At 41.6% G+C, this 57,671-nt stretch carries 45 protein-coding genes and 1 tRNA gene (1 of these 46 only partly in view); 32 read left to right on the top strand and 14 right to left on the bottom strand.

Translation table 11 applies throughout. The annotated features are described in order from the left end of the window. The first annotated feature begins 152 nt into the window (after nucleotides 1-152). From LVD17_RS07605 to LVD17_RS07565, 9 genes are all read left to right on the top strand, one after another. The gene (locus LVD17_RS07605; RefSeq protein ID WP_233765871.1) at nucleotides 153-500 is read left to right on the top strand and encodes a hypothetical protein; all 348 of its coding nucleotides are present in this window, start codon (nucleotides 153-155) and stop codon (nucleotides 498-500) included. A 531-nt stretch (nucleotides 501-1,031) separates the two neighbouring features. Further along, entirely contained in the window at nucleotides 1,032-1,268 is a 237-nt protein-coding gene (locus tag LVD17_RS07600; RefSeq protein WP_233765869.1) for a hypothetical protein, read from the top strand. Continuing rightward, nucleotides 1,258-2,061, top strand: coding sequence for a sensor histidine kinase (locus LVD17_RS07595; protein ID WP_233765867.1), 804 nt, complete (start codon nucleotides 1,258-1,260; stop codon nucleotides 2,059-2,061). The genes LVD17_RS07600 and LVD17_RS07595 overlap by 11 nt, the downstream gene beginning before the upstream one ends. After that, the gene (locus LVD17_RS07590) at nucleotides 2,048-2,704 is read left to right on the top strand and encodes a response regulator transcription factor (RefSeq protein ID WP_233765865.1); all 657 of its coding nucleotides are present in this window, start codon (nucleotides 2,048-2,050) and stop codon (nucleotides 2,702-2,704) included. Before LVD17_RS07595 ends, LVD17_RS07590 begins: the two co-directional genes overlap by 14 nt. A 229-nt stretch (nucleotides 2,705-2,933) precedes the next feature. After that, nucleotides 2,934-3,386 carry a response regulator gene (locus tag LVD17_RS07585; RefSeq protein WP_233765864.1) on the top strand — a complete coding sequence of 151 codons (453 nt, stop codon included), beginning with the start codon at nucleotides 2,934-2,936 and terminating at the stop codon, nucleotides 3,384-3,386. Between the two features lie 218 nt (nucleotides 3,387-3,604). After that, nucleotides 3,605-4,765: a hypothetical protein gene (locus LVD17_RS07580; RefSeq protein ID WP_233765862.1), complete on the top strand. Its 1,161-nt coding sequence runs from the start codon at nucleotides 3,605-3,607 to the stop codon at nucleotides 4,763-4,765. 11 nt (nucleotides 4,766-4,776) lie between these two features. Further along, nucleotides 4,777-5,154 carry a hypothetical protein gene (locus LVD17_RS07575; RefSeq protein WP_233765860.1) on the top strand — a complete coding sequence of 126 codons (378 nt, stop codon included), beginning with the start codon at nucleotides 4,777-4,779 and terminating at the stop codon, nucleotides 5,152-5,154. Continuing rightward, nucleotides 5,151-6,266, top strand: coding sequence for a hypothetical protein (locus LVD17_RS07570; protein ID WP_233765858.1), 1,116 nt, complete (start codon nucleotides 5,151-5,153; stop codon nucleotides 6,264-6,266). Before LVD17_RS07575 ends, LVD17_RS07570 begins: the two co-directional genes overlap by 4 nt. A 278-nt stretch (nucleotides 6,267-6,544) precedes the next feature. Continuing rightward, nucleotides 6,545-6,754 (top strand): hypothetical protein, encoded by a 210-nt coding sequence (locus LVD17_RS07565; protein ID WP_233765856.1) that lies wholly within the window; start codon nucleotides 6,545-6,547, stop codon nucleotides 6,752-6,754. Here the strand turns inward: LVD17_RS07565 and LVD17_RS07560 are convergent. Beyond that, a complete protein-coding gene (locus LVD17_RS07560) occupies nucleotides 6,751-7,776 on the bottom strand; it encodes an RluA family pseudouridine synthase (RefSeq protein WP_233765855.1) in 1,026 nt (341 codons plus the stop codon). The genes LVD17_RS07565 and LVD17_RS07560 overlap by 4 nt on opposite strands. Before the next feature lie 104 nt (nucleotides 7,777-7,880). On the opposite strand from LVD17_RS07560, the gene LVD17_RS07555 reads away from it, so the two are divergent. After that, a complete protein-coding gene (locus LVD17_RS07555; RefSeq protein ID WP_233765854.1) occupies nucleotides 7,881-10,244 on the top strand; it encodes an ABC transporter permease in 2,364 nt (787 codons plus the stop codon). Nucleotides 10,245-10,362: 118 nt separating this feature from the next. Here the strand turns inward: LVD17_RS07555 and LVD17_RS07550 are convergent, their stop codons facing one another. The 3 genes from LVD17_RS07550 to LVD17_RS07540 form a co-directional block, all read right to left on the bottom strand. Continuing rightward, nucleotides 10,363-10,734 carry a VOC family protein gene (locus LVD17_RS07550; protein ID WP_233765853.1) on the bottom strand — a complete coding sequence of 124 codons (372 nt, stop codon included), beginning with the start codon at nucleotides 10,732-10,734 and terminating at the stop codon, nucleotides 10,363-10,365. A gap of 81 nt (nucleotides 10,735-10,815) precedes the next feature. Beyond that, nucleotides 10,816-11,391, bottom strand: coding sequence for a DJ-1/PfpI family protein (locus LVD17_RS07545; RefSeq protein WP_233765842.1), 576 nt, complete (start codon nucleotides 11,389-11,391; stop codon nucleotides 10,816-10,818). A gap of 117 nt (nucleotides 11,392-11,508) precedes the next feature. After that, the gene (locus LVD17_RS07540) at nucleotides 11,509-13,998 is read right to left on the bottom strand and encodes an AsmA family protein (RefSeq protein ID WP_233765841.1); all 2,490 of its coding nucleotides are present in this window, start codon (nucleotides 13,996-13,998) and stop codon (nucleotides 11,509-11,511) included. A 178-nt stretch (nucleotides 13,999-14,176) separates the two neighbouring features. Here LVD17_RS07540 and LVD17_RS07535 point away from each other — a divergent pair. From LVD17_RS07535 to LVD17_RS07525, 3 genes are all read left to right on the top strand, one after another. Beyond that, nucleotides 14,177-14,254 (top strand) — tRNA-Val (locus tag LVD17_RS07535). A gap of 610 nt (nucleotides 14,255-14,864) precedes the next feature. Then, entirely contained in the window at nucleotides 14,865-17,684 is a 2,820-nt protein-coding gene (locus LVD17_RS07530; RefSeq protein ID WP_233765840.1) for an ATP-binding protein, read from the top strand. A 348-nt stretch (nucleotides 17,685-18,032) separates the two neighbouring features. Continuing rightward, entirely contained in the window at nucleotides 18,033-19,664 is a 1,632-nt protein-coding gene (locus LVD17_RS07525; protein ID WP_233765839.1) for a hypothetical protein, read from the top strand. Nucleotides 19,665-20,186: 522 nt separating this feature from the next. Here the strand turns inward: LVD17_RS07525 and LVD17_RS07520 are convergent. From LVD17_RS07520 to LVD17_RS07510, 3 genes are all read right to left on the bottom strand, one after another. Continuing rightward, on the bottom strand, nucleotides 20,187-21,752 hold the full coding sequence (locus LVD17_RS07520) for a serine hydrolase domain-containing protein (RefSeq protein ID WP_233765838.1): 1,566 nt from the start codon (nucleotides 21,750-21,752) through the stop codon (nucleotides 20,187-20,189). Nucleotides 21,753-22,397: 645 nt separating this feature from the next. Continuing rightward, nucleotides 22,398-22,754 carry a nuclear transport factor 2 family protein gene (locus tag LVD17_RS07515; protein ID WP_233765837.1) on the bottom strand — a complete coding sequence of 119 codons (357 nt, stop codon included), beginning with the start codon at nucleotides 22,752-22,754 and terminating at the stop codon, nucleotides 22,398-22,400. A gap of 108 nt (nucleotides 22,755-22,862) precedes the next feature. Further along, nucleotides 22,863-23,264, bottom strand: coding sequence for a hypothetical protein (locus tag LVD17_RS07510; RefSeq protein WP_233765835.1), 402 nt, complete (start codon nucleotides 23,262-23,264; stop codon nucleotides 22,863-22,865). Nucleotides 23,265-23,475: 211 nt separating this feature from the next. Between LVD17_RS07510 and LVD17_RS07505 the strand changes: the two genes are divergently transcribed. The 3 genes from LVD17_RS07505 to LVD17_RS07495 all read left to right on the top strand — a co-directional run bounded on the left by LVD17_RS07505 (nucleotide 23,476) and on the right by LVD17_RS07495 (nucleotide 26,786). Beyond that, nucleotides 23,476-24,324: a helix-turn-helix domain-containing protein gene (locus tag LVD17_RS07505; RefSeq protein WP_233765833.1), complete on the top strand. Its 849-nt coding sequence runs from the start codon at nucleotides 23,476-23,478 to the stop codon at nucleotides 24,322-24,324. A 72-nt stretch (nucleotides 24,325-24,396) separates the two neighbouring features. Next, nucleotides 24,397-25,599 carry a multidrug effflux MFS transporter gene (locus LVD17_RS07500; RefSeq protein ID WP_233765831.1) on the top strand — a complete coding sequence of 401 codons (1,203 nt, stop codon included), beginning with the start codon at nucleotides 24,397-24,399 and terminating at the stop codon, nucleotides 25,597-25,599. A gap of 44 nt (nucleotides 25,600-25,643) precedes the next feature. Then, nucleotides 25,644-26,786, top strand: coding sequence for a metallophosphoesterase family protein (locus tag LVD17_RS07495; protein ID WP_233765830.1), 1,143 nt, complete (start codon nucleotides 25,644-25,646; stop codon nucleotides 26,784-26,786). 25 nt (nucleotides 26,787-26,811) lie between these two features. Here LVD17_RS07495 and LVD17_RS07490 read toward each other — a convergent pair whose 3' ends face one another. Continuing rightward, complete coding sequence (locus tag LVD17_RS07490; protein ID WP_233765829.1) at nucleotides 26,812-28,323, bottom strand: T9SS type A sorting domain-containing protein; 1,512 nt, start codon at nucleotides 28,321-28,323, stop codon at nucleotides 26,812-26,814. Between the two features lie 268 nt (nucleotides 28,324-28,591). Here LVD17_RS07490 and LVD17_RS07485 point away from each other — a divergent pair, with 268 nt between their 5' ends. Together LVD17_RS07485 and LVD17_RS07480 are read left to right on the top strand one after the other, a co-directional pair. Further along, on the top strand, nucleotides 28,592-30,055 hold the full coding sequence (locus LVD17_RS07485) for a type III PLP-dependent enzyme domain-containing protein (protein ID WP_233765828.1): 1,464 nt from the start codon (nucleotides 28,592-28,594) through the stop codon (nucleotides 30,053-30,055). 39 nt (nucleotides 30,056-30,094) lie between these two features. After that, nucleotides 30,095-30,697 carry a hypothetical protein gene (locus LVD17_RS07480; RefSeq protein ID WP_233765827.1) on the top strand — a complete coding sequence of 201 codons (603 nt, stop codon included), beginning with the start codon at nucleotides 30,095-30,097 and terminating at the stop codon, nucleotides 30,695-30,697. Between the two features lie 426 nt (nucleotides 30,698-31,123). On the opposite strand, the gene LVD17_RS07475 is transcribed toward LVD17_RS07480, so the two are convergent. Beyond that, complete coding sequence (locus LVD17_RS07475; RefSeq protein WP_233765825.1) at nucleotides 31,124-33,733, bottom strand: glycosyl hydrolase family 18 protein; 2,610 nt, start codon at nucleotides 33,731-33,733, stop codon at nucleotides 31,124-31,126. Nucleotides 33,734-34,611: 878 nt separating this feature from the next. On the opposite strand from LVD17_RS07475, the gene LVD17_RS07465 reads away from it, so the two are divergent. From LVD17_RS07465 to LVD17_RS07430, 8 genes are all read left to right on the top strand, one after another. Then, nucleotides 34,612-35,004: a hypothetical protein gene (locus LVD17_RS07465; protein WP_233768004.1), complete on the top strand. Its 393-nt coding sequence runs from the start codon at nucleotides 34,612-34,614 to the stop codon at nucleotides 35,002-35,004. 68 nt (nucleotides 35,005-35,072) lie between these two features. After that, the gene (locus LVD17_RS07460) at nucleotides 35,073-35,786 is read left to right on the top strand and encodes an energy transducer TonB (RefSeq protein WP_233765823.1); all 714 of its coding nucleotides are present in this window, start codon (nucleotides 35,073-35,075) and stop codon (nucleotides 35,784-35,786) included. 496 nt (nucleotides 35,787-36,282) lie between these two features. Further along, nucleotides 36,283-36,831, top strand: coding sequence for an REP-associated tyrosine transposase (locus tag LVD17_RS07455; protein WP_233765821.1), 549 nt, complete (start codon nucleotides 36,283-36,285; stop codon nucleotides 36,829-36,831). Nucleotides 36,832-37,291: 460 nt separating this feature from the next. After that, nucleotides 37,292-37,762, top strand: a complete 471-nt coding sequence (locus tag LVD17_RS07450) for a hypothetical protein (protein WP_233765819.1) — start codon at nucleotides 37,292-37,294, stop codon at nucleotides 37,760-37,762. Nucleotides 37,763-37,848: 86 nt separating this feature from the next. Next, nucleotides 37,849-38,241: a DUF6678 family protein gene (locus tag LVD17_RS07445; protein WP_233765818.1), complete on the top strand. Its 393-nt coding sequence runs from the start codon at nucleotides 37,849-37,851 to the stop codon at nucleotides 38,239-38,241. Further along, nucleotides 38,228-38,824 carry a hypothetical protein gene (locus LVD17_RS07440; protein ID WP_233765817.1) on the top strand — a complete coding sequence of 199 codons (597 nt, stop codon included), beginning with the start codon at nucleotides 38,228-38,230 and terminating at the stop codon, nucleotides 38,822-38,824. The genes LVD17_RS07445 and LVD17_RS07440 overlap by 14 nt, the downstream gene beginning before the upstream one ends. A 63-nt stretch (nucleotides 38,825-38,887) precedes the next feature. Beyond that, nucleotides 38,888-39,514, top strand: a complete 627-nt coding sequence (locus LVD17_RS07435; RefSeq protein WP_233765815.1) for a class I SAM-dependent methyltransferase — start codon at nucleotides 38,888-38,890, stop codon at nucleotides 39,512-39,514. Nucleotides 39,515-39,757: 243 nt separating this feature from the next. Continuing rightward, a complete protein-coding gene (locus LVD17_RS07430) occupies nucleotides 39,758-40,972 on the top strand; it encodes an energy transducer TonB (protein WP_233765814.1) in 1,215 nt (404 codons plus the stop codon). Nucleotides 40,973-41,309: 337 nt separating this feature from the next. On the opposite strand, the gene LVD17_RS07425 is transcribed toward LVD17_RS07430, so the two are convergent. Beyond that, nucleotides 41,310-42,563: an aminotransferase class V-fold PLP-dependent enzyme gene (locus LVD17_RS07425; protein WP_233765812.1), complete on the bottom strand. Its 1,254-nt coding sequence runs from the start codon at nucleotides 42,561-42,563 to the stop codon at nucleotides 41,310-41,312. Between the two features lie 11 nt (nucleotides 42,564-42,574). After that, nucleotides 42,575-42,952 (bottom strand): Rid family detoxifying hydrolase, encoded by a 378-nt coding sequence (locus tag LVD17_RS07420; protein WP_233765811.1) that lies wholly within the window; start codon nucleotides 42,950-42,952, stop codon nucleotides 42,575-42,577. A 120-nt stretch (nucleotides 42,953-43,072) separates the two neighbouring features. On the opposite strand from LVD17_RS07420, the gene LVD17_RS07415 reads away from it, so the two are divergent. Continuing rightward, nucleotides 43,073-43,528, top strand: a complete 456-nt coding sequence (locus LVD17_RS07415; RefSeq protein ID WP_233765810.1) for an Lrp/AsnC family transcriptional regulator — start codon at nucleotides 43,073-43,075, stop codon at nucleotides 43,526-43,528. A gap of 93 nt (nucleotides 43,529-43,621) precedes the next feature. On the opposite strand, the gene LVD17_RS07410 is transcribed toward LVD17_RS07415, so the two are convergent. Beyond that, complete coding sequence (locus LVD17_RS07410; RefSeq protein WP_233765809.1) at nucleotides 43,622-44,998, bottom strand: eCIS core domain-containing protein; 1,377 nt, start codon at nucleotides 44,996-44,998, stop codon at nucleotides 43,622-43,624. 579 nt (nucleotides 44,999-45,577) lie between these two features. Between LVD17_RS07410 and LVD17_RS07405 the strand changes: the two genes are divergently transcribed. Further along, nucleotides 45,578-47,890, top strand: a complete 2,313-nt coding sequence (locus LVD17_RS07405) for a type IA DNA topoisomerase (RefSeq protein WP_233765808.1) — start codon at nucleotides 45,578-45,580, stop codon at nucleotides 47,888-47,890. An 18-nt stretch (nucleotides 47,891-47,908) separates the two neighbouring features. On the opposite strand, the gene LVD17_RS07400 is transcribed toward LVD17_RS07405, so the two are convergent. Together LVD17_RS07400 and LVD17_RS07395 are read right to left on the bottom strand one after the other, a co-directional pair. Beyond that, complete coding sequence (locus LVD17_RS07400) at nucleotides 47,909-48,814, bottom strand: SPL family radical SAM protein (protein WP_233765807.1); 906 nt, start codon at nucleotides 48,812-48,814, stop codon at nucleotides 47,909-47,911. A 20-nt stretch (nucleotides 48,815-48,834) separates the two neighbouring features. Further along, nucleotides 48,835-50,691 (bottom strand): 7TM diverse intracellular signaling domain-containing protein, encoded by a 1,857-nt coding sequence (locus LVD17_RS07395; RefSeq protein ID WP_233765805.1) that lies wholly within the window; start codon nucleotides 50,689-50,691, stop codon nucleotides 48,835-48,837. A 524-nt stretch (nucleotides 50,692-51,215) separates the two neighbouring features. Here LVD17_RS07395 and LVD17_RS07390 point away from each other — a divergent pair. From LVD17_RS07390 to LVD17_RS07375, 4 genes are all read left to right on the top strand, one after another. Continuing rightward, a complete protein-coding gene (locus tag LVD17_RS07390; RefSeq protein ID WP_233765804.1) occupies nucleotides 51,216-52,490 on the top strand; it encodes a tyrosine-type recombinase/integrase in 1,275 nt (424 codons plus the stop codon). A gap of 414 nt (nucleotides 52,491-52,904) precedes the next feature. Further along, on the top strand, nucleotides 52,905-53,141 hold the full coding sequence (locus LVD17_RS07385) for a hypothetical protein (protein WP_233765803.1): 237 nt from the start codon (nucleotides 52,905-52,907) through the stop codon (nucleotides 53,139-53,141). Nucleotides 53,142-53,237: 96 nt separating this feature from the next. Further along, nucleotides 53,238-54,617 carry a hypothetical protein gene (locus LVD17_RS07380; protein ID WP_233765802.1) on the top strand — a complete coding sequence of 460 codons (1,380 nt, stop codon included), beginning with the start codon at nucleotides 53,238-53,240 and terminating at the stop codon, nucleotides 54,615-54,617. A 323-nt stretch (nucleotides 54,618-54,940) separates the two neighbouring features. Next, nucleotides 54,941-57,671: the 5' portion of a hypothetical protein gene (locus LVD17_RS07375; RefSeq protein WP_233765801.1), read on the top strand. It continues 20 nt past the right edge of the window; the window shows 2,731 of its 2,751 coding nt (coding positions 1-2,731); its start codon is at nucleotides 54,941-54,943; the stop codon falls past the right edge of the window.

Genomic DNA, 57,671 nt, shown 5'->3' with positions numbered 1-57,671 from the left:
AATGCCCCTAAAAACTATAGCCGGGCCAATAATTAAAGTTGGTGATATGAAAAAAAATTAATAAATTTTATAACCCCGTCATGTTTATATCACATAAATATCTATATATTAGAAGTTTATTACTACTTATGTTTTACTAAAAATTATAGTTTATGGCATTTAATGGAAAAGAAGGTAAACCAATTACTTTAGGCATGGCCAAAAGGTGGACTAAACGTTACAGGGATGAGAATCCGGGTGAGGTCAAAGCATTTTTCTTTGGCAAAGACTACATTAAGCAAATTTTGCTTGAAGGAGATGGTAGTTGTCAGGGTATTAGAGTATATTTTGCTACAGATGACGATGGAAATAAGCGATTAATCCTTACGGGAGCAGATGCAAAGCAAAACAATATACTTCCAAAAAGTGAAGGGAAGGATGGCGGTCCTACACTATTGGATGACGGGAAACCTTGTCCTCCATACTGTCCGGAGGATCCAAATGATCCATTGTCTAATTAAGTGGCAAATGAGGTGTCAAAAAGCTGACACCTCATTTGTTTTAAACGATTATATATTATACGAAGGTTGATGTCATGCTGTCATAGTTTCTTATTTTAGAAGCATTCAGCGACATACATGGATTACATTCTGTTATTTCATATAATTTTTTTAACATCTTTAGTAAGTACAGCGATAACTTTCTGTATTTCTTTTAGTGCTAGGATGACCAAGACCCTACGTTTCATCCAGCTAATTGTGTTTTTCTCTCTCTCAGCCGATTTAATAAATTCTTATGGAGATTACGTTATACACAAATATATACCTCACGTCGGAGCGACATATCGCCTATTTGAATTAATTGTTATTCTTGAGTTTTATCTGCATTTGTTTTCAAATAGGTTTAATAAAAGTTCTGTTAGAATTCTCCAGGTTTTGCTACCACTTTTATTTCTTCTGGCTTTAAAATTTGAGGCTACTCCAATCCGAATAACCAATAGCGTGTTATTTAGTATTTATTCTATAAGCTATTTTCGTAAAATGATGGTGGAGATGAATGTACCTAACCCAATTATAGATCCACTTTTCTGGGTAAATTCAGCTATACTGTTGTATTTTTCAGGAGTCCTATTCTTATTCCTTTTCTTTGAACCACTTGCAAAAGTAAATGAAGCTTCTGCAGTTATATCTTACATGTTTCATAATGTATTATTAGTTTTAAAAAATGTGCTTTTTGCGGTTGGTTTTTGGAAAAGCCGATCCTTTACAGCTATTAATTATGGAAAGTGAAGCTTCAAATATTTTAGTACTTCTGATTGTTGGAACATCAGTAATGCTCCTTCTTGCCGGCTCCATCGTATTCTTCGTCATCTACTACCAAAAGCGGATGCTCCAGAATAAAATCGCTACACAGGAACTGGAGTCGGGGTACCAGAAGCAATTACTTTTAACGACAATAGATTCTCAGGAAAAAGAGCGAAAACGGATAGCTTCGGATTTGCATGATGGTGTAGGGGCTATGCTGTCGGCTGCCAAGCTCAACCTCAACATGTTGAAGAGTGGCGCTATACCCAAAGAAGAGCTTACTGAGGCACTGGGTGAAACCAAAGACATGATCGATGAAACCATCGAAACCGTTCGTAGAATTTCCAAAGATTTGTTGCCGTCTTCACTGGATGTTTTTGGATTATCAAAAGCGGTTGAGGAACTTTGCGAAAAACTCGATAATCCGAAAACCAGGGTACGGTATGAAGCAAGTGGGGAAGAGGTCGCTCTTGCAAAACAACAGGAGTTACTGATCTACCGTATGATACAGGAGTTGATCAATAATGCTCTCAAGCATGCGGAGGCTTCACTAATACGAGTAAATATCAACTGGCAGGAGTCACTAACGGTTACGGTGTATGATGACGGAGTAGGTTTTAATGTGGATGAAATACGTGCAGACATTAAGAGGGGAGTAGGGCTATATAGTATTGAAAACAGGGCGGGTCTTATCGGCGGATCGGTAGTATTCAAAAGCCAGCCTGGAGAGGGAACAACAGTCAACATTTATATAAAAAGGGATCATGAGCCAAATTAAGGTATATATTGCAGATGACCAGACCCTTTTCAGGAAGGGAATGGGACGATTGGTTCGGTCGTTTCCCAACGTAAGTGAAGTCAGGGAGGCCTGTAATGGCAAAGAACTTCTGGATCTGATTAAAGAAGAAGAACCGGACGTGATACTGATGGATCTTGAAATGCCGGTAATGGATGGCATTGAGGCTACCGAGAAAGTAATTAACCGCTATCCTGATATCAAGATCGTGGTGCTGTCCATGCATGATACTCAGCAGCATATTTTTTACCTGATGGAGCTGGGTGCCCATGCTTTCCTGCTAAAAAATGCTGAACCGGAAGAGGTTCAGGAGGCCATTCTTTCAGTGATGAAAAATGACTTTTATCAGAATGAAATAGTAGTGAATGCCCTGCGCAAAGGAGCCATGGATAAGAAAAAGGCCGAAGGCCGACCTGTATTCCAAAGCAACGTAACACTGACCGACCGTGAAGCGGAGATCCTGCTATTGATCTGCAGAGAACTCACTATGAAAGAGATAGGAGAAAAGCTCTCACTTTCAGAGAAAACTATTCACAACCACCGGGCAAGAATGATGGATAAGCTTGGAGTAAGGAACACAGTAGGTTTGGTGAAGTTTGCTTACGATGCCGGGCTTATAGAATAAGAGTCATACCCCTTGATATCCGGGAGCTTTTCGTTAGGTAAATTTACCTAATTTCATAGGTAAATTTACCCTATTCACAAACTAATAATAGAAGCTAATAAGTTTGTAATAACCTGTTTTTCAGATAATTACGTGTTTTTTGTTTTGTCCTGCCTTCCCCATGTAACCTTTTGCTATAAAATAAAATGCGTGCTGGTTTATAACTTGAGGGTAATTAAACAGTGCTGTCATGAAGAAGAATATTCTAATAATTCATAAGGACGATCAGGCCAGAAGAGAAATGCATGATATTCTTTCTCATTTCGATTTTAACCTAATCTATGCAGACGATGGTTTGCATGGTTTGTATGCAGCAAAATCCGGTCAGCCGGATTTGATCATTAGTGAGGTGAACATAGCTATCCTGAACGGTCTGGAGATGTGCAAAATGATCCGGCGTGAAAGAGAAATCAGGCAGATGCCGATAATATTTCTGCATGAAGAACTAAAGCTGGAATATATCAGCTCGGCTAAACATATCAGTGCCAGCGCTTTTTTGATTAAGCCCTACCTGAATAACTCATTGATCTACGCAATAAAGAAAGCCTTGAAGGAGGAAGATTTACATATAGCCAAAAACAGGGAGCCTATGAAATATGAGGATTGTAAAATTCCTATTCTGGCTAAAACGCAATATGCCTGATATAGACATACCATAATATATTGGGTACACTAAGATACAGATTGGTTTTGATTGTACTTCGATTGGCATCTTTGACAAAGTTCAGGGGTGCCATTGGTTTTTAATGGAGGTTGCATGGGAGTGGAGATATCTTGTAGATGTAAGTTTGGCCTATTACTTTAAACTTTTTTTCCACTAAAAAATCGTTAGACTTACGAATAATCTATCCGTGGTGCTTTATGAAAAACATTCTTGTAGCAATTTTCCTTCTGTCTCCGTGGCTAAGTGTTCTGGCTCAGCCTGTTGAAGATGAAAAAGACAGTACAGCGCTTACTTTGCAGGAGGAAGTAGCCCTTACTGATATATATGTAATTGATGTTTATAAGAGTAGGCATGGTAAAACGTTAAAGTCCTCCAAACCACTGCCACGACATAATATTAATACACCCGATACGCTGGACTTCGGGGATACCCTTGTGGTACAGCTCAAGCATATTGATGTTTTGCTAAATAAAGGCAAAGTAAATCTGAGTGAGATTACCTTATATATTAATGAGTTTGCCTTAACCACCCTGATCCCGATCCGGTGCGTGAATGACAAAGATGAGATATGTTTTATTCTCAACGAACGCCTGCTCAATACACAGGAAAAAAACTATATCAAAAAACTTCCCGGACTATTCCTTAAAGAGGTAGGTGTTGGTATCCAGGTCAAGGACACGGATATCTTTTATAAATGTAGCAAGAAGCTGTTTATAGGGCTTACTAAGTTTAAGGACGAGTTTATCATATCGTGTGTTTTCGGAGTAATCCTTTTCTTTTCACTGCTGGTCCTTTGCAGGAAAACGTCATTGGTACGCGACAAAAGCACTCAGCCACTTAAAACAAGAGCGTTTAGTTTATCACGCTCCCAATTGGCCTGGTGGACTTTTATAATACTTACTTCTTACTTGTTCATTTACCTCGTAACAGGCGAAACAGACCTGCTCAATTTTACAGCCGTAACGTTATTAGGAATTAGCGCCGGTACCACTGCGGTTGGCACTACCATAGATAGTACTGAGCCTACGGAGGAAAGGCACCAAAATAATGCCTCTCAGGGATGGCTGATAGATGTGCTTTCTGATTGCGGAGGCGTCAGTATTCACAGGCTGCAAAATTTAATTTTCAACCTGATCTTCGGCCTGATATTTATCAGAACGGTAACAAGCGATTTTGTTATGCCGGAGTTTAGCGAAAATCAATTGATACTGTTGGGGTTAAGTGCGGGTACTTACACATTTGTAAAAACCCGGGAAAATAAAAATACAATTCCCGATACCACAAGCACCAGCACCGATACAGAAGCTAACGCCGACACCGGCACTACAGTAAAAGATCAAGATCCTGACAAATCATAATTAACCGAACCATGATAAAAACAATTAAGTTTGACCCGAACGGAGGAGATCTTAAGGTCGTGTTTACCTTTGAGGGACTCATCGTAGCCTCATATGCATACACCCTTTGGGAGGCCAACAGTAATAATCAACTGATTTACGAAAAGGGGAACAACCAGAACCCTGATGATGACAGCTATACCATTCCACCCCCGGTAATTGACAGCGATGGCAGACTGGTTCAGCTCAGAACTGAGTTCAAAGCATTGGATCCTGAAAACATAAAACAATATACCATTACCGCAGAAATATTTCAGGCTGGCCAATCCCTGGGAAAAGATCAGGATACCGGCGAAAATACAGGCAAATCACAAGGGTCTCTTATTTTTATATTACTTAGCAAACAATGAAATATTTACGGTCTGCTTTTATCGCACTGTTATGTGCTTTTGGTGCCAGCGTTTCTGCACAGGTAAGCCCTCAGGATACGGCTTTGGTTAAAAACTTCAGGTTAAACTTTGCAATTCCGGATTTGCCAGCCTTTAAAATAATGGGGACAAACCCTAGCAATATACTACGGCCTTCGTCTCCCAAAGCTCTTGCTGCTATGGTTTCGGATTTTGGCAAAGGCGGACAGGTAATTTTACCGGCTTCTTTTGCTGCTGAAATAGCTCCATATATCCTGCTCAAATCCAATAGTCTTACGCTCAGCGAATATGATAAGCATTCCGAATTATATAGCCTTCGTTTCTCTATAGGTACTCAGCGTGATCCTGAGAACGATATAACCACCAATCTGGCTATAGGTGCCCGAATGACCCTGATTGATGAGGGTGATCTCAAAAATGACAAACAATACCGGCAACAACTTTTTGATATCCTGGCCGAAAAAGTGGCAGCTAAAGATGCTTTTCAACTACAGTACCTTAAGCAAAACAATCTGACCATTCAGGATGTAGCTGGTAATCCTGCAATGCTACAACAACAGGAAGATTATGTAAACCAACAGATCAAACGCGATTTTGATGCTTCTATCGATTCCCTGAATACGGCTTATAAAGAGCAGAACTGGAACAAGAAAAAGCTGGATCTGGCTGTTGCAGTCCTGGGGACCTCACCCGATAGCCTGGCCAAAGACACTAAATTCAGCAAATTTTCTATTTGGGCAACCTATGGCACACCGCTTGGTCAGCATGGTCAGCTATTGCTGGGTTGGAATTTTAACTATATATCCGGCGATATTGAAGGCAGTGATGACTATACTTCCAACTCTATTACAACGAGAATTTATGGAGGAGAAAATAAGTATAAAGGCTTCATCGAGCTTCAGTATGAAAGAGACGAGAACCTGAGTGCCAATATGTATTTCGCCAATTTGGGAGGAGAGTTTCTGATTATGGATGGTGTATGGGGAAATGTCTCCGCCGGTTTGGAGAGAAACTGGACAGATAATGAATCCCATTTCGCTTCTAATTTTGATATCAAGTTTACGATTCCTGAGAAGTTGAAGCTGTTTAAGTAATTGGATAATCCGGAGGTTTGTTAATACTTCATAAGCTAAATAAAAGCCTCTTGGTTAGTTATAGAGATGACTTTAGCCTGGCGTGTTTTTTTCTTTCAGTGCTGCCGGGTGGGCAAGCCCTTATAAGTTTCAGCTAATTCGGATTCTGAGGTTAAGTTCAGCTCTTTATGGTGAAGTGTTAATCCCGGACAGGCTATATTTTTAAATTGTTAAGTTTCATTCAGGGGCTAACCTCGTAGTTGGGAAAGCGTTATTTTTACTAACAACCACTACAAGAAATGAAAGCGATCACAAAAAAACAAGCTATCTTACAGTCTCTGGAAGCCATGGATGCTTCAGAGATGGAGAAGGTTCTGGATTACATTAAAGACTTGCTGTATAACCCGGCGAACGACCTGAATTATCAAAAGGTCAAGCAGCAGGCTATGAAGGAGATCCGGAGCGCATTAAAGAACGAAAAGAAAGAGACTGAACCAATACTGTCTTAGGTGTATTGTACATAATGTCTCCATTTTTCTAACACTGCTTCAAAGTCGGCCGGAAGCTCACTGTCAAACTGCATAAATTCCTTTTTGACAGGATGCATGAATCCCAGGGATTTTGCGTGCAGGGCTTGTCTTGGTATTACCTTAAAGCAGTTGTCAACGAAGCTTTTATATTTGGAAAACGGCGTACCCTTGAGTACTTTATCTCCTCCATAAGTAGCATCGTTGAAGAGAGTATGCCCCAGATGTTTCATGTGAGCGCGTATCTGATGAGTTCTGCCGGTTTCGAGGTTGCACTTGATCAGAGAAACGTAGCGAAGGTCCTCCAGAACTTCATAATGAGTAATGGCATTTCTCCCTATCGTCTCATCTTCATATGCTACGGTTATCCGTCTGTCTTTCAGGCTTCGTCCCAAATTGATATTAATCGTTCCTTTGGCCTCGGCGGGTATGCCCCACACCAAAGCCAGGTACGTTCTTTCTATGGAGTGATCATAAAATTGCTTGGCTAAGCCGGTCATTGCCGTTTCCGATTTGGCAATTACCAGCAGGCCTGAAGTATCCTTATCAATTCTATGGACCAGTCCGGGACGCCCTTCGTTGCCCTGCATTTCAGGGAGATTTTGAAAGTGATAAGTTAATGCATTGACCAAAGTGCCACTCCAGTTTTGGTAAGCAGGGTGTACTACCATGCCCGCTTCTTTATTGACTACGAGCAGGTCTTCGTCTTCATAAATAATATTCAACGGTATGTTTTCAGGTATCACCTCTGTATCTCGGGGAGGTTCAGGTAAGGCAATAGTAATAACATCATCCGGTCTTACCTTGTAATTAGGTTTTATCTCAGTGTCATTGACTTTTACAAAACCATCTTTGATTGCGTTCTGCAGCTTGTTGCGTGTTACGTTGGGCAACCTGTCCATCAAAAATTTATCTATTCTCAGTAGCTGCTGTTTTGGGTCAGCCACTATCCGGTGATGCTCGAATAACTCGTCATCTTCCTCTATTAATTCCTTGTCAGACATATCTGGGTTGTAACCTATTTACGATTTTGAAGTATTCCTTTCTGCAATATTATGCATCCTTTTTGTCAAACCACTGTCTTTAACACACTAAAACTAATAATACCATGCTAAAGAACTATTTCACCATAGCCTACAGGACACTCGTCAAAAATAATATTTATTCCCTCATCAATATTTTCGGGCTTTCATTCGGTATGGCTACTACGCTGCTGATCATTCTTTGGGTTCAGGATGAACTGGAGTTTGATCATTTTCATAAAAATATTAACAATATTCACCGGATATTGGAAAACCAGCAGTATACAGATGGAAACATTTTCACAACCTCATCTAACCCCGCGCCACTTGTTCCCTATTTGAAAGAGACATACCCGGAAGTGAAATATGCCAGCAGGTATACCTGGCCTGTCGAAAACCTGCTCCGGGCTGACAAGGAGGGTAATTTTGAATCCGGAAGGCATGTAGATAAGGATTTCCTGAAGATGTATACCTTTGAGCTGGTAGAAGGAGATCTGAATACGGCATTGGATCCTGTTAACGCAATAGTTATGACAGAATCATTGGCCGGAAAATATTTTGGTGACGAGAGTGCATTGGGTAAATCCATAACGCTTAACGACACAACGGAACTTAATGTAACAGCCGTGATCAAAGATCTGCCTACTAACTCCAGTCTCACTTTTGACTACCTGCTGACCTTTGAAAAGTTCTGGAATGAGAATAAATCGTGGCTCGACGAATGGGGTAATAATAACGTTAGTGGTTTTGTTCAGATAGCTGATAATACCAGTGCCAGTGCTTTTGAAGATAAGATAGAAGATGATATTAAGGACAAAAATGAAAGGTCAAATGTCACACTTTTTCTTCAGCCACTTAGTGAGTATCATCTGTATTCTAAATTTGAAAATGGGAAACAAGCAGGAGGCAGGATAACTAATGTCAAGGTCTTCTCAATAATAGCATTTGTAATTTTACTCATCGCCTGTATTAATTTCATGAACCTTAGCACTGCTCAGGCCACAAAGCGGGCGAAGGAAGTAGGTCTAAGAAAAGTCGTTGGTGCTTATGACAAACAACTGATCTTTCAGTTTTTAGGAGAGTCATTGCTTTATTCACTGATAGCGGCAGTGCTTGCCGGGCTTATTGTATACCTGCTATTGCCTTACTTTAATGAGCTTACGGCCAAGAAGCTCACTTTGGATATACTCAATACAGAGCTGCTTCTTTACATGGCGTTGATCACGGTTTTTACAGGCTTGTTTGCAGGAAGTTATCCTGCGCTGTACCTCATCAGGTATCAACCGGCCAGGGTACTCAAGGGTGTTATTCGGTCAGGCAGAGAGGCCGCTACTTTCAGGAAAGTACTCGTGGTGATCCAGTTTACATTGGCTATTGTATTGATCGTAAGTACCATAGTAGTTTATCAGCAGCTAAATTTTCTTCAAAGTCAGGACATTGGCTTTAACCGTGAGCAGCTTCTGTACATGGAAATGCATCAGGGCATGGGCAAGAATTATGAGACTATCCGGAAGGAACTGCTCAATGACCCTTCTGTAGAGCATGTAACAGCCATGAATATGGCGCCACTTAATTTTGGTAATTCTACCTATGGCCTCGAGTGGGAAGGCAAAGATCCCGATGCCATGATATTGTTCAGCAATATTTCTGCTGACTTTGACTTTATACAGACTTTCGAGATGGAGCTGGCTGAAGGCAGAGGCTTTGACAGAAAGTATAGTACGGATACCGCAAACTTTTTAGTTAACGAGGAGGCTGCCAGAAAAATGGGCTTTGAAGGTAATGCAGCAGAGCAACCATTAACACTTTGGGGAGAGCGAAAAGGTAAGATTGTAGGTGTAATTAAAGACTTCAATTTTTCATCCTCGCATGATGAAATCGAACCTTTGCTTATAGCTCTGGAACCGGATTGGTTTAATTATATAGTAGTGAGGGCCAAAGGGGGAAATATGGATGGGGCTATTTCTGCGATGGAAAAGTACCATAATATGTACGCCCCTGCATACCCTTTTGAATATAAATTTGTAGATGATCAGTGGAGCGAAAAATATGAGGCGGAAGAACGTATAGGAGTTATCTTTAATTACTTTGCCGTACTCTCCATTATCATTTCATGCCTTGGGTTATTTGCTTTAGCTGCTTATGCCGCGGAGCGAAGGGTGAAGGAAATAGGGGTTAGAAAAGCCCTTGGCGCAAGCATTTTGAATATTACCGGGTTAATGACCAGGGAATTTACATGGCTTGTGATTATTTCAGCCTGCCTGGCTTGCCCTATTGCCTGGTACCTGATGGATGCGTGGTTGGAAGACTTCGCCTATAAGATCAATATCGGTTTCTTCACCTTTGTTATCGCTACCTTCCTGTCGTTGTTCATAGCACTGGGCACCGTTGGCTTTCATGCTGTGAAGGCCGCATTGAGTAATCCTGTTAAAGCACTGCGATATGAGTAAGCCGTGGTAGCAGGTGAAAATTGATGCAGGAAACTGCATCAATTTTGATACCTCGAAAGGGTGCGCCCTTCATTTGAAAGATTGGTGCGATAGAGCTTTAGAAAAAGATCCTCAATAGTTATGTGGAAACCGTAATAAAGTATCCATCGCGATCCCTTAAAGAAAACTCTCTTTCTCCTGAATTTTGATTGAGGTGAGGTGCCTCTTCGATTGTTGCATTCAGGTGTTTTGCGTTTTTCCAATGCACGTCTAAGTCGTCTACCCTGAAATATAAGATCAGGCCATTTCCGGGCTTGACTTTTGGACTCGATAGAGTAGGGTGTTCATGTTCACCCCATTGGTGGAGACATAAAATGGTATGGCCTGCCTCATTGGTCAAGATCTCAAATGTATTGCCTCCGTGATTACTTTTACAGTTAAGAAGGGTCTGATACCATCTTGAGCTTTCTTTAACATCATTCACGCCTATGATGGGTTCTATTCTTGTCATTCCTGCCGGGTGGGTTTAAATGCAAAAGCCGATATATTTAAAAGATCGGCTTTCAAAATATTTTAAAATGGATAACTATGATCAGATCTGAATTTTTGCTCCCATGATCTTCAAAAATTCACTAATAAATTTGGGATGTGCGGGCCAGGCTGGTGAGGTTACAAGATTGCCATCAACATAAGCACCATCAACTGCAATATTTTGATATTCACCACCAGCAAGATTAACCTCCGGGCCAACAGCAGGATAGGCGGTAAGCTTTCTGCCCTTAACCACTCCGGCCGCCGTCAAAATCTGGATGCCGTGACAGATAGCCGCAACCGGCTTGTTTTCAGTAAAAAAATGTTTAACAATCTCAATCACTTTATTGTTGAGCCGAAGATATTCCGGCGCCCTTCCTCCGGCAATCACCAGTCCGTCATACTGCCCGGCCTTAACATCATCAAAGCTGTAGTTCAGAGTGAAGTTATGTCCCGGCTTTTCAGTATAGGTTTGGTCGCCTTCAAAGTCATGGATGGCGGTCTTAATAGTATCACCTTTCTTTTTGTCAGGGCAAACAGTGTGTACAGTGTAACCTACCATTTCCAGCATTTGAAAGGGTACCATGGTTTCGTAATCTTCAGTAAAATCACCTGTAAGGAATAGTATCTTTTTCATGGTTATGAAAGTTTTTTAGTTGGTTAATGGACTAAGAATAGTACGGAATATCTGCCAATGAAGATACAAATTATTGGGGCTGTCTGAAACCAACCTGAAATTTAATGCAGAGCTTTATTAATTATCCCAGTCGAAATAATCATCTTCTTCAAGCTCAATGGTCTTCTGCTCATCCCGCCCCTTATTTTTAAATGCATCCTTGAGCTCTTTCACTTCTTTTTTCAGGTCGCTGACCACTTTTTTCTTTACACTTTCTTTATCGTACATTACTCTGTAGTCAGAGGTGGTGCCAATAATTTTAAGGAACAACATAGATCTGCCGGAATCATCCTCTTCTATGGCGCCGAAGGCTTCGTCTTTATCTATTTTTCGCTGGCTTCTCAGTGGAGCCACAACCTTGTAATTGATATTCTGATCGAAAGTGTGTGTGCCTGTTATTTTGATATCAGTAATGTTGCTGCTTATTTCCATTTCAGGCAGGTAAATCGTTCGGTTTTCAATATGAATATCATTTTTAAGCTCAGAAAATTGCAGGTGGTCCAGTTTGTCCTCATCCAGATAACGGACCAGTTTCTGCATAGGCTCAAAATTATTTAGCTCCCCACCTTTGATGGTTGTGCTGATGTTGCTGGTCAGGGTTTCAGAATACAGCGAAAGATTATCGTTAAAAGTCATTTCTGCGTCTACGTTCGCAAAAATTTTCCCTTTCAAATGCCTGTCTTCGAGGAAGTCCTGATTGAAATTTTCGAACACATAAAAAATGCTGTCAACATTAATGTTTTGCAAGGTAAAGCTTGTGTTTACCTTTACCAGTTTATTTCTGCCGGCGTCTACCATACCAGACAGAGCGATGGAGCCACCCATAGCATTGAGTTTGATCTGATCTGAGACGGCCACCTGATTTTTAACTTTCAGGTCACCACGGATATCTGTGGGTTTAAACCTTCTGAACTTAAGATTTTTGATATCGCAATCAAATTTTAACACCAGGCGGGGAGATATTTTAAAGGAGTACTGAGAGTCTGCTTTTTTTTCTCCACTGTTGGCCAGCAGAAGTTGATCCAGGTCTATAAAACTGGATTTAAGGTCAGACTCTATGCCTACAGGCTCATTGTCAAACAGAAGATAAGCAATGATATTTTTAAAAAAGCCATTGAGCAGGAAATCGCTATTGCCAAGGCTTCCTGATACATCACTGAGGGCAAGGTCATTATTATTGAAAAGCAGGTTACCTTGCAGATCTTCCAGAGGAAGGGGAAAATCTCTTAGTGCCAGGTAGAGGTGTTCCAGGTTAATCTCTCCTGAAGTTTTAATTTTCTGAGCAGTTTCCTTTTTTTTAAGATCTTTAAGATAACCTTCAAAGTTGATATTGGCATCCAGAACGCCTTTGCCTGATCTGATATTATCTGCTTTATAAAACTTAAACAATGAGTTAATATCAATGCGTCCGGCAAAGTCGCATTTAACGAAAGGCGCGTCAAAATTTTTCAGATAAAGATTGGACTTAAATTTATTACCTTCCAGCTCACCACTGACATTTTCCAGTTGTAATGTTGCCGTATTCAGTTTCGACATTTCTGAGGCATGAAACGTCCCTTTAAGGTCTGCATGACTGATCTGCGCATCTGTATCCGGGTGGTAGAGCCTGCTGTCAATTAGCCCGAAATTCACATCCAGTGTCGGTGATGTTTTGTCGCTGATCTCGCCTTTCATCAACAGATCGAAATAAACATTACCCTTACTTTGATATTTACTAAACCTTTCTGACGACCCTTTTGGCAGTAAAGAAAGCAGTGTTTGGATATCTGTATTTTTACCCTCAACAGCCAGATCGATTAATTGTCTGCCTTTAAAGGTATAACTGCCGAATACGCCAAACTCCGAACCTCTGATATTGACTGTTGACGAGTTTATGGTAAGGTACTTTTCTCCGTCATTGTAGCTGAGTTTCGAATTTATAAAGAGGTCCTTATCCTCAGCCCACATGCTTTTGTTTACCATCAGGTAGTGGAGAAAAGCGTCACCGGTGGTTTCCACATCATAGGTACTGCCCAGTGCCGAAAGGTTGGCAGAGGTAGATTTTGTAAACACCTCAAGTATTACGTCTTTAAGCTCATTGGTATAGGTAAAAGTCACATCCTTTAGTCTAACCTTTGACAAGTCCAGTTTTACGGCCTGGTGCTGTGTGGTATCCGGCAGTTTAAAAATGTCATAGTTTATTTCTCCTTGTTTGTTCATTTTCAAATGACACTTCGCGTTGGTGAGATGTATCTCCTCTATAGTATAGTTGCCCCGGAAGACCGCGATAGGGTTAAAGGTAAAGTCAATCCTTTCGGCTGCCAACAGGGGATAAGAGCTGTCTTTATAGCTTTCCTCGACATTTACATCATGGAAAGTCAGAGATATCTGCGGAAAGTTGCTTAGCGAAGAAACGTTGATCTTACCTACATGTACCGGCGTGTTGATATTTTTATTAAACTCCCGGATAAAATGGTCAATAAGCTGGTCACGATACAGAAAAGTGACCAGTACACTGCTAATAACAACTACCGAAGCTGCAAGAAGCAGATAAAGAAAGGTTTTTCTGAATACTCTTTTAATGCTCAATTTTGGCAAAATGTTTATCGCTGAAAAGCTACCGAAAGCTACATTTTTACTTGTTAAACATCAAACAGAATGCCATGACATAAATTTTATAGTTTTTTGCAGGAAATGTTTGCGCATAAAAAAAACTATATTACATTTGCATTCCCATTCGCAACAGAGCGAATGAATTTAAAAGAAAGGGCGCTTAGCTCAGCTGGTTCAGAGCACCTCGTTTACACCGAGGGGGTCGGGGGTTCGAATCCCTCAGCGCCCACCAAAAAGGGGAGAGTAGTTTCAAAGCTACCCTTCCCTTTTTTGTTTCCTTAATTTTTGCTGATAATGAGGGAATTACGTGGAAAAATGAATTGACCCTATCAGTTCGAACTGCATCATTTTCACGATTATACCTAATGCCTTCCGGGGAATATCAATTTTTGCAGGTTTTGCTTTTTTGTGTAGTCTGATAAATCACACATTTTCAGTATGTTACAGCTTAAGTCGATTGTAAAATCAATGCATTCGGTCAAGTTCGAACTGCTCACAGCCGAATTTTCGATTTTCTTTTCAATAGTGAGCTTCTCTTCCCTGAATTTAGAAACATATTTGTTATACATGATTCGTTATTTATAGGATGGCCCCTAAAACATTAAAGATGGAAGAATGCTCACAGTGCATCCATACTTTCCAAAAGTAGAGATATACCCAAGCCAGCAACCTTGTCTTCAACCTGGAATCAAAAAAATATCATTTAATTGAAGAGACCTTGAGCAACGTTGTACGGAAGCTAAATGATGGTATATGGAGTAAGTTAATTCTCTAAAGAAGATTCATAACTAGGTTGAAAAAAGATCATTATAAACCTATCTTTAATGATCAATCAACCTGACATGAGATTAATAATTCCAATATTCTTAGTTACATGTTCTACCTCATTCGCTCAGAATAGCAAGTCTATATATTATGAATTGGATAGTTTATCAAAATTCTACGAAATAAGCGATCTTGAATTATCTTATAACTATCAGCAACAGGCGCTTAAGCAAGCAGCCCTGCTTAATAGCCAGACTATCTTTATGGAAGCCAATGTCAGGGTTGCACATTTGCTGCATCTGAAGGGCAATTTTCGGGCTGCGCTGAACCATTGGGAGGAAACGTTTCACTATGCGAGGAGTGAGTACGATACACTCCAAATTTACAGAGGCATTGGAATTGCTCACGACAGGATGGGAAACCCTGATTTGGCCCTAGACCATCTTCTGAAATCATTGGAACTGGCTGAGCGATATGAGACAGACCTAAAAGTCGATATACTAAATGATATCGGTTTGCTATATCGAAGAATCAATGAACCGGAAAAAGCTTTAACATATTTTCATAAAACAAATAAGCTGAAAGCTGATGATCCGCTATACTTCAAGGCGTACATGAACATTGGCCTAATCTATCTTGATTTTAGCCAGTACGATTCGGCTATACATTATTACAATCTGGGATTTGTACGTATGGGTGAAAATAATTTGAGAGCACGTGGCATTTATTTCAACAACATGGGAGCTGCATTGTCCGATATGGGAAAACCACAACAAGCTCTTCCTTATGCAAAAAAAGCAATTGAAGTGAAGAAAAAATTTGGCAGTGTGAACTCTCTGGCCAATTCATATAACCTCTTAAGCCAAATTTACCTGAACTTAAAAAACTATCCTGCCGCAGAAAAATATGCTATGCTTTCCCTTTCCGGACAAGACTCATCTAGCATCAATAATATCAGGTATAATGCTCTGAGATATCTCATTGAAGCACGTGTAAAACAAAAAGACACTACTCAGGTTATAGATTTGGTTTACAAGGCTATGGCGGTGCGCAATGTTACTTATAGCCAGGAGAAAACGGAAGCTTTTACCGAAATGGCTGCAAAGTATGAGCTTAAGGAAAAAGAAAATGAACTGCTACAAAAGAATCTTGATCTTCAGAAAGCAGAAAGTGAGATTGACAAGCAGGCGATAGTTCGCAAAGCGCTAATAGGAGTTCTGCTTTTATCTGTAATAATTATAGCCCTGATTTACTTTAGCCAACAAAGAAAGGCTAGGGATAACAAGCTTCTCAAACTTAAGAACGAAGAAATAGAGAAGAGAAATAAGCAAATTAGGCAAATGGAAAAGTACAAATCTCGTTTCTTTGCCAATATATCGCATGAATTCAGAACACCTCTGACACTAATATTAGGTCCTATAGGAGAAATAAGGGCAAAAGTGGATGACAGGCAGTCCAACCTTTACCTAGACATGATGCAAAAAAATGCCCTGAGATTACTTGCTCAGATAAATCAACTCCTGGATCTTTCAAAACTGGACTCCGGTGAACTTAAATACCATATCATAGAAGAAGATATAGTGAGCTTTGTAAAAGGGGTCACGATGTGTTTTGAATTATTGGCATCATCTCGAAATATAAATCTGGTCTTTTTTTCAGATGAAAAGGAAATAATGGCATGGTTTGACAAAGACTGCCTGGAAAAGATCATCATTAACCTGTTATCCAATGCCTTTAAATTTACGACCGAGGCAGATGATATTTCTGTAAAATTACTAAGAAACGGTGACCATCTTGAAATGAATGTGACTGACACCGGAAAAGGTATTGAGCCTGAGGAACAGAGTAAAATTTTTGAAAGATACTACTACACAGAAAATGATGTGCAGGCAAGCTCTGGAATAGGCCTTGCCCTGGTAAAAGAACTTGTAGAAGCCCATAACGGGTCTATTAGTTTTAAAAGTATTAAGGGGAAAGGGAGCTCATTTACTATTACGCTGCCATTGGGCAAAGATCAATGGCAGGGTTCTGATAAATGCCTGATTGGGGTACCATCAAATGATTTGTATAAGTTAACCGCACCTGAAGCTATAATTGATAATCTCCCCGAAGCAGATGATGTTCAACAAACCTTTTGTAGTAAGAAGAGCGTACTGGTTATAGAAGATAATGCTGATGTAAGGCTGTTTATAAGGGAAACTTTGAAAAGTGATTTTAATATTGTTGAAGCCGACAATGGAAGAACCGGAATTAAACTAGGCGAAGAACTGGTACCTGATGTGATTATTTCAGATATCATGATGTTTGGAGTAGATGGATATGAAGTAGTAAAACACCTGAAACAGAGCGAAAAAACAAGCCATATACCAATTATCCTGCTCACAGCAAGGGCTGATGTGGAAAGCAAGCTGAAAGGGTTACAAATTGAGGCTGATGATTTTATAACCAAACCATTTGAGAGGAAAGAGTTAGTTATTCGTATAACCAACCTCATCAATACTCGAGAAAAACTAAAAAATCAATTCAGCAATTCGGTTATTTTGAAACCAGGAGATATAACAATTTCTTCTATTGATCAGGCATTTGTAGAAAAGCTACTGGAAGCTGTAGAAGAAAATATCGATAACAGCAGCTTTGGAGTGGAGGAACTTGCCAGGACGGTGGGCATGAGCCGTAGCCAATTACACAGAAAACTACAGGCCATAGCCGGACAGCCACCCAATAAGTTTATCAGAAACATCAGGCTCGCACGGGCAATGGACCTGTTGAAAAATAATGCTGGCACAGTTTCTGAAATAGCCTACATGACCGGGTTCAGCACTCCCAACTACTTCAGTAAATGCTTTCACGATCAGTTTGGTTATACACCGGGAGAAGTGAAAAAAGTAGTGGCGTAAAATACGGGCTTAAGAAAAAAAACAGCCTCTAATCTTCATAAGCGACAAATTTATATCTTTTTGCGACAAATTTGGAAGTGTTTAAAAAGACTTCGTTATAATCTTGTGTCTGGATTTTTTTACTCATCTAAAACACAATTCAAATGATGAACACAGACATAGAGTTTTTTTATACTTTTTACGATCTATCGCGCACATACAAATAGGCCGTTGTTAAATCCTTCTGCTGTACGTAAAGCAGTGTTCTACTGCTAATGGCTATTGGTCAATTCCTGAATTTAAAATAGATAAAAGTGAATGCTAAATCACTGACTATGAGATATACAATTATACAAAGAACAAAACAAGATGGAAAAAATGAAAAATGTTACGCAAGAAGAAAATGCACATATTATGAGCCTTGATAAAGTGGTTCAGAAACTAGGTAATCTTTCTCCACCTGTGCCGGATAAGGTTAAAAAAGAGGATTCCGAGAAGCAACGTGAGTACTTGAAAAACGTGATTTTTGCTGCAAAGAAGAATTCATCATTGTTTTCTCAAGAAGAAATGGGCCATGTATTAGCTGCTGATTATCTTTTGCAAGCTACTATCACTTATGAGCAGGAGACAATGGGTGACCTTAAGACTGAAAAAGCACCACCTTCAACGGTATTACCCCGGATGGCACCACCTAAAGCGGATCCCAGGCTCGCGGCCGCTTTAAAGGTTGTAACTGCAATAGTAAAAAATTCACACAGCTACCAGGATGCACTGAGAGCAGGCGTAATCGCCATGCAAGACTGTATACCTTATGTAGGCGGGATTGTTGCAGCAATTACGACAGTTTTATGGCCAGAAAAAAAAGAAAGTGCATGGGATCAGGTAAAAGGTCAGGTCAACAAGGTCGTAGAGGCCGCTGTTTTTAATCACGAATACAACATTGTGCAGAGCCAGATTACAGCCGTGCAAACGAGCCTTAATCAATACATAAGCTCCCCAAGCAATAGGGAAAAGGGTACTATTTTGATTGCAACCATGGTGGTGATAAACAGTTTGTACGAAAGGGTCAATCAATCGAAATACCGCCATATGTTAATTGGCCTCATGGTTCCTATTGGTGCATTGCATCTGACGGTGTTGTCAGAACGATACAATCATTATAAAGTGTTGTTTAACCAAGATGACCGCACCCAAGCATTAAAAGAGTTAGAATCAACTTATAATCAGTATAAAGTTTTTTTCGATTCAGTTTATGTTGAATGGAAAAACTGGAGAAGTAATGCCTTAAAAGTGTTCTATAACTCACGTCATATTTTATGGAATAAGGTATACGAATATGGAGTCCGTGATCAACTTAATGTATACAACTTCGGATATTCAATAAAAGAAAAATCGAGGGCGTCTGATTTCAAAAAATGGGCACTCAACCGGGCTATCGCTGACCTTGCAGATATACTGAGCAGTACAGCAAGCTATTCCTCATTCTTTAAAGGTATAAATATTACTTTGAACCCAATTCTGGCTGAGCTGGATACTATTGTGCTTGGGCCTTATTTATGGACGAGGTTTAGAGGCACCGGAAACATGAGGAATACACTAATAAGCGGTTGGAGCAGAGATAAACCCAGTGGTGAGGTGAAAAAAATCAATATCTACGCTTACAATTCAATTGACGGACTGCAATTCATTTATCCCAATATGAACGGGACCAAGGTAGCAAGTGGTGGTGGTGATAGTTTTACGCTTGACCTCAAGGGAAAGCAGTGCATTGGTGCAAAGGTGAACTACTCCAGTGGACTTGCTTACAGGATTCAATTTTTGTTTGCGGACGGATCTGCATCACCAATATATGGAAATAAAGGCAAATGGATGCCGATTGCTTATGCAGATGCAACTGTGGGAAGAGCATATAAATTGGCATATGGCAACTTTGCCAAGGGAACCGGTCCAAGCAGTACTACCGGCATCAATGGTATCATATTTACATTTAAACGTGTGTAAGTAATCATAACGTTTTATTTTGGACAGGTAGGGCTCCTTTTACTACTTATAAGGATAGTAATAAGTCAATATATAAGATTGGCTTTTTAAAGTCCTACCATCTGGTTCAATATTTACGTCAAGCAAACAAGAAGAAATAGAAAAAGTCATAGTCAAAGGTTCCCAATGGGTTTACAAAATAATAATCTTTAGAATATGGTTTATCCTGGATCATGAGGATCCAATATGTCAATCTCGTAAAAACCCATATTTGCTGGTGATAACTTCTACGATATGAACAAGATCCAAAATACTGGTAGCAAGGTACCCACCAGGCCGCAGGTAGAAAACCATTGTAGGGTTAACTTTGACCTGATAAGCAAGATATAGAGCATGACGTTGCCAATACATGAAATGAGAACCATAAATATATGATTGATATAATCCAGGGTGATTGTGAGTGCGTTTTCCAGTGAGTCATTTTCGGAAGAGTTACTCACAAATTACTTGTACCTCTTACTTTTCCAGTCTTCAGACTGGAGATCATTCCTCTTGACATGAAGACCTAATCTCTTCTACAGCCTTTATTAGTTCATCAATATTCAAATCGTGCTCATCCAAAAACCTAAAAACAATGGCTTTACTTGGCAGAAACACCACATAGTTTTCTCCAAAACCTAACATATAAGTTGCCTTTACTTTACAGTTCCTGATCTTTATTTCTTTTGACCAAAATGCATGTTGATAGTTTGACCCTCGAATATCATTATCGGTATTGTATCCATCCCAATCCGTTTTTCCAAAAATTTCCTTTACTCTTTCTTTGTTCAATATCTGCTTTCCTTCAAAGCGACCCTCATTGGCAAACAACAAGGCTATTTTGGCTGCTTCGTCCATGGTTGGTAATGCTCCATAGGCTAAGATAGGAATAGCTTCATTTTCATCATCTTCAATGGTATGCAACACAGTGAAATACTCTGCACCAATCGGAACAAGTACATGTTCCTTCACCAAATCCCAATAATTGACTTTTGTGCCTTCTTTTTCTTCTACATATTGTTGCAACGCATAAGACAATACAAATAAGTTAGTAGAAGCATAATTGAATTTTTGACCCGGCAATTCCGGATAATTACCAAGTCCTGCAATATTATTAATTGCTTCTTCTGCGGTTGAGGCAAGAATTAATGTATTTAACAGATGCTCCGGGCTTTCACTCCCTTCAGTTCCCGTAACCATATTGAGGGCATGCGAGAAGGTTACACCTCTCCAGCCTTCGTGGTTTGCCAATGCGGGTACAAAGTCCGAAATCAGTTCATTAAAAACATCTTCTTCATATCGCTCCTCAAAATACAGCAGAGCCAAAGCACCTGCCATACTTTTGGTAACAGAATACAAACCATGACGCATTTCATCAGGATAGGGGTACAAGCCATGGCGGGTTTTGGGTGGATGCAGGTAAAGTGTATTATCTATTAAAACAGCCCCCAAGCTCGTTGGTGCATTGGTAATTATCGTTTTCTCAAAGAAGTCAGCCACTTCATTATTTATATCAATCTCACTTAGCTGGCGAACGGGAAGTCTTTTTAACTCAAATAGCTTATGTTTTTTAATTATTTGAGCTGAATCTGCAAATTGTCTTGCATGGTAATTGGCTGGTAATATGCCATTGATGTTAGCAATTCCTTTATCATCAATGTCTGCTGTCTCCTGGCTACACTGTAAACAAACATTGCTTATTGAATCTGGTTTATAAACGAATGATGCCACACAATTTCTGGCTGTACCTATCCATCTATCAGTTAAGGTAAGGGGAAATGAAGCACGGCTCCATTCACCATCATTTTGTTCCTGCCATGTTTTCCCGGTTCCAACAAATACATCCCAGAAGTAATTTTTCTGGTACCTTGTACTGATTTGTTCCTTTTGCAGAGGTATCAGTTCTCCATGATGGGAAATAAAATCCAATTGCAGTTCAGGAAAAAAATTCTCTCGTGGATAATGTTCCTTTTCTTTGGGATAATCTAATTGTGTGCCATGAAGGGTTAAAGTGCCTGATAATGGGTGTTTTGCATTGGTTCCCCATTTAGGTTTTGAAAAGTAACTCATATCTATGAGTGGTTGAGTTTTACCCTCCAACAATTCTTCAACTGTCAAGCCATCCCGGGGTTGCGTGAGGACTGAACCGTTCCATTCCGATGGTCTTTTACAAGAAAAAGCCAGTAATAACAAAAAAATAAAATAGCCAACTGCTTTCATGATTGAGTTTAGGTTTTGTAATGCCTTATAACGCCTATTTATGAATTGTAGCTTTGGCGTGTGTTTGCATTGTGCAGCTATGATTTCATAGAGGGTGTGTGTGTCTTGAATGGTGAATATAGCTTAATAAGATGAGTGTTCCAAGAGCTAAAAGTCTCGCAGAGGAGTTGGTTAAGCCTGTCAATAAGTTGCAAACGGGTTTGCCTTGGGGCATACAGTGAAGGAAGCAAACCCACAAAATCTGGTACTGACAAACAGACGCAGCATATGGAGGCCAGCTAGAGCATAATCGGGACTTTATATTGTCAGAACAAAGAATGCCTTTCTTTCTGGGCACAGGTCGGGGCACTTGCGCTGGAAGGGGTTCGAATCCCCCAGGTCCTACAGAAGACAGCCAGGAATGGCTGTCTTTTTTATGCCAACTCTCAATTACAGATCATCCAGAGCGTATCGCGATATACAACCGGTCCATATGTCCATTTCTTGAGGTGATGACTATTCCTGAAGTTTTCTCTCTTCTCTGATCTCGCCTATGTGGTAGTACGCTACTATTTCCTCGATGAGGTTATCCTTAAAATAATACCACTCGCTTACATCCAGATAGAAATCATCTCCCTGCCTGGCAGTGTACCGTACGCAAGCCTTGTTGGTTTCGTAAATCCCGTCGTGCAGTTCAAAGTGTTGCCCCAGAAACTTGTCTTTGTTTTTCTCTACCAGGTCGAAATAAGCTTTTTTACCATAGATGGTACCAAACGGGCTTGTGTGTCTGAAATTTTCTGTAACCGGTAAGTTGAGGAAATCACCACTTTCCCAATGGTCAAACCATGCTTTTACGAGCTTTTTTGTATCCATTTTCTGAATTTTAAGAAGGTTGGCAGCCCTGGCTGCTTTTACTCAAATTAATAAATTCCTTTGAAGGTAATAAAGGAGATATGGTTTAAAAATCAGTCAGGGTTAGTTTTACCACGATTGATAGCTATCCGTATCTACATATTTCCCGTCGGTGTTCAATGGATTGACTGAACCGGATCTGAGCTGACGCAGTATCTGTTTTTCATTAGGCTTGATCTTATACTTAACTATTGTCCGGTGCGATTTTTTATAGGTCTTTGTAACCTTGATGGCTATTTTACCTCTCTTTTTTAGCTCAGGTTGGTGGCATGACGAATATTCCTTTTTCGAATCGCAGTAGCAGGACTCGTTATTGCGGAGTAGCCGTTCGTCTATTTCATACTCCGGGAAAAACCGTTCGTTAAGGTAGCTCAGAGGTTTGAGAACAGGCGTTAGAATCGTCCAGACGATCTTATCGATAAGGAAGGAATCTTGATTTTTATTGTCTTTATTTCTATGCTTTCTACTCAATTTTAAATCTTTTAAAACAACGTATGTGTTAGTTCCAGATTTCTAAACTAAATGCTTTTATGCTTTTTAGAAAATCATTTTACAGGCATTGTAGCTGTGTGAAGAAAAATTGAACAAATCAGCCGGTATTAGCGAGTATGCACAGCTATATTTGCATTAACGATCAGCTATTCAGCTTCTATCACATAGGTTTAAATCAACACCAGGTTTCATGGACTTTCAAACCCACAAGCTTGACATCAATGCAAAGAACTTCAACGGCATCATTGTAGATAAGATACCGCATGAGAACCCATACGACTTCACCAAAATCCACCGGCATGATTATTATGAAATACTCTTTTTTACGGAGGGTGCAGGTGGTGAGCAGATCATTGATTTTGTAAAATATAAAACGCTACAAAAAGCTGTTTATATCATATCTCCGGGACAGGTACATCTGTTAAAAAGAAAGCCTGGCGAAAATGGTTTTTCAATTCAGTTTACCAAAGAATTTTTACAGCTTAACCTGTATTCAGCTCACCAGGAATGGATCAGTGTTTTGCAAAGCCAGACGGAGATTACAATTTCTGCTGAAAAATATGACAGGTTATATGATCTTGTAAAAGGATTATTAACAGTATTTGAGGAAAGAACTGAGATGTCTTTTCATAAAGTGGTCAGTTATTTTAGCCTGGTGCTTATTGAGGTTTATGAAATTGTAAATGAAAAGCCTGGCTTCCGCAAAGACACTCCACTGGCCATGCAGTTCACCGACTTGGTTCAGAAGCATTACAAGACCCACAGAACTGTGCAACATTATGCTGATATGATGGGGGTTTCCGCTAGCAAACTCAACAGTGAAATTGGCAATTCACTCGGGAAATCGCCAAAACAAATTATCCAGGAGCACCTGCTCATAGAAATTAAAAGGCTGCTTACAGTTAATGAATTATCACATAAAGAGGTCTCCGTCGAATTGAATTTTGACAGCCAGAATTCCTACAACCGCTTTATCAAAGTCAGCACCGGCAAAACCCCATCAGCCTTAAAGCAGGAATTGATTGAAATTCATAAATAATAGCGTGAAATCGCTAACTTTTTTATAAGCGTTTGCCCCTACTTTTGCAGCAAATAATTTTAAGATATTTTCATGCGCACTAAAAAGCTTGCCTACCCCATACCTGTTTTCGAGTTTGTTGCCCTTATGGCTATGATGATGGCCCTTGTAGCCCTCTCCATAGATAGTTTACTCCCGGCGTTACCGGAAATAGCCGTCAGCCTTGATCAGACGGGTTCAAATGATATTCAACTCATCATTTCCATGCTCTTTTTAGGATTGGCTATCGGCCAGATGATTTACGGGACGCTGTCGGACTTCATAGGCAGAAAACCGGCCGTTTACCTGGGCCTGTTGCTGTTTTTTCTGGGATGCCTGATATCATTTTTTGCAGAAATACTGCCCGTAATGCTGGCTGGCCGGTTGCTACAGGGCATAGGCCTAGCTGCACCCCGAATCATCAGCATTGCCCTCATCAGAGACCAGTACGAGGGGTCAGTTATGGCCAAAGTGATGTCTTTCGTGATGTCCATATTCATCATAGTGCCAGCCATTGCTCCGGCTTTGGGGCAGGGCGTGTTGATGTTTGCCAACTGGCGGTTTATTTTCCTTTTGTTGTCATTAGTAGCTGTTATTATCCTTATCTGGTTTATGCTCAGACAACCGGAAACGCTTGAAGCAGAGAACCGAATGCCATTTTCATTGAATAGAATATTCAAAGCCATAGGCCAGATCTGCGGCAACAGGGTTGCTTTGGGGTATACTATTATAGCCGGGTTTGTAGCCAGTATGTTTCTGGGCTTCCTTAGCTCCATACAGCAGGTTTTTGAAACATACGGCAAAGCGGAAATATTTGCAGGCGGCTTTGCTGTTTTAGCGCTTTTTATTGGCAGTGCATCGTTGCTCAATGCCAAAATTGTAGTGCGTAAAGGGATGAGGTTTATTGTAAAAATAGCGCTCTATATGCTATTTGCTGTTTCCCTGATCTACCTGCTCCTCAGCTCATTTAGCCCGCTCGATTTCTGGGTTGTGATGGTGTTTTTTGTTATCAGCCTGTTTTGTGTCGGCCTCCTCTTTGGTAACCTAAATGCCCTTGCCATGGAGCCTCTGGGTCACGTAGCAGGTATCGGCAGCTCGTTGGTGGGCTCACTATCTACCTTCATTTCCGTACCTTTTGGTATTGTCATAGGCTTGAGTTTTAACGGCACAGCTATACCGTTGATCATTGGTTTTTTAGTGTTTAGTTTACTATCATTAGGTACGATTTTCTGGATCGGGAAAGCAGGGAAAGGATAAAATTCAACGCCAGAAAAGCGTTTTAAACCTTAACCAACCTACTAATGTATTCAAAACCAACAACTTCGCCCGACCGCCTGGTTTCCGGAAGAATTTCCCGTGTATTTCTTCTGATTCTGGCAGCACTCATATGGACCGGCTGTAATTCCGGCCAAAAAGAAAAAGAAAGTACCGTTGCAGCAAAAGATTCTGCTACGGTTAAATATTCATTCGTAGTTATGGGCTGCAATCGCATCTCCTGGCATGACGATGGCACGGCATGGGAAAATTCCGAATACTACAACGAAGCCCACACCAACCTCACCCAGCTCAATGCTACTTTTGACGATGCCATGAAGCTGGACCCTGTACCGGATTACTTCTTTTTTGTGGGTGACCTGGTGCTGGCAGAAAGCCAGGACACCAGCGTGCTGGTCGACCAGTTGAAGGCCTGGAAAAAGCTTTATGCTGATCATCCTATTTCAAAAAGCAAAATAAAGATGGTGGCCGTACCCGGAAACCATGAGTTCCTTTACTCTACACCACCTGACTACAATGAAGTACCCAACGAGTATGCCAACGAGATTTGGCTACGGTTAATGCCTGAATTTATCATCGGCAACAATGGCCCCGGCCCAGGAGGCCCTGACAGCCTGCTGAAAGATGAAAGCAGGCTTACCTACTCGTTTGATCACCAAAATGACCATTTTGTGCTGATGAATACCGATACCTACAACGAGCCTGGCAAAGTTCCTGTACATTGGATCACCAACGACATCAACTCGTGGCGGGCTGCTAATCCGGAAGGCCATATTTTCGTAATGGGCCACAAACCGGCCTATGATGCGAAAGGACTGGCTACAGGAGATACTTCCGACCCGGGATTGGCCTGGAACAAGGCTCAGATTGACCAGTTGTGGGGCACCATGAACAAAAACCGCAGCGAAGCCATGCTGTCGGCGCACGAGCACCTTTTCTGGGCAGGTCAACCCGAGGGATCAAAGTCGTGGCAGATCATAGCCGGCAATGGAGGCACCACACTTGACAGTGGTGATTATTTTGGTTTTACCGAAGTTAAGGTCATGGATGACGGTACCGTGAAGGCATACTCACATGGCCGGCCTGTACCCTCCCCGGATTATGGAGCACTTATGGGCAGCACCACGGTAAGGGATACTTTTGATATTACGTGGGCATCTGGTCAGTAGCTTAACAAGGGAGCAACTTTCAATACTAGTTTTCGGTTTCCGGGTCAATTTTTAAAAGTTTTTTGACCATTCGCTGTTCCGGCAACTCAATAATAAGGATGTATAATCCCGGAGCCAGATGGTTTAAATCAATTTTTGGTGATTCCCGGGTATTAATGAAGTATTTCCCCAGGGATTGGCCTGAAACATTATAGATGGTAAGGTAGTAAGGTTTGAAGCATCTCGAAGTAAGTTCAATTTGTAAATAGGCTTTGGCAGGATTTGGCTTTAAGAAGAGGCTGCTTTCTTCCGAACAAGGAGCATTGGGATTATCGGTAGGCGTTAAATCTTCAAATATGGATTGAATGAAATTAGGCAGATCAATTCCAATTCGCTGTTCTTCCCAATCGAAGGAAACTATTTCTACGTTGGAAGCCTGGCCCGTCTCATTCGGTTGATTGATTACGAGTAGAATATTTCTCGCCTGCTTATTGGTCTGCTTTAAATTTCCAGCCCCATACAATCTTCCGTCAGGCCCTAACTGCAAACTAAAATTAGCAAGCCCAAAATAATCCTGAGCCTGATTATTCGTCCTGAGCAGTCCTTTTCGGGTTGATTGAGGATCACTGGCCTTAAGGTTAAACTGGTATAGCAGATCTCCAGGGTTCACGCCAGTTTCGGTAAACCCATGTAGATACACCAGCTCACTATTTGGAGAAAAGGAGACACCATATTGCAGGCTGTAATAGCCCAGGTTTTGAACATTGGATAACGCCCCTGATGCATTATCAAAATCAAAAATTTCAAATGGAGCAGATACGGGACTTTGTGTATCCGGATTATAGGCCCGGAACGTGACCGCCAGCTTGCTATTGTCCGGAGAGGCTTTCATGTGTCCTTGTAGCTCAGTTAAATTATAAGTATGAGGACTGCCAATAGGCGTGCTATGGCTAAATGATATACCGGTGGAAGTTATTTTGTAAACTGGAAAGTTATTGTTCCCAATCTCGTGCAACAAGAGCCAGAAGTCTGTCCCATTATTATGAGGTACAGCAGAGATTTTTTCAGTTACACTGTCCCTTAGCAGGATATTCTTTCGGTTTTTATCTATGCCTCCTCTTCCATTGTCCACATTCATGTTTATGACAGAATAATAAACAGCGGCTTTACGAAAATCCTGATCGTTAACATAAGGATCCGTTTGGATTGTAAAAAGGTAATATTCTTGAGCATTTTGAGGGTTTGGAACACTATAAGCTACATTGGTGGCATTTTTAGAACCAGTCAGGCTATCACCATTCAGCATTATTTCATGGTTAGCATTCCATACGCTTTCCCCATTACTATAAAACAAAAGATTACCGTTGGAATCTGACACTGAAGCCGTAGCACCAATGGAACTCGCACGGCTGGTGTATATCGGTTGCGGTGCATTCTGCGAAAAGGTTATGGCCGCCTGATTTCCAAAGTACCAGTTATTAGCCTGCTTCTGGGAGAACAATGCAGGACTATTTAGTAGTAATAGAAGAATTAGGTATGGAAAATGGAGGAGTTTCATCTTTTGAAAAACGGAAAACAAGAAGGTGATGTTTTTGCTATTTGTAGTTAGATAGGGAATAACTCGAGAAATGGGGAAACCACTCTGAAATACTTAAAATGAGATATTTTGAGCTATCGGGCCGAGACGTTAATACTTGCCTGCACTTGTTTAAACAGATTTTACCATAACAATTTATAGCGGGTTATCTGTTATTAACACACGCTGCTGCTTTTGGTACCTTTATATACCGGAGTGAGGCCACACCAGATCAACCAAACCGCGATAAATGAAAACACGGTATTTCGACCTTATAGATCAGACTTTTGATTTTCCACAAGAGGAATTTCGGCTTACGAACGGCACACTTTCATTTCACGATATCGACCTGATGCAGTTGGTTAACCAGTATGGTACGCCCTTAAAGTTTTGTTACCTGCCCAAGATCTCAAACAACATCAATAAGGCCAGAAAGTGGTTTGATGAAGCGATTAGAAAGCTGAATTATGCAGGAACATACAATTATTGCTACTGCACCAAGAGCTCGCACTTCTCTTATGTGCTTGATGAAGTTTTGAAAAACAATGTGCATATAGAAACTTCATCTTCCTTCGATATCAATATTGTGGAGAGCCTGAAGGCGACCGGCAAGATCGATGACGCACATTACATAATTTGTAATGGCCTGAAAGAGCGTGAATATGTCAAAAACATTGGACGGCTGGTCAATAATGGGCATCGGCGAACCATCCCTGTTATTGACAGCATTGAAGAGCTGGCTTTACTTGAGGGTGCCGTTAACTTTCCAATCAACCTTGGACTTAGAATTGCTTCAGATGAAGTACCTGAAGTAGATTTCTATACCAGCAGGCTGGGTATTGGCCACAAAGACATCATATCTTTTTACAGGGAAAAAATTCAGTCAAATGCCAAATTCAAGTTGCGAATGCTTCATTTCTTTATCAATACAGGTATTCGGGATACTGCATATTACTGGAATGAGCTTACCAAGTGTGTAGACATTTACATTACCCTGAAAAAGGAATGCCCGGAGCTGGATAGCCTGAACATTGGAGGAGGATTTCCCATCAAGGATTCCCTGGCTTTTGACTATGATTATAAGGGAATAGTGGAAGAGATCCTTACCCGAATTAAGACCAATTGTGATCGTGAAAATGTACCGGTGCCTCACATCTTTACTGAGTTCGGATCATTTACCGTTGGCGAGAGTAGCGGTATCATTTATTCCGTACTACGCCAGAAACAGCAAAACGATAAGGAGAAATGGTATATGATCAATTCCTCGTTTATCACTACGCTGCCTGATACCTGGGCTATCAGAAAGCGCTTCCTCATGCTCCCGATCAACCACTGGCATGAAGAATATGAAAAAGTGCTTTTGGGTGGCATTACATGCGATAGTGATGATTATTATAATTGTGAGCAACACAATAACTCCATTTACCTTCCCAAATTTCAACGAACAAAGCCTCTGCACATTGGCTTTTTCAATACCGGTGCCTATCAGGATGCCATTGGGGGTTATGGTGGTATTCAGCATTGTCTTATCCCCAAGCCCAAAAAGATCATTATCAACAAAGATGATAATGGTGAGCTTATGGCGCAGGTATTTTCTAACCAGCAGAACTATAAGCAGGTACTCCAGCTTCTTGGCTATCAGACCAATGGAGCAAAGGGACACGAGAAGGACCATTCGGAGTTTCAGTTTATTAATGGGTTTGAGAGACACTAGCTTTTTTCTAACTTTAATTAAAACCAAACCATCTCCCCTATGAAAACCCTTTATAATTCTCTGACTGTCTTTTTATTGTGTACAACTACCACATTCGCACAAATCCCGAACAAACAAGATCAGATAAATGCCGCCATACAGGCTGCACCTGAAGAACAGCAGGCCGGAGCATCTGTGCTGGGCTATGATGTGGAGGGCAAGCTGGTGATGATAAGGGAAGGCACCAATGAACTGATCTGCCTGGCAGATGACCCGGAAAAGGACGGCTTTAGTGTTGCCTGCTATCATCAAGATCTGGAGCCTTTTATGGCAAGAGGAAGAGAGCTATATGCAACCGGGAAGAACCATGGTGAGGTTTTCGAAATACGCGAAAAAGAAGTGAAAGAAGGCAAATTAAAAATGCCTGATCAGCCTACTACCCTACATGTACTTTCCGGTGCTGATGGAAAATATGACGCAGTGACCGGTAAAGTAACGGGCGCAAATTTGCGCTATGTGGTTTATATTCCTTATGCTACCGCAGAGTCCACTGGCCTGCCCATCAGGCCCATAGTTCCCGGTGGCCCATGGATTATGGATCCCGGCACCCATCGGGCCCATATTATGATTTCGCCTCCGGCACCTGAGAAGAATGGAAATTAGTTGACCTGAGTGGTGTTAAGGCGGTTTATTGTTTTCGCGGAGCCCTTCTTTCGAGAAACCCCACCCGGAAGTTGTAAATAACAGCGGACAAGGCTAAATCGCAGCTTTACTAAACTTCCAAAAGTTTGGTAAAGCTTAACTTTTCGGTAACACCGGCTGAAGGTAATAACCTTAAAGCAGAGGTTGCTACCTTTCTGAGCATTGCCTCTCCTGGCAATGGTCTCCTGCCATAATTGAAGATTGTTCCTCCGAATGCCGTAGAGTCCTCTGCGAGAGATTCTACTGGGAAAGTAATATATAATCCGGCCTTAGCTTAATAACATTGGAAGGGGCAGGGGATGTTCTTAACCTGGAAAAGCCACACATAAATCAAAAACCCCGACAAGCACAAGCCTGTCGGGGTAATCTTTTATCACGATAGCTCTCTTATTCTTTAATCACTCTTGCACTTCTGACAATCTCACCATTGATCTCCACCTGGTATAGGTAAATCCCTGCTTTCAACGAAGCACCATCCAGCGAAAACTCATACCAACCCTGATCCAACTGCCCTGCATTTTGATCTATGACGATAGTACCCTGAGCGTTGATCATTTTTAGCGATACATCACCTTTACGCTCAACCTTTACTCTCATATTAAGGCTTGAGGTGAAAGGGTTAGGGTATGCCATGCTGCCCGATCCGCCAGTTCCATAGTTGAACGTAGCATTGCAATCGCGTACATACTCCCAAACTCCACCGGCCGCCGGGTTGTCCCCCTGAGTCCACCACTTGTTGCGGTAAACCTTGTTTTCATAAACTACTTCGGTGCCGGATGCAGCATATACTTTTCCTGACTGCCATGCCTCTCCACATGGGTCTGATTGTCCGTTGCAGTCTTCAATAAACTCCCAAACGGCAGCCTGTCCCGGAGTTTCGCCCTGCGTCCACCACTGGTTGCTGTAAAGCTTGCCATTGTATTGGACAATATTTCCGGCAGCAGCATATACCGTAGCTGCATCCCATTGAGGAGCATCGCAGCCACTGGTTTGTATTATAACCTCAAAGGCTATCTCTACAATAGTGGAGGCACTTTCACTATCGGTAGCCTCTACCGTAAGGCTATAGGCGCCTTCTGCTGCAGGAGTCCACAGGACATAGTATTCATCCCCATTGGCCGTTGTGCTTTGGGCTTGTCCATTGATGGTGAAGGTTACATTAGGTACATCGCTGTCATCCGTTACCATAGCACTCAGCCTGATTTCGCTAAGCTCGCTTTGGGTAATGACTTCTCCATTGGAAGGATTTGTAACGGTTACCACTGGCGGTAAATTGCCGGCTTCGTCAGCAATAGTAACTTTGATAGTTTGTGATGAGGAGGCTCCTTCATTATCCACGGCTGTAGCTTTCAGTGTTAGTTCACCATAAGCCGTGGGAGTTACCTGGGCTTCATAATAGCTGCCATTAAGCGTACCTGTCACCTGGCTGCCATTGGCCTCGAAGGTTACACCGGCTATAGTACCATCTGCATCGGATGCAGAAGCCCTTAGCGTAATCGGGGTAAAGGAACTCATCACAAAAGTTTCCATATTAACAGGTGCAACCCAGCTTACATTGGGGCTTTGGTTAACATCAGTATTACCGGCAGCATCATTGATGGCTTTCAGTAGGCTACCGCCAGAGTTGTAGTCCACATCCTGGGTAAGCTCCCAGATGATGAGGCCCTGGTGGCCATAATCACGGGAATATTCCAGCTTCTTGCCTGCAAGCTTTGGTGTGTTGTAGTAGATGTTTCGACCATTACCGGTAACATTACCCTGCAACATGCGGCTGTCATTAGCATCATAACTTGTAGGAGCATTGGGAAACTCAGCTACAATGTCTTTGTATGGTACATATACAAAGCCATTGCCTGCGGGTTTTTGTTGTGAAAAGTCGTAGCCATACATAGGCACGCCCAGCACAAGCTTGCTTTTGGGCACTGAAAAACCTCCATCATGGTTCCATGCGGGTTCTGCCAGACCCATCCAGTATTCCAGGGCATCCTGCGCACTGTAGATCGGGTTATTGGCCGACTGTCCGGGATAAGTATTTAAGGGTACCTTATACAGAGCCGAATGAGGGCCAGAAGGTGAGGCATCCCACGACCCGGTGAAATCATAAGTCATCAGGCCTAACCAGTCCAGGTGATCGACCAACTCATCGTCATAGTTATTGCCATACCATGAGGTGCCGAATACCGCTGCGGATAGCAGCTTCGAAGGGTCTTTTTGGCGCAGTTTCTGAGCCAATCTGGTAAGTCCGATAGCTGCCGGGTGCGGTCCCTGATCGCTATCACCCCATTTGCTACCACGCACGCGGCCTCCCTGATCACTGGTGCCAGTGATGTTAGCATCTGCCCACCAGCACTCCATATCCAGATCAACACCATCGAGGCCCCTTTCATCCATATAGTTGATGATCAGGTCGGCGATCTCATTCAGCTTTTGATCATTATTGTGGTATTTATCCATTAGCCAGATGAAGGCAAAGTCAGTAGCTCCACCAAGTGCAACGGATACGGTCACACCTTTTTGCTGTGCTTTTTGCAACACTCCCAAGTCAAACAGCACGGAATCCACTTTGTACTCCTGCGTTTCATCGAAAGCAATGGAAGCGAAATCGCTGCTGTTGTAATTGTTGTTGTTTTGCTTAAACATCAAAAATGAGATGTTCACATGGGTTACTACCTCGGGATTAAACTCATTGGCAATATCATAGCCTTCTACCCACGTGGGCAGATAACCAATGATCCGCTGAGGGCCGTCATAGTCAGGTCCCAGGCCACCGTCTCCACAAGCACCAAGGTTTTGCCAGCTTCCGTCGCTGCCCGGCGTGGTGTTGGTATACCATTTAGCTTCATAATTGAGGCCGTTGTAGGACACCTTATCGCCTTGCGTATGCTCAGCGTTATTGGGGTCCCACGGCGTAGCGCAGTCCGGAAACTCATATTGAGCCTGGGCGCATATCACGCCTAGTATGAGTAGGATTAAAGTTAAAACAGGTTGTTTTTTCATAAGGGGTAAAATTTATTTGGGTTGAAAAATAGGAGCCTCTTATAGACATTATTTGATAAGCTTGATGTGGTGCAACTCTTTGCCTTTGCCGGTCATCACCAGATACAGTCCGGGAAACTAAGCTTGTGGTCTCCGGCCGGTAATGTTGTTTCTATCACTTTCCCGGCTGTTTGTCCTTGTAAGGGGTTTGTAGAATTTTATCATAGAATAGTTGGTCTAGGTTGTTCATAGGTTGAAGGTTCAGGCACTGAGCAATAGATACCTGTTACCGGAAAGCGTTTCCGGCCTCAGCATATGTAAGAAGATGTGAAGTTACCGAGGCTACCGCCTCGTGAGTCCGGTCAAGTTCCGTTGTAAAAACTGATGTGAGCAGAATCCAGGTGCCATTGATACCGGCAGCGGAATACATAGAGGTTTTAGGTTTCTGATGGTCATAGTTTGGTCGGTTTTAGGTTGAATATTTTTGATGCCCTAGAGAAGGAGAAGCCACTTTTCAAAACTCCGCCATGTCCGGTAAGAGCATCAAAAACAGAAGCATATACGCCAAGGGATGTGATTTTTCCTAATTTATTTGCTGTTTGGCAGGAAGTTGTAGCTGAATGGTGATTGGGAACGATTGGGGTTTGGGTTTTTGTGAGGTAAAATCTTTGCTACTCTCCCTACCTCTACCTGGCGTAAGCGTCCGCTTGTGCCACAACCATCAGGTAACTATCTTAGCCCAATGAGTAGAAAGTACAAATTCCAGGACCAAAGCAACTATACTTTGTCAGCTTTGCTACTGTCTACTGGATAGACCTGTTTGTAAGGGAAGATTACAACAACATTTTGATAGAAAGCTTAAAGTATTGTCAAAAAGAAAAAGGGCTTGAAATCTATGCATGGTGCATTATGCCGAGTCATGTTCATTTGATCATAGGGGACAGAAGACAAGCCCATGCAGGACATATTGGAGAGATTTCAAAAGTTTTACTTCGCGTAAATTAAAAGAGGAAATTCAAAACCATCCTTCGGAAAGCAGACGGGAATTGATAAAATGGATGATGGAGCGTGCAGGTAACAAAAACGGCAACAACAACGGTTGGCAGCTTTGGCAGCAGCACAACCATCCTATAGAGCTGTCAGATAATAAAATGATGGAACAACGTTTGGATTATTTACACATGAACCCCGTAGTTGCGGGGTTTGTGGGTGAGCCGTCCTACTGGAAATATAGCAGTGCGGTTGATTATAGTGGTGGCAAGGGCCTGTTGAATATTTTGTTTATTGAATAAGGGCACAAGCGGACGCTTGCGCCAGAGAGGGTTTTACCATACAAACAGGATTTATCTAATAAAACAATATGACCAAATCACTCACATCAATGCTTCTCATTTTATCTAGCCTGACTATCACTTTAGGGCAGGAGTTCGGAGACTCCTGTGAAGAAGCTATTGCCAGGGCAAATGAAGACTTTGGCAATGGACTCATGAAAGCCACATCATATGGACTAACCATTGTAGCGGATCCTGAATTTGAGGATTTTTATGACAAATACCTGCTTGACAGATATGGTGTTATTAACTCTAATGGAGGGTGTTTTGTAACCGAAGGAGAGGAATGCTATTCGTCGAGGATGTTTGCTTTGATTGAACAAAAATACGGACAGGATTTCTTTGAAAGAGCCAGAGCCGAGGCAGAAAAGCTTTATCCAAAGAAAAGAAAGACATTCGATGATGAAGCAGAGGAAGATATAGAACTGGCAGATAGTGATGGGCCGTATATATTGGTTGACGTGCAACCCGAGTTTCCTGGAGGCCTGGATCAACTTTACAAATATGTGGAGAAAGAATTAAGTGAAAGAAAAATATCTCAGGATAGTGCAGCTTCAAGGACATACGTTCAATTGGTTATTGATTCAACCGGAAATGTAAAAGAAGTTGAAGTCGTCAAGGGAACTAATCCAAAATTAAATTCCGCTCTTATAGATATTTTTAGAAAAATGCCCAGGTGGACACCAGGATTAAGACAGAATGAAAACGTGAATATTAAATTAATAATCCCGTTTAACTATTAGTCAATATGCCAGCAGATTATAATACAGGAGGATGTCTAATAAATGGAGTAATGCACCACGACCTCCAAAATTGATTTCAGGCTGTCTTATCCCATTAGCTATCATCTTGATTATAGTTGCCCTGTCTTATTTTTTAGGTAAATAGCCTACTATGGCGCAAGTGTCCGCTTGTGCCACATCCAGCAGGTAACTACCTTAGCACAAAGGCGGAAAGTATAAATTTCAAGATCAAAGCAAGTATACTTTGTCCGCTTTGCTATCACTGTGATAGATTTATTCGTAAGAGAAGATTGAAGCAATAATTTTGCTTATTGCGTAAAGGCACAAGCGTCGCCTGTGCCAGAGAGTAGAAAAATACAGAAAATTTAACTATAGAACATCATGACAGAATTTTGGGAGTCAAGTTTCAGGGACAAGCAGACCATGTGGGGATTTGAACCTACTCTGGCGCAAGCGTCCGCTTGTGCCACATCCAGCAGGTAGCTATCTTAGCCCAATGAGTAGAAAGTACAAATTCCAGGACCAAAGCAAACTATACTTTGTCAGCTTTGCTACTGTCTACTGGATAGACCTGTTTGTAAGGGAAGATTACAACAACATTTTGATAGAAAGCTTAAAGTATTGTCAAAAAGAAAAAGGGCTTGAAATCTATGCATGGTGCATTATGCCGAGTCATGTTCATTTGATCATAGGGACAGAAGACAAGCCCATGCAGGACATATTGAGAGATTTCAAAAGTTTTACTTCGCGTAAATTAAAAGAGGAAATCCAAAACCATCCTTCGGAAAGCAGACGTGAATGGATAAAGTGGATGATGGAGCGTGCAGGAAACAAAAACGGCAACAACAACGGTTGGCAGCTTTGGCAGCAGCACAACCATCCTATAGAGCTGTCAGATAATAAAATGATGGAGCAGCGTTTGGATTATTTACACATGAATCCCGTAGTTGCGGGGTTTGTGAGTGAGCCGTCCTACTGGAAATATAGCAGTGCGGTTGATTATAGTGGTGGCAAGGGCCTGTTGAATATTTTGTTTATCGAGTAAGGGCACAAGCGGACGCTTGCGCCAGAGAGGGGTTAAGCATCCCTAATGAAGCTTATTTGCGTTTGACGAATGAAAAGGATACAGCATCGGCAACTTTATATTTTGATTATTACTCGTATAGGAAAAGTGGAAAGTATGGTTCTGTAAATTGGAAGGTAAATCTGCATCCAGTTTTGTTTAAACAGCCTTATCTGATCCTTAATATATACGATTTTAGAGATAGGTTGTATAAAAAAATGTATGGTTATCATACCGATGAAGATTATATCTGTGAATGGGGCTTTCCAGGTTCAGGATTGTTGATCCCAATGAAATAGATGGTCTCAATCAATTGGCGAAAATTCCATAAAACTTATCAATCCGTTACAAGCAACAACTTAAGTGAGAGATGGACAAATTAGCTTATTGTGTAAAGGGACAAATGAACTCCTGTGACAGACAATGAAACGGTTCACGAAAAATGAAAAAAATACTTCAAAAGAGATTGATTAAGATTGTAAAATGGGTTGTAATTGTCCTCATCCTATTTAAGGTTACTTTTTACCTTTTAGGGAGGCTAGATATGAAAAATACAATCAAGAGGAACAGTGGTATAGAAATATCCTACTTCTTTAAAGTTATGGAAAATAAGACATTTCATTACCCTGGAGCTTTTGATAGCGATTATACCTGGGTTTTCAAGTTGAAGGTGAGTGAAAAGGATATAAAAAAAATATCAGAGCAGATAGAAAATTCGAAATTTTATAATGCCAAAGATGATTACAGCAATTCAATTTATGACTCTTTGACGACTTATAATTTAAAAGGCTATTGGGTCTTAGATAAAAACGTCTATGAATTTTATCAAGCAGTAGAGCAGTGGAAAGAAATAACTACCATCCAAATCGATCGATTAGAAAGGACAATTGAAGTAAATCTAACGCATTTATAAGCCCCATAAACTATCAGTAGGAGTAAAGAGGATTTTGTTAATTGAGGCACAAGCGGACGCTTTCGCCAGGGAATGATAGGAACAACATGAAACCTGAAGAGTTAGATAGTTATTTACATTTGAAATACAGTGGTTCATTTATGAATAATGCAAAATGGATCAAATTGCTGGAACATTTGACCAGTGTCTTGGGAGCGGTTCATCTATATTATAAATTGGTCTATTCTGATGAGTTAAGACTAACTTCCTTTGATGCCCCAGATACTGAACCTTTCTTTATTGAGCCAATTTTATACAAAGAAGTGGAATGGGTCATCTTCCCAAAAGAATATAAAGATTATGTATCACCGAATAATCTCAAGGCAGGATTGACGTCATACAACCAAAATATTGAGAAAATAGAGCAGGAGATTTGCTCAATTGGTGAGTTTGAAATTGAATGCTCTAATTTGGGCTTAAAGCTTTATGGATATAGGTAAACCAAGCAGGTCATATAGAATGCACCAGGCACAAGAACTACTGAAACACAAATTCCATCAAAATGTTGTCAAAAGTCTGGCATCTAAACTGGGTATTCCACATTTAAGATCAGGAAATGCTACCATAAGAGATAATAGGGGATGGAGAATAGATGAATCTATTGAATACTGCTGGTTAATTGGCATATCCAAGTCCTTTGTAGGTTGGTGTTGGTTATATTCTATAAAATTCAATCAAAACTCTTTTAGGAAAAAGAGTAATCCTGATGAGCTAATACAAGGGATTTTTACCGTTGATAAAGAAGGGAAAATTGGAGAGTTTTATCAGAAGCATCGACCTCAAGATTACGTCGATAAGATAAGAAGATTGACATCATATGATCTGTTTGATGCGAATAGAGGGCTGACCCTGGATGGCATTGGATATGAATATTTTGTTTTTGCTCCAAATGCCGAAATAAAAATTTCCCTTAATAATCCGAATTCAGAAAACTGGAAAGTTTGGGAAAATGAGGTTTGGAGAGTTGGAAGGGAGTTATCGCTGAATTCTGGCATTCAGGTATCAAAGGAACTGTTTGCATAAAGGCACAAGCGGACGCTTGCGCCAGAGAGTAGAAAAATGCAGAAAATTTAACTATAAAACATCATGACAGAATTTTGGGAGTCAAGTTTCAGGGACAAGCAGACCATGTGGGGATTTGAACCGGCTGACTCTGCTATTGAAACGGCCAGTTTATTTCAGCATCACGGACTTAAAAAAGTACTAATTCCGGGATTTGGCTATGGTAGAAATGCGAAAATTTTCATTGACAGCGGCTGTGATGTCACCGGAATAGAAATTTCGGAAACGGCCATTGATCTTGCCAGAAAGTACTATGGTGATAACATCAAAGTGTTTCACGGGTCAGTAAGTGTAATGCCATTTGACAAAGAAAGCTACGATGGCATTTTCTGCTATGCCTTAATCCATTTGCTGGACGAAAAAGAAAGGGCAAAATTAATCAGCGACTGCTACAATCAGCTTAGGCCTGGTGGTTACATGGTTTTTGTAACCATCTCCACCAGTGATAACGCCTACGGCAATGGTGAACGCTTAAGCAAAGACCGTTTTTTGACAAGGCATGGCGTTAATTTATTCTTTTATAATCAAGAGTCCATAACATCCGAATTCGGAGAATATGGACTGCTGGAAACAAAAGAAATAGAGGAGCCCGCCAAGAATGTAGAGAGCAGACCTGCCCAGAAGTTTTGGCAGATTGTGTGTAAGAAATGAGGTGTATCATAGCTCAGAGCCTTTTTCATAAACGTATTTATTAAACAAAAACTTGATCCATACTACTCACTAATCCCCCTTTGAAGGGGGCAGGGGGATGTTCTCCATCATGATAGATCAGCTAATTAACAATGAGAGAGAAGCTGCATTTACACCCTCTGCCTGCGGCATCTCCCTCAAGGGAGAAGTTTGTGACAAGTAAAAGCACCGTCATTGCTATTGGTTAAATATTATCTTTGTATTATGGGAAAAGCCTTAACGTTCCTTTTACTCATCATATTGACTATAAATTCGTTTGGTCAAGTCAAACTGGACAAGTTTGAAAAATTCGAGTGCCTGAATGGTTTTAGTGTGGACTATGAATTTAACAAATCACACGCTTCTATTCATGCGGCTGGTATTACAATATTTGACAAAAAGCTGGATGGCGGCAAATTGGAAATTTTTTTGGGGTTCCACGGAAATTGTTCGGATGCAGATAATGCGGGAGTTAGAGTCATAGGGGACACTATTGAGTTACTTCATGGCCCAAATTATACAGAAAAGATAGAAGATGACGGTAGTACTTCTTATGAGATAGAAGTTGCATTGTGCGATTGTTGCTTAAACTTCAAGTATTTTTTGAGTGGCCTTGACCCAAATATAAATTATGTACTCAAATTGACTAATAATGTTGCTGATGATTATTATGGAATCCCCATTGATGTTGTAAACAACAAAACACGCAGTATTTACTATCCACCTCAACGTGATACAGAAGAAATGTTTCTGTCATATATTCATAAGGCAACAGCAGATTACAAATTGCTTTTTAGGCTCTATTCAAAGTTTAGAGTAAACCGCTCCAGTAAAAAGTGGGACTTGAAAACTCAGGAAATCAATAAAACCTGGAGGGAGTTTCTGCATACTAGCAAGGCACTAAAAGACCCATTTGTACTTGAGGAACTTGGAACTCAAAGATATTCGGAATTGATCAAGCCTTTCTATGATAAAGTGGCTCAACTTACACCCAAACTTTGCAAAGAATATGAAAGGCTTCAGAGCAAGGGAATCTGGCGGAGTTGGTATGTGGAAGAACCCCTTGAAATTAAGATCACTGAAGAGGAACGGGAGGAGCTGCTATCCTCTGATTTTGCCTATATAATAGCTGAAGAGCAGCCAGAGTTGTTAATTAGTTTGGATTCTATCGACCAGTTCATTAATGATAAAATTGCCAAAAAAGGCAATAAATTCAAGGATATTGAAGGGAAGATCTATTTTGAATTTGTCATAGGAAAAGATGGTTCCTTACTGGAAAAGAACATCGTCAAAGGAATAGAAACAGCAATTGATAAATTTGTTGAAGGTCAATTACAGGAGTTAGACTTTAGGTTCAAACCGGCAAAAATGAAAGGGATTGAAGTGAAATCAAAGGTTATTCTCCCCATAAGAATAAAACGCAATCCGGATTTACAATAACTTAATTTTTAAGACAAAACTTCACCCATACTACTCACCAATCCCCCTTTGAAGGGGCACAATGCTATTATATTAAGGCCGGATTATATATTATTTCCCAGTAGAGTCTCTCGTAGAGGACTCTGCGGCCTTCGGAGGCACAATCTTTAATTATGGCAGGAGACCATTATCGGGAAAGGCGACGCTCAGCAAGGTGGCAACCTCTGCTTTAAGGCTATTACCCTCAGCCGGTATTAGCGAACAGTCAAGCTTTACCAAACTTATAGAAGTTTAGTAAAGCCGTCATTAGTTCTGTTTGTACCCGCGACTGGTTGGAGTTGCAACTACTGAGGTAGACTTACCTGATGATCTCGCTAAGGCTATTAACAAGCACATCCAGCTCATCCAGAGTATTATAGTAATGGGGGGAAGCCCTAACTGCCCAACTGACTCCTTTTTCATCAAAATCAAAAATGCCAAATTCACGGTAGCTCGGCACTACGTTTATTTTCCTTTTCAGCAGCTCACTTACAATAGTTTGTGGGTTACCATTGTTAACTGTAAATGTCACCAGACCTCCCAAGGCAGGGCCACGATCCAAAACCTGGATTCGATCTGTTTCTATCTCCTGAAGCTTTTGTCTTAGCATTTGAGAGAGGAGCCTTACCTGTTGCTCAATTCTTTCTTCTCCTATATTCCGGCAATATTCAATGGCTGCTTTGGTTCCGATTACCGTGGAGTAGGCAAACTCCCAATCCTCATAGCGTACCGCATCGGGCTGTTGCTTGTAGGTATTGTGTTCAGTCCATGTGGCGCCACGCATATCGATAAACATCGGTTCCAGACCAGCATCAAGTGCCTCATCAGAAATGTATAAAGCCCCAGTACCGCGCGGGCCTCTCAAAAATTTCCGGCATGTCATGCTCAAAAAGTGACACTGGAGCTTCTGCACATCCAGCTTCATTTGTCCGGCCGACTGGCAGGCATCCAAAATATACCAAGTGGTATGGTTGCTCTCTTTTAAATAGCTACTGAATATTTCTGCAATTTCATCTACAGGCTGGACCAGTCCGGAATTGGTTGGGATGTGTGTTATCGCCAGTAGCCTGGGGTTGTATTTTTTTAGCTTTTCGCCCAAATCCTGCAAATCTACCCCACCCCCTGGGCTATTGTTGATATGAACGACCTTAACCCCCAGCCGCTTTTGCAAAGAAAGGAACTGGATCTGGTTGGAAACAAAATCATCTTTATCCGTAAGTATCACATCTCCGGATTCAAAGGGAATAGAAGACAATGCCCTCGTATAGGCATCAGTGGCACTGGCTGTAAAAGCGATATTTCGGGGCGAGCAATTTAGCAGCAGGGCCGTTTGAGTGTAAAATTCTTTTATCCCATCTGCCCGTAAAGCTGAGGCCTCATAACCACCTATTTCTGCCTCTAGTGCTATATGATCAAGCTGTGACTGGGTAACGATATCCGGCATTAATCCTGCTCCTGCATTATTCAGGTGCACCACATGACTACAGCCTTTTGTTTCATTTCTGAACCTTTGTACTTCTTCTACTGAAAATGAACTTCCTGCCGGAAGCATAATCTTTTGATCTGAACTCATAAATGTCATATTTAATTGATTTCTGCGATTAATTCTATTTCTATCAGGGCATTCAGGGGCAGCCCTTTGACTGCTACAGTGCTACAGGCTGGCTTATGTCCATTAAAGCATATCTCATATGTCTCGTTCATTTCGGGGAATAATTGCATATCAGATAAAAACACATTGGTTTTAATCACATGACGTAAGGTGAGACCGGCCTCGTTTAAAACTGCCTCAAGGTTTTTGAGCACCCTTTGGGTCAGCGTCTGAATGTCATTTCCTTCAATTTCCATGGCCTGCGGATTTATTGGAGTCTTGCCCGAACAAAACAAAAGATTTCCGGAGCGTATTGCCTGGGCATATGGCCCAATTGCTTTTGGGGCTTTGGTGCTGTGAATGCTTTCCATACATAAGTGTTTTATGCGAAGCGCAAAATTAAAGGCGCTTGACAGATTAAACAGGGCAGATATGGCGTGTAAATGCATATTTTACCCTATTATTGACATGTAAATAAACAAATTATGCATATGCTGGATGAGTACGATAGAGGGATATTAAGATTACTGCAACAAAACAATAAGCTAACTGCTGAGGAGATAAGTGTAGAGGTCAATTTAAGTCAAAGTGCCGTTCAGCGTAGGATAGCAAAACTTAGAAAGGAAAAAATTATTGAAGCCGATGTATCCATTATTTCCCCCAAGGCTGTAGGTGTTGGGATTACCTGCGTAGTGGATGTGGTACTTCACGAGGGGAGCTCAAAGGCCATCGATAAATTCAAGGCGAGCATACAGCAGTGCGTAGAAGTTACCCAATGTTATTATGTTACGGGTACTTATGATTTTGTACTGATCGTCAATGTAAAGGACATGCAGCACTTTGAAGAGTTCTCTAAAAGGCAGCTAATGGATAACCCTAATTTAAAGCACTTCTATACCCATGTGGTGATGGACAAAGTTAAGGTCAGCTATGGTGTTGATATTTGAGCATTGAATATTTAAAAGCTGTACTTTGTGGGTAAAGCACAGAGCCCTTCGCGAGATTCACGAAAGACTCTGCTGAGAATGGGGTCATTACTACTAATGTTCGTAGGTAGTTGATCTTTCTATCAGTGATCCCCCTCTTACAATCATTTGCCCTGAGGCAGACATTTTATCATCCGCCTTTTTGTACCAGGCATAACTGATCTCCCTGAGCAGGTCTATATCTTTTCGGTTGTTAATGGTAATTGTACCATCACCATTCCTCAAGTCTTTAATGACGCTTTTTACAACACGCTGATATCCTTTATTGACGCTTAAATATGCGTTCCTGGTAATATGTTTTTTGATTTTGGTCATTTGCTGCAGCATCTTTTGCTGTTTTTGAGGAGTAGGTGGAGTAAATTTCGTTGCATTCTGATCCTCATCAAAGAAACGAAGTATGTCGTACAAAGCATGGCCTCCCGAATCTTTCATGTCCTTGTAGCTTTTGAAGATCATGGTAGCGCGCACAAGATCATTAAGCCGGCTGGCATCGCCTTTATACTTCATACCAACCTTCTTTGTAGCACGTGGACGTTTCTTTAGTCCTTCCGGTACTTTTGCTTCTATGGCTCCATACCGCTTTCCCAGCTTTTTAATTTCTTTTTCAAAGTGCTGGTGCACCAGCTCCGCCCTGTCATATAGCTGATCCATATCATGTGTGTTTTGGTGCATCTTACCTTTTTTATCCCTCGAAACCTGATCTCTATGCAGGTGATGGATAATATCTATGGCCTGGTCTTTATTCAGTTGTTTTAAGTTCTTCCCTGCATGTTTTTTAATAATGGCCCAGGCTTTGCCCTTATCGATATCATTATTGTTTACATCCTTGTAGAAGGATCCCGATTTATCAAAAAGGTCCTGGTCTGTTACCTGCTGGTCAAACTCGTCTTTGGTAATTCTTTGCACTGGAGATGTTGAACTGGCCATTCTACCCTTTTGAACTGATTTTCCCCCTACAGCACTTTCGGTATCAAGGGCTTTGGCCCCCATAACGTCTGCCTCCTTTTCCAGCCCTGCATTATTATTGATACTTACACCTTTTAGCTGGGTAGTAGCTTGCACGCGACCCTGTTTTTGCTGTACCACATGCCAGGCTTCGTGTGGCAAATGCTGCTCTTGTCCTGATGCCAGATGTATATCCGTACCCTGTGCATAAGCATGTGCCTGCAATTGGGCAGGCTTATCAGAGTTGTAGTGCACTTTGACATCATCCATAGAGTGACCGGAAAGGTTCTCAATCCCTGATTTAAGATTATCAGGCAAGCCTGTATTATTATTCTTGCTGACCGCCTGCCTTTGGACAGGTAAACCGGCCTGATCTAAGCTCGACCGGTTGAGACTGTTTTTGCTTCCCATGTCATTGTCTAAACTACTTTTATTACCAGCCAGGCGATTTCCTGGTGTGCTACTGCTCGATAAATTGTCCTTCATTTTTTTGGTTTTGGCCCAAACGGTTCATCCATTCAGCCTGGTTGATTTTTTATAAGTCTTACTTTCGGTTAGCCTTGGTTTTATGGCTTGTTATTGAAACAGGTGAAGAGAACTATCTTACAGTATCATTCGGAATTTTTTTAAGGAATGCAAAATGCAAGGGTTTAGAAGGTACTTACTCAACCATGTGAACAGAAGATATTTCCATAAATGAATGACATTCCACCCTTATGGGGCTTTACTCTATGACTTTCCAAAAGGCTTCACCTTTTGCTAATTGATTTCGCCTTTTTTCAGGGCTGGAAGCACCTTACTGCTTACTATTCAACCCGTTGACCTTCTCTGATTACCGTTTACTTTCCAAACCGACAACTTTTGCAAACTGCTTTTGCCGATTACCAACTTATCACAGGTTATCCTGTCCACTAACTAACCCCACAAACCCTTCCGCTGTAAAATAGATTTTGTATTTTCGCCAGTTGATTTGCCAGTGAGTATTGAGCACAGGAGTGTCAATAAATAATTAAGGCTTAGTGGCCTTAGCTTCAATGCTCAATACTAAAATCTCAATACTAAAATATGAAGGTCTGTATTGCCGAGAAACCAAGTGTAGCCAGGGAAATAGCGCAGGTAATAGGAGCTAACGCTCGTAAAGAAGGATACTTTGAAGGCAATGGCTATCAGGTTACGTGGACTTTCGGGCACTTTTGCACGCTGTATGCCCCGGAAGATTACCAGCCGCACTGGAAGCGGTGGGATTTGAACACGCTGCCTATGCTGCCGGAGCGTTTTGAAACCAAGCTTATGAAGGACGGCGGCGTTAAAAAGCAATTCAACGTAATTAAAAGCCTGCTGCAAAAAGCCTCTGTAGTCATCAACTGTGGTGATGCCGGCCAGGAAGGAGAGTTGATACAGCGGTGGGTAATCAAAGAAGCCAAATATGAAGGAGAGGTTCAGCGCCTCTGGATATCGTCACTTACCACCGAAGCTATTAAGGCTGGATTTGAAAAACTGAAACCAGCACAGGAATTTGATAACCTCTTCTATGCGGGAAGCTCACGGGCTATTGGCGACTGGCTGCTTGGTATGAATGCCACCCGGCTCTATACACTTAAATACGGTGGCTTTAAGCAGGTACTATCCATCGGACGCGTACAAACGCCTACTTTGGCCATGTTAGTGAACCGGCACTATGAAATAGAAAACTTTGTGCCTCAACCTTACTGGGAGCTGCAAACCATTTACAGGGAAACCAAATTTAACAATACCACGGGTAAATTCTTTTCCAAAGAGGAAGGGGAAGAACTTCTCAACAAGGTAACGGGTAAAGATCTTGTTATAACCGGAGTTGAGAAAAAAGACGGGAAAGAGTATGCCCCTAAGCTGTTTGACCTTACCGGTTTGCAGGTTTATTGCAACAATAAATTTGGTTTTACTGCCGAGATAACTTTAAAGTTGATTCAGGGCCTTTATGAGAAAAAGGTAGTGACATACCCCAGGGTAGATACTACATTTCTACCCAATGATATGTACCCTAAAATACCCGGCATACTTCAGGGGCTGTCAGATTACGCCAATTACACTGCACCTATCCTCGGCAAAAAGATCAGGAAGTCAACCAAGGTATTTAATGATAATAAGGTAACGGATCACCATGCGATCATCCCTACAGGGGAGCAGAAGCCGTTGAGCCCTGATGAACAAAAGGTATATGACATAATTACCAGACGCTTCATCGCTGTATTCTACCCTGATTGTAAAGTAGCCAAAACAGAGGTGAATGCAGAGGTGGAAGGGGTCAAATTTGTAGCCCGCGGTAAGGAGATACTGGACGAAGGATGGCGTGCGCTGTTCCCGAAAGAGAATAAGAAAAGCTCTTCGGATGACGATGATGAAAATAATGAGGATGACGAGGGGATTCTTCCTTCATTCGAAAAAGGGGAAAGTGGCCCCCACGAACCTTCATTTGTTGAAAAAACTACCAAACCTCCTAAAAATTACACAGAAGCTTCGCTGCTTCGGGCTATGGAAACTGCCGGAAAGCAGGTAGATGATGAAGAACTGCGCGACCTGATGAAGGCCAACGGTATTGGAAGGCCGTCTACAAGAGCAAGCATTATAGAGACCCTTTTTAAAAGAAAATATACTCAAAGAAGGAAAAAGCAAGTGTTGCCTACGGAGATGGGTATACAGCTTATCAACACCATACGAAATAAACAGTTAAAGTCGGCCGAGCTTACGGGGCATTGGGAAAAGAAGTTGAAAGAGATAGAACAGGGCGAGTTTGGTGCTGGGCAGTTTATAGCCAACATGAAGAAGATGGTAGATGACCTGGTATCGGAAGTGCGCCAGGAAGCAGGTAAGCCTATAGTAGCCGCTCCTAAAGCTGGCGCCAATAAAAAAGCTACCAAAAAGAACACCTCGAAGGGAATGAAATGCCCAAAATGCTCCTCCGGGAATATGCTTAAAGGCAAGAGCAGCTATGGATGCAGTGAATGGAAAGCCGGATGCAATATGCGGGTGCCTTTCACATTTATGAGCAAAAAGTTCACTGACAAGCAGGTACAAAGGCTGCTTGACAAAAAGGCGACCACCAAACTCAAGGGTTTTGTGCTCAATGGTGAAAAAGTAGAGGGAGTGGTGAAGCTGACAGAAACCTTTGAGCTGGAATTGGAGAATAAAACCAGGCCGAAGGCACCAAAACCAGCCAATAATGGTATGCCTGCATGCCCTCGGTGCGGTAAGGGCACTTTGATAAAAGGGAAAACTGCCTATGGCTGTAGCCAATGGAAAGCCGGTTGCGATTTCAGGTACTCCTTTGCTGATATAAAGTCAAAAGCCAACGGACGCCCATTAACGAAAGAGTTGGTCTTGCAGATCATTTCGTCATAGTTTAAAGCACCGAAAAAGTTAGTAAGGTTTGCCTGGAGCTGTAATGCTGCCAGGTATTTTGTATTCATCGCAAAGCTCTTTCATCTTTTCTGCGAAGGCTTTTTGATAATAAGCAGGCATCTGATAACCCTCTTGAAAAAAGCGGATATACCTCTCTTCAAGCTCCGGAAAATGTGCTCTGATAGCTTTCATCACCAGGGTTTTGCTATCGGCGGAGCCATTGCCAAACAAAGTCAGTGTAGCCGGAAGTATATAGCTAACGTTTAAAGCTTTAAATGTAGAGAAAAACAATGTCAGGTTTTCTGTGGTATCCGAAATGAAGGGAAGCAAAGGCATGAGGCTTACTCCGGTATGAAAACCCTCCCTTATTGCTTTTTCGAGTGCTTTCAGTCGTTTGGACGGCTTGGTAGCACCTTTTTCAAATATACCGGCCACTTTTTCATCCAATGTTGAGAATGAAAATGATATAAGGGTTCCTCGTCCGGGAGATGATTGCAGATCATGAGGAAGTATGGCATTTTGGTCTATCTTGTGCAGCAAGTCGAAGTCACGCACCACCAGGTCTGATTTGGTAATGATATGTACAGGGAATCGGTGCCTGGAGATTACCTCAAGAGCTTGCAGGGTGAGTTCATACTTCTTCTCCACCTGAAGATAAGGATCAGTAGCCGAGGAAAGTACAATATAGCCATATTGGCCTTTCTTTGCCCTGTTGAATAACTGCTTGTCCAACACTTCAATGGCATTGGTTTTTACAGAAAGGCTTTGTTCAAGATTGGTGCCGTACTTGCTACCCCTGATATAGCAGTACAGGCAGTTGAATGAGCAACTGCTATACAGGTTCACTGTATAATCGTCGAGAAACCAACTGTCACGCTTTTTGGTTTTATTCAGTATCGATTTAACTTCTATTTCCTTTGGCATAGGCTTTTTGAAGCTGATTGTCAGTCTCCCAGGTGAGCAGAAAACAGGTCATGGATCAGGACACTTTTACCCTCATTTTCAGCCGTATCATATACACTTTCTATTTTCTTTTTAAAGTTCCAGATCGTATTCCGGCGCAAGTCCAGGATCTCCGAAAGCTCGTCAAGCGTATAGGAGTTTTGACGGTTATTGGTAATGTATAAAATGTAGAAAGCTTTTTCGATCGGAAACTTGATGCGGTGGAAAACGGTGTTGCTCGTTACCGATTCATCGTACCCGCATTTGGAGCATCTGCGTGAAAATTTGGTATGCCCGGGCGAATATTTGTTGTTTCCGCATTTGCTGCATTCATAGCCTTCCGACCACTTCAGCCTTTCCAGAAACTTAAAACAACTGATGGGGTCCGGAAATATTTTGTTGAATTGCTCCAGCGTCAGGTTCTTGTTCACCAGGCGGTCTTGCAGTATCTCTTTGATGTTGTTTTTGAGTTTCCAGTTATCCAGGTCAAGCATCGAATTGATCTTGTTGATCTCCTTGGCCTGTTCGATCATTTTATTGTTGGCCTCCTCCAACTGCAGGTTCTTCTCCTGCAACTGGGTGGTGCGCCTGGCCACGAGGTCTTCCAGCTCTCTGTTGACCTTATCTTTGAGCTTAACGTTTTCCTGATGCTGAATGATAATCCTTTTCAGCGCACGGTCACGATTGTCCTTCAATATCCTCACCCTGTCACTCAGGGCGAAGGTAAGGAACAGCATCTCAAGTAGGAAGCCGATATGCAGGCTGTAGTAGGAAATGATCCCGAAAGGAACAATGGAAAGGTTCAACAAAGCCTTGAACAGAAAGCCCAGGAAGAGTATGCCATAGGCCATAACGAAGAAACGTGCTGGCTTGTAACCTCTGATCAGTACATGTATACCGGCGTAAAATATCAGGGACAGCGGGATGATCTCAATATTTCGCCATTCGAATAAAGTCTGGTCAAAAACAAGGGCGTACGCAAATAGCACTGACCTCATAATCAGTACTACATTGATGATGCGGTGAAGCTTTCGTGCCCTTCTTTTTGTATTCAGGAAACGCTGACCAAAGATAACTGCCCAAAATATCAACGAAAAAAGTGCTGCACCATAGGCTATCTGGTTCCACGCAGGCCAACCAGGCCACAAATACTGATAAGCTATGCCGTCCACACACATGGCATAGACGCCTACGCTCAAAATATAGAAAGTATAATACAGGTATTTCACCTCTCTGATGGCTGAAAAGATCAGTAGGTTGTACAAGCTGATGATCAGGATCATGCCATAGAAGATGCCATAAAGAAAATACTCATTGAGTGCATAGTATATAAAACGATCAATAGTACGTACCGCAATCCGGATATCAGCATAGGCATGGGACCTTATCTGAAAGTAGAAAGTTTGCAGGCCACTCAGGTTGGAGTTTAAGGGTATTTCAAAGTTTTTATGCTGAAAAGGCTTTTGATCGAAGTCGTACATGTCTCCCATGACCAGTTTTTTGAAACCTCCGTTAGGCTGAGGGATGTACGCCTCCACATGGTCGATGGACTGATCGTAAAACTCCAGCAGCCAGTGCTCATTGTGGTGTTCAGGAATTTTCAGTGTTAACTTTACCCAATAAGCCGAAGCCGTATTATAATCTTTGGGAGTAAAGTCAGGCTTCATATAAAAAAGGCGTGGGTTCCTTCTTACCTGGTCAAAATCAACATTATTCAGTGGGTCTTCATAAATCTGAAGCTGATTGATAGGGATGATCTGTTCATCTACTTCGGGGTCCAGGGCAATAATTTGCCCGGTAACTGCTAAACTCGCAGGGAATATCAGTAAAAAAAATAATAAAAATCTGGCTATCTGCATTACAACTCTCTCAAAACCACCCTTGAAGATAAGTAATTTTGGGAATTGTTGAGAGGTTGAGGGTATGTACGCTGGCTAAGTTATCGGTGACCGGTAAGGAGTAATTGGTAACTTGAACACTGCACTTCCCTGATAAGAGTTGACCTGATTAAATTAAAATTGTTTACTGTTCAAATAGTTTACCGTGACTATTTAACATCAAAACACCCCTATAATCCCTTCCAATAATCTAACACACTTCCGATCTGGTTACCATTTACCGATTACTGTTCACCGTTTCCTCACGCAATAATCCCATATCAAAAAAAATCGGCAACCAGTGAAAACTCACCGATTACCGATCAATGAAGTCCTCCCCCTTAACCAACCAAAAAGTACCTTAATCAACACTTAAATACAGTTTTGCCATTCTGGCATTCCCTTTCAAACCATTAGAATCTTAAAAACTTGGCAAAAACTTGGCAACAATTTTGACAAGTGTAGCCTATACTTATTCATAAATCTAACAACAAAATTTTGAATCTATGGCAACACTTGCATTACGACTGGACAACCGAAATAAAAAGTCAAAAATTTTCCCTGTGGTTATCCGTCTTACCCACAAAGGAGTACCCAAAAGAATATCCACAGGTTTAAAGCATCTGGAGTCCGAATGGGACTTTAAAAACAATAAGGTTAAAAGTTCCTATGAAAATTCCACACGGGCAAACAGGCAGTTATATAACAAGCTCTCTATTGCCGAAGATGTACTCACCAGATACAGCTTTCACCTGAAAGATATGACGGTATATAATGTTGCGGATGCAATCGCAAAAGCTATTTCAGATGAAGCAGAGACTAAATCATCTGAACCTGCCATGGTGGGAAGAACCACTCTTTTTGCCTATGGAAAAAAAATAGAGCAGATGTATAGGCAATCCAAACAATATTCTTCGGCACGAATGTGTAAATACAGCGTTGATGAAGTTTTAAAGTATCACGGAAATAATAGGTTGCTCATCACTGAAATAGATGAAATGTTCATATATGGATTTGACGCTGTTTGCAAAAACAGAAATTTACAAACCAGTACCATATCTATAATACTACGCTATATAAGGAGGATCTATAATCTTGCTATCAAAGATAGAAGCACGGAAGTTGGCCGAGAACATTATCCGTTTGGACAATTAGGCTACAGTATAAAAAAAGGTGAGTCAAACAAACGAGCGGTAAAAGACGATTATATACAAATTATTAAGGAATTATCTTACCCACCGGATACAAAGGTATGGCATGCCCGAAATTACATGCTGTTCATGTTCTATTTAAGAGGAATGAATTTTGCAGACCTTGCCCATCTAACCCGAGATTGTATTGCAGAAGGACGGTTGAGATATAAAAGAAGAAAAACAAAACGAGGGGCCAACGTTAAGGAATTTAATTTCAGTATTCCGCCGGAAGCACAAGCTATACTCGATTATTACCTGAAAGAAAAAAGGCCTGGCAACCTTATATTTCCCGTACTTGAAGATGTTATTGAAGACCCTGATGGTGAAGTAATACACAAGAAATACGCCACCAGGCTTTCATCCTTCAACCAATTACTGGCAAAAATAGGCAACGCAGCTGACCTCCCTATCCGACTTTCCAGTTATGTAATAAGGCATACCTTCGCAATGGCCGGCAAAAACAAAGGAGTGTCCAAAGCAGTAATCGGTGATATGCTTGGGCATACGGATTATGCAACAACGGAGGCATACTTTTCTGAGTTTGAACAGGAGGTAATGGATGATGCGGCAAGCGTGATTTTTGGGTAATATTATATCGGATGAAAGGAAGGCGGTTGAAATCTAATTAAACCGCCTTTTTTAGTTTTTATGTTAATGGCATAGTGATTGTATCAATGCAGTGCTTTCTATTGAAGTTTCAATAGGGTCAGCTTTTCAAAACAACGGGTTCTAATTAAATTTTCAGATTTTATGTTCACCTCTTAACTATATCTGACACTACATATCACGCGATGTATTTTTTGTGTAAGTTTTAATTATTTTTTTAACTATTTATAAAACATTTTTCATGTTTACCCCTTTAAAGTATTTTATATCAGGTTAATAATTGTTTTAATTAGTAAATAGGGAAAAATATGAGCACATTTCTTCTTGAGGGTTTTCCGTAATATCCTGCAATATCTGTTAATTAAAGACCCAGTGAATATGCCGGTAAATTGAACAATGAAAATCTTTGATTACACGCACCGGCTCAAGGGAAACTACTTTATCAATGCTAAAAACAAAGTGGTATTGATAGACATGGAATACAGAACTATTAAACCCTCAAGTTTCTCTCTTAAGCTTTTCTTTCGGTTCAGCTCCGGCCAGCTTAAAGAAATACCACCGGATAGTTCCCAATATCAAAACATACTTGCAAGATATACACAACTCCTTGATAATCTAATTCTTATGGATTAAGTCAATAATCAATATGACTTTATTTATTTAATTTATAATATTTATATCTACTTTCGCTATTTCCAAAAGTAATCTTACTTCAACATTTAATTAACCATGACGTCTCAAAAACTTCTAATCAGCACGCTACTCGTTATTATTTCATCCTTTATTTCCGGCTTTGGCCAGGGCGATGCTCCCACTCAGGCACCAGAAGCAGGCTTTAATCTGGGGTCAGATATTTCAGGCAGTGCCATAAGCTCGGTTAACCTGTTTACAGGAGAAGTTGCCTTCCCTGTCAACCTTGTATCGTTACCGGGTATGAACGGCATTAGTCCCTCGGTGACCATCTCCTATAATTCTGCGGACGTATCCAGACAGACAGAAACATGGAACCGGGACGCACCCACAGGTATCCTCGGACTCGGTTGGTCGATGGATTTTCCAAGAATAATAGCAGACCATAAACAAACAGGAACGAGAAAAGATGACGACTTCTACCTTTTTGAAGGAGGTACCGCCCGAAAGCTCATTTTGACCAGAGGCACAACCCTCCAGCACTATGCCACAGAAGAAAAATTGTATTGGGACATCACCTACGACCCTGCGCTTGAAGAGTGGAAATTGATAACGGAAGATGGTAGGGTAATGTCTTATGGAAACAAAAACTCAGGCAGAAACACAGTACAATGGATGGTTAAGTGGGGCAACTGGATCGGAAGCAGCATTCGTCCCGGCAACCAAGCGCAAATGGCCCATGTATGGAACCTTTCATCCATTGAAAACAGGATTGGAGATAAAATGACCTTTGCCTACGACGCAGTACTGCAATATGTAGGTAGTAGTTCTGGAAAGCAGCATACTGAGGCCTCTTATCTGATCGAGATTAAAGGACCGACCGGAGCGAGGATAAATTTTGCATACGCAGAAAAACTAGCGCAGGAATACATGGAACCTCACAAGGAAAAAGCCGAGCCTGATGCTTACCAGGAGTTCTATCAGAAAAAATATCTTCAGCGCATAACGGTTCATAACGAATATGATCTAAAGCTTAATACCATCAATTTTGAATATGAGTTTTTAGGCTCAGGAGATTTTACAAAAAGACTTTTAAAGGAAATTGTCAGTGAAGGGCATTATGGCGAGCAGGTGCCACCCATAAAATTCCAATATAACAGCACCGGAAGCCACACCGGTAGGTTAAGCCAGGTAACAGGGCCTACAGGCAGTACAATTAAGTACACTTATAATGAGGTGCAGCTATCTTTAGCTAATCGATACAAAAGCATCACGGCTCCCACTGGCTACGGTGCTCCCTCAGTGTGGCAAGGCAATAATTTTGTAGTGACTGGCTGGCGTAAATTGGATGCATACGGAAAGGCCGAAAAAGGTAGCGCCCCGATAATTGTTCAAAGCCATACCTGGGATGGGCACTGGATCAGCAAAGATGTGACGATGCTTAATAACATCAGCTACGAGAGTACGGCCTACTTGTAGCTGGCGGAGACTATTTTGCCTTCCTTAAACAGCAATCAGGTAATCATTACACCTTATACGCCTATTATAAACACCCACAATTTGCAGGCTCCTGGGTAGCCCTGCAAAAGGGCATTGAAGTTGGGAACGGAGAGCCTGCTCTGCTTGCCGGAGACAATTTTATTGCTATTGGCGAAAGAGAGGACGGCGACCTGCACACCTTTGTTTGGAATGGCCAGGACTGGGATGAGAAAACCATCAGCTACGCAGGCACTAAACAGATATTTAACTATGCTGCTACTAACAATTATATCATTAGGCACAGTACATACGGGTCGGATGATGTGGAACTACATTATGTAGACCAGCAACGTCAATGGCACAAGGTCAAATTTCCGGAAAGCTACGAATTCAATACTCACCCTGACAAAGCAACGCATTGGCATGCCGGAAACTCTTTTGCAGTGGTTATTGCCCCAGACAATCCTGAATATATCTTTAACTGGGGTGAAAACTATAACATAACCGCCCGGACAAACATCGGAGCCATAGATGATGACGCCATTGTAAATATCATAGGCAATGACCTGGTGGCTATTAAATATCCTCAAACACAGATTATGGCGCTGCGCTATGAAGGAGGACAATGGAAAAGTACCAGTGGTATGAACTATATCTATGCGCCCTTTAGCGCCCCCTCTTATGGAGAAGACATCATATTATATACCGATGAGACCACTGGAAAAGGAAAGCGAAATATATTTAACCCCAACTATAGTAACTGGGGTGGTAGCATAGACCTGTCTGGTGGTGGGTATCAGCAAATGGCAGGACCCGATGGGCTATTTTATAACAATTATAAATTTTACAAACGTCAGCCCGACGGAGCGATCGTAAATGTTGCCAATACCTCTGGCACCAGCCTTTCCGGCAAGCCTCATTATGGATATGGCGAGGAACCCTATGTTGCCTATACGATTGGTAGTAACAGCTATTTACAGCAATTCAAAAATGGACAAGATGCCGGCCTGATCACCTTAACCGGAAGAAAGATTGACGGCGCTCCCTGTGATGGATTCAACCTGGCTGCCCGTCAATACATCAGTGCGCAGATCATTGCTTCATTTAATGGCAACTGTTCAGACCGGGCTACTAACATTCAGCTTACCTATCTGAACGATGGCCAAGCTTCCGGCATGATTTCCAAACCCGTAGTAACCAAAATAGAAACCCATGACGGATACCAAACCCGGTACACTTCATTTGCCTATACATCTGCCACTGCCAAAACCGATGCCGGGGGAAGTACGGCTCAGTTTAACAAAGTCAGGGTTATTCCCGGTAGTGCTACGGCCTCAGCCACCCCTTTTGGTTATTCCGATACCTATTTCTTTAATGGATTAACTTCAGTTGAAAGCTCTCTTCCGTTCCCGACAGCCTCAGCCGACCCCTACTCCTGTCTTCGCCTGGTGCAAGGAGTCAGCTACGCCAGTATTAGTTATGATAAAAACGGTAATAACGTAGCCCAAACGGAGACCTCTTATAGCGGCCTGGCCTATGACCATAAGGATGGGGCAGGGAACGTAATATATCAGTCGAAGTTTGTTCGGCGTATGAATGTTTATGACCAGGTAGACGGATTGTCATCGGATGTTAAATATACTTACAATAGTGAAGGCCAATTGGCAAGTGAAACAGGAGAAAACTATAACAGTTTTGGCAACAAGGACATACTGACCACCACTCATAAATATTGGTGGGAGGCTTATGACCCAACCCTTACGGGTAATTTTTTAGGGCCAATTGTGCAAACCAAGAAGAAAATAAACAACACGATCATTTCGAGTACAGCAACCCGCTGGAAAACCCATTCAGGGAAAGTTAACACCTCTGTTCCTTATCGCAGCTATACCTGGAAAGGCAGCGGATCTCCTGATTTTAGCGCGTGGAACAGCACCTCCAATGCTGCTGAATGGCTGCTCACTTCCGATATTGCAGAGCGGGATAGCGATTTCAATGTCACCCTGATCAAAAACCAGGACGACCGCTACACCACGGCTGTCTACGATCACCACGGTTTGGTAGTGGCGAATATTTACAATGCTACTCCGGCCGAAGTTTTGTTTGCTGATTTTGATGATCATGACCTGGAAAATTCCGTAGGAACATGGGCGGCTACCTCATACTGGCAGTTTGAAAACGGTGTAATGAAGTTTGATCATAGTACCCAAGCCGCAAACCTCTACAGCCTGAAAGGTGTACCCCTTAACGGAACCCAGATCGCTGAGTTTGACTACAAGCTGATCCACGGGACAGGATACCTAGCCTACCACTTTGGAAAAGCCTCCGCCTCAGATACACCCACCAACTCAGGCTATACCGTAAGGGTCTATACCGATGCCATTAAAGTTTATTATCAGGGCACTTTGCTGGAAGGCTATAACCTGGCAAATGACAAGCGGTGGCACCACCTGACCATCAGAAAAGGGGGCAAACTCAAAGTTCTGCTGGATGGAGTTGAGATCATTGAGACCTTGACTACCTATACCTATGGCAATTATGATGGGTTGTATGCTACATCGGGCAAAGCATATGTAGATAATTTCAGGCTTTACCCCGAAGATGCCTATGCTACCAGTACCTCATATGACAAGGACTACAAATATGTATTGTCTTCCACCGGAAGCGACGGCCTGACCACTCGAAATTTACACAACACACTCGGCTCTTCTGTAGCTTCTATTGGCATCGACGGCACACCCTCGTCTACCTCGTCAGGCTATTCCTGCTATCGAGACCAAGGCTCATGGGTTGCTGCCGATCCGAACATTATACACAGTACTGCCATCAAAGAAAAGAGCGGATTTTACGAAGATTTCACCACTGCCAACCCCTACTGGGTATATCAGGAATATGGTAATGGGGTTACAGCCTCCTTTAGCAGGATAGATGGAGAATTGATGGTATCCAGCCCCGGAGGTGCCACCGACTCATCGGCCGACCTCTATTACCTCGACATGCAGCAGGAGCTTACAGGTACGGTAGGGGTAGAATTGATGTCAGAGCCGTACAGCC

Source organism: Fulvivirga ulvae (assembly GCF_021389975.1).
Taxonomy (GTDB): domain Bacteria; phylum Bacteroidota; class Bacteroidia; order Cytophagales; family Cyclobacteriaceae; genus Fulvivirga; species Fulvivirga ulvae.
The sequence above is the reverse complement of the archived record's forward strand: the minus strand, read 5'-3'. Positions and strand labels throughout refer to the sequence as shown.

Bases quoted from the DNA above. Each gene is read 5' to 3' on its own strand.
- LVD17_RS07605 (WP_233765871.1), top strand. From the start codon at position 153: ATGGCATTTAATGGAAAAGAAGGTAAACCAATTACTTTAGGCATGGCC.
- LVD17_RS07600 (WP_233765869.1), top strand. From the start codon at position 1,032: ATGAATGTACCTAACCCAATTATAGATCCACTTTTCTGGGTAAATTCA.
- LVD17_RS07595 (WP_233765867.1), top strand. From the start codon at position 1,258: ATGGAAAGTGAAGCTTCAAATATTTTAGTACTTCTGATTGTTGGAACA.
- LVD17_RS07590 (WP_233765865.1), top strand. From the start codon at position 2,048: ATGAGCCAAATTAAGGTATATATTGCAGATGACCAGACCCTTTTCAGG.
- LVD17_RS07585 (WP_233765864.1), top strand. From the start codon at position 2,934: ATGAAGAAGAATATTCTAATAATTCATAAGGACGATCAGGCCAGAAGA.
- LVD17_RS07580 (WP_233765862.1), top strand. From the start codon at position 3,605: ATGAAAAACATTCTTGTAGCAATTTTCCTTCTGTCTCCGTGGCTAAGT.
- LVD17_RS07575 (WP_233765860.1), top strand. From the start codon at position 4,777: ATGATAAAAACAATTAAGTTTGACCCGAACGGAGGAGATCTTAAGGTC.
- LVD17_RS07570 (WP_233765858.1), top strand. From the start codon at position 5,151: ATGAAATATTTACGGTCTGCTTTTATCGCACTGTTATGTGCTTTTGGT.
- LVD17_RS07565 (WP_233765856.1), top strand. From the start codon at position 6,545: ATGAAAGCGATCACAAAAAAACAAGCTATCTTACAGTCTCTGGAAGCC.
- LVD17_RS07560 (WP_233765855.1), bottom strand. From the start codon at position 7,776: ATGTCTGACAAGGAATTAATAGAGGAAGATGACGAGTTATTCGAGCAT.
- LVD17_RS07555 (WP_233765854.1), top strand. From the start codon at position 7,881: ATGCTAAAGAACTATTTCACCATAGCCTACAGGACACTCGTCAAAAAT.
- LVD17_RS07550 (WP_233765853.1), bottom strand. From the start codon at position 10,734: ATGACAAGAATAGAACCCATCATAGGCGTGAATGATGTTAAAGAAAGC.
- LVD17_RS07545 (WP_233765842.1), bottom strand. From the start codon at position 11,391: ATGAAAAAGATACTATTCCTTACAGGTGATTTTACTGAAGATTACGAA.
- LVD17_RS07530 (WP_233765840.1), top strand. From the start codon at position 14,865: ATGAGATTAATAATTCCAATATTCTTAGTTACATGTTCTACCTCATTC.
- LVD17_RS07525 (WP_233765839.1), top strand. From the start codon at position 18,033: ATGGAAAAAATGAAAAATGTTACGCAAGAAGAAAATGCACATATTATG.
- LVD17_RS07520 (WP_233765838.1), bottom strand. From the start codon at position 21,752: ATGAGTTACTTTTCAAAACCTAAATGGGGAACCAATGCAAAACACCCA.
- LVD17_RS07515 (WP_233765837.1), bottom strand. From the start codon at position 22,754: ATGGATACAAAAAAGCTCGTAAAAGCATGGTTTGACCATTGGGAAAGT.
- LVD17_RS07505 (WP_233765833.1), top strand. From the start codon at position 23,476: ATGGACTTTCAAACCCACAAGCTTGACATCAATGCAAAGAACTTCAAC.
- LVD17_RS07500 (WP_233765831.1), top strand. From the start codon at position 24,397: ATGCGCACTAAAAAGCTTGCCTACCCCATACCTGTTTTCGAGTTTGTT.
- LVD17_RS07495 (WP_233765830.1), top strand. From the start codon at position 25,644: ATGTATTCAAAACCAACAACTTCGCCCGACCGCCTGGTTTCCGGAAGA.
- LVD17_RS07490 (WP_233765829.1), bottom strand. From the start codon at position 28,323: ATGAAACTCCTCCATTTTCCATACCTAATTCTTCTATTACTACTAAAT.
- LVD17_RS07485 (WP_233765828.1), top strand. From the start codon at position 28,592: ATGAAAACACGGTATTTCGACCTTATAGATCAGACTTTTGATTTTCCA.
- LVD17_RS07480 (WP_233765827.1), top strand. From the start codon at position 30,095: ATGAAAACCCTTTATAATTCTCTGACTGTCTTTTTATTGTGTACAACT.
- LVD17_RS07475 (WP_233765825.1), bottom strand. From the start codon at position 33,733: ATGAAAAAACAACCTGTTTTAACTTTAATCCTACTCATACTAGGCGTG.
- LVD17_RS07465 (WP_233768004.1), top strand. From the start codon at position 34,612: ATGGTGCATTATGCCGAGTCATGTTCATTTGATCATAGGGGACAGAAG.
- LVD17_RS07460 (WP_233765823.1), top strand. From the start codon at position 35,073: ATGACCAAATCACTCACATCAATGCTTCTCATTTTATCTAGCCTGACT.
- LVD17_RS07455 (WP_233765821.1), top strand. From the start codon at position 36,283: ATGAGTAGAAAGTACAAATTCCAGGACCAAAGCAAACTATACTTTGTC.
- LVD17_RS07450 (WP_233765819.1), top strand. From the start codon at position 37,292: ATGAAAAAAATACTTCAAAAGAGATTGATTAAGATTGTAAAATGGGTT.
- LVD17_RS07445 (WP_233765818.1), top strand. From the start codon at position 37,849: ATGAAACCTGAAGAGTTAGATAGTTATTTACATTTGAAATACAGTGGT.
- LVD17_RS07440 (WP_233765817.1), top strand. From the start codon at position 38,228: ATGGATATAGGTAAACCAAGCAGGTCATATAGAATGCACCAGGCACAA.
- LVD17_RS07435 (WP_233765815.1), top strand. From the start codon at position 38,888: ATGACAGAATTTTGGGAGTCAAGTTTCAGGGACAAGCAGACCATGTGG.
- LVD17_RS07430 (WP_233765814.1), top strand. From the start codon at position 39,758: ATGGGAAAAGCCTTAACGTTCCTTTTACTCATCATATTGACTATAAAT.
- LVD17_RS07425 (WP_233765812.1), bottom strand. From the start codon at position 42,563: ATGAGTTCAGATCAAAAGATTATGCTTCCGGCAGGAAGTTCATTTTCA.
- LVD17_RS07420 (WP_233765811.1), bottom strand. From the start codon at position 42,952: ATGGAAAGCATTCACAGCACCAAAGCCCCAAAAGCAATTGGGCCATAT.
- LVD17_RS07415 (WP_233765810.1), top strand. From the start codon at position 43,073: ATGCTGGATGAGTACGATAGAGGGATATTAAGATTACTGCAACAAAAC.
- LVD17_RS07410 (WP_233765809.1), bottom strand. From the start codon at position 44,998: ATGAAGGACAATTTATCGAGCAGTAGCACACCAGGAAATCGCCTGGCT.
- LVD17_RS07405 (WP_233765808.1), top strand. From the start codon at position 45,578: ATGAAGGTCTGTATTGCCGAGAAACCAAGTGTAGCCAGGGAAATAGCG.
- LVD17_RS07400 (WP_233765807.1), bottom strand. From the start codon at position 48,814: ATGCCAAAGGAAATAGAAGTTAAATCGATACTGAATAAAACCAAAAAG.
- LVD17_RS07395 (WP_233765805.1), bottom strand. From the start codon at position 50,691: ATGCAGATAGCCAGATTTTTATTATTTTTTTTACTGATATTCCCTGCG.
- LVD17_RS07390 (WP_233765804.1), top strand. From the start codon at position 51,216: ATGGCAACACTTGCATTACGACTGGACAACCGAAATAAAAAGTCAAAA.
- LVD17_RS07385 (WP_233765803.1), top strand. From the start codon at position 52,905: ATGAAAATCTTTGATTACACGCACCGGCTCAAGGGAAACTACTTTATC.
- LVD17_RS07380 (WP_233765802.1), top strand. From the start codon at position 53,238: ATGACGTCTCAAAAACTTCTAATCAGCACGCTACTCGTTATTATTTCA.